This is a genomic window from Streptomyces sp. NPDC050658 (assembly GCF_044457025.1).
Taxonomy (GTDB): Bacteria; Actinomycetota; Actinomycetes; order Streptomycetales; family Streptomycetaceae; genus Streptomyces.
In genome coordinates, this window is the sequence record NZ_JBITGM010000015.1 from 106832 (window position 1) to 164502 (window position 57671).

General features: G+C 66.0%; 36 protein-coding genes and 2 pseudogenes (2 of these 38 running past the window's edge). 17 read left to right on the forward strand and 21 right to left on the reverse strand.

Features of this window, described 5'->3' with window-relative positions; translation table 11 throughout:
• On the reverse strand, positions 1-1830 hold the 5' portion of the coding sequence (asnB, locus tag ACIBKX_RS37230; protein WP_363275698.1) for an asparagine synthase (glutamine-hydrolyzing). The gene continues 90 nt to the left of window position 1, outside the view; 1830 of the gene's 1920 nt are visible here — the first part of the coding sequence; it begins with the start codon at positions 1828-1830; its stop codon lies off the left edge, out of view.
• On the reverse strand, positions 1818-2999 hold the full coding sequence (locus ACIBKX_RS37235) for a glycosyltransferase (RefSeq protein WP_399377079.1): 1182 nt from the start codon (positions 2997-2999) through the stop codon (positions 1818-1820). The genes asnB and ACIBKX_RS37235 overlap by 13 nt, the downstream gene beginning before the upstream one ends.
• 130 nt (positions 3000-3129) lie before the next feature.
• On the opposite strand from ACIBKX_RS37235, the gene ACIBKX_RS37240 reads away from it, so the two are divergent.
• Both ACIBKX_RS37240 and ACIBKX_RS37245 read left to right on the forward strand, forming a co-directional pair.
• Entirely contained in the window at positions 3130-4266 is a 1137-nt protein-coding gene (locus tag ACIBKX_RS37240; protein WP_363275700.1) for a glycosyltransferase, read from the forward strand.
• Positions 4263-5237, forward strand: coding sequence for an NAD-dependent epimerase/dehydratase family protein (locus ACIBKX_RS37245; protein ID WP_363275701.1), 975 nt, complete (start codon positions 4263-4265; stop codon positions 5235-5237). Before ACIBKX_RS37240 ends, ACIBKX_RS37245 begins: the two co-directional genes overlap by 4 nt.
• 104 nt (positions 5238-5341) lie before the next feature.
• Here ACIBKX_RS37245 and ACIBKX_RS37250 read toward each other — a convergent pair whose 3' ends face one another.
• Positions 5342-6385: an MraY family glycosyltransferase gene (locus ACIBKX_RS37250; RefSeq protein ID WP_363275702.1), complete on the reverse strand. Its 1044-nt coding sequence runs from the start codon at positions 6383-6385 to the stop codon at positions 5342-5344.
• A gap of 38 nt (positions 6386-6423) precedes the next feature.
• The gene (locus tag ACIBKX_RS37255; RefSeq protein ID WP_363275733.1) at positions 6424-7497 is read right to left on the reverse strand and encodes an NAD-dependent epimerase/dehydratase family protein; all 1074 of its coding nucleotides are present in this window, start codon (positions 7495-7497) and stop codon (positions 6424-6426) included.
• 251 nt (positions 7498-7748) lie between these two features.
• On the opposite strand from ACIBKX_RS37255, the gene ACIBKX_RS37260 reads away from it, so the two are divergent.
• Entirely contained in the window at positions 7749-9029 is a 1281-nt protein-coding gene (locus tag ACIBKX_RS37260; protein ID WP_363275703.1) for a nucleotide sugar dehydrogenase, read from the forward strand.
• A 166-nt stretch (positions 9030-9195) separates the two neighbouring features.
• Here the strand turns inward: ACIBKX_RS37260 and ACIBKX_RS37265 are convergent, their stop codons facing one another.
• Together ACIBKX_RS37265 and ACIBKX_RS37270 are read right to left on the reverse strand one after the other, a co-directional pair.
• A complete protein-coding gene (locus tag ACIBKX_RS37265; RefSeq protein WP_363275704.1) occupies positions 9196-9519 on the reverse strand; it encodes an STAS domain-containing protein in 324 nt (107 codons plus the stop codon).
• 215 nt (positions 9520-9734) lie between these two features.
• Positions 9735-12587 carry a BTAD domain-containing putative transcriptional regulator gene (locus ACIBKX_RS37270; RefSeq protein WP_363275705.1) on the reverse strand — a complete coding sequence of 951 codons (2853 nt, stop codon included), beginning with the start codon at positions 12585-12587 and terminating at the stop codon, positions 9735-9737.
• A gap of 249 nt (positions 12588-12836) precedes the next feature.
• On the opposite strand from ACIBKX_RS37270, the gene ACIBKX_RS37275 reads away from it, so the two are divergent.
• From ACIBKX_RS37275 to ACIBKX_RS37290, 4 genes are all read left to right on the forward strand, one after another.
• Positions 12837-14126: an MFS transporter gene (locus ACIBKX_RS37275; RefSeq protein WP_363275706.1), complete on the forward strand. Its 1290-nt coding sequence runs from the start codon at positions 12837-12839 to the stop codon at positions 14124-14126.
• A 7-nt stretch (positions 14127-14133) separates the two neighbouring features.
• Positions 14134-16020: a prolyl oligopeptidase family serine peptidase gene (locus ACIBKX_RS37280; RefSeq protein ID WP_363275734.1), complete on the forward strand. Its 1887-nt coding sequence runs from the start codon at positions 14134-14136 to the stop codon at positions 16018-16020.
• A gap of 321 nt (positions 16021-16341) precedes the next feature.
• The gene (locus tag ACIBKX_RS37285; protein WP_363275707.1) at positions 16342-18336 is read left to right on the forward strand and encodes a RiPP maturation radical SAM C-methyltransferase; all 1995 of its coding nucleotides are present in this window, start codon (positions 16342-16344) and stop codon (positions 18334-18336) included.
• A gap of 35 nt (positions 18337-18371) precedes the next feature.
• On the forward strand, positions 18372-19052 hold the full coding sequence (locus tag ACIBKX_RS37290) for a DUF5825 family protein (RefSeq protein WP_363275708.1): 681 nt from the start codon (positions 18372-18374) through the stop codon (positions 19050-19052).
• Positions 19053-19146: 94 nt separating this feature from the next.
• Here the strand turns inward: ACIBKX_RS37290 and ACIBKX_RS37295 are convergent, their stop codons facing one another.
• Positions 19147-19476: a hypothetical protein gene (locus tag ACIBKX_RS37295; RefSeq protein WP_363275709.1), complete on the reverse strand. Its 330-nt coding sequence runs from the start codon at positions 19474-19476 to the stop codon at positions 19147-19149.
• A gap of 260 nt (positions 19477-19736) precedes the next feature.
• Positions 19737-20105, reverse strand: coding sequence for an IS3 family transposase (locus tag ACIBKX_RS37300; protein WP_363275735.1), 369 nt, complete (start codon positions 20103-20105; stop codon positions 19737-19739).
• Between the two features lie 800 nt (positions 20106-20905).
• Between ACIBKX_RS37300 and ACIBKX_RS37305 the strand changes: the two genes are divergently transcribed.
• The 3 genes from ACIBKX_RS37305 to ACIBKX_RS37315 all read left to right on the forward strand — a co-directional run bounded on the left by ACIBKX_RS37305 (position 20906) and on the right by ACIBKX_RS37315 (position 30684).
• The gene (locus ACIBKX_RS37305) at positions 20906-28216 is read left to right on the forward strand and encodes an amino acid adenylation domain-containing protein (RefSeq protein WP_363275710.1); all 7311 of its coding nucleotides are present in this window, start codon (positions 20906-20908) and stop codon (positions 28214-28216) included.
• 151 nt (positions 28217-28367) lie between these two features.
• Complete coding sequence (locus ACIBKX_RS37310; RefSeq protein WP_363275711.1) at positions 28368-29846, forward strand: FAD-binding oxidoreductase; 1479 nt, start codon at positions 28368-28370, stop codon at positions 29844-29846.
• Positions 29847-30357: 511 nt separating this feature from the next.
• Positions 30358-30684, forward strand: coding sequence for a hypothetical protein (locus tag ACIBKX_RS37315; RefSeq protein WP_363275712.1), 327 nt, complete (start codon positions 30358-30360; stop codon positions 30682-30684).
• An 842-nt stretch (positions 30685-31526) separates the two neighbouring features.
• On the opposite strand, the gene ACIBKX_RS37320 is transcribed toward ACIBKX_RS37315, so the two are convergent.
• Together ACIBKX_RS37320 and ACIBKX_RS37325 are read right to left on the reverse strand one after the other, a co-directional pair.
• Positions 31527-33137: a carboxylesterase family protein gene (locus ACIBKX_RS37320; protein ID WP_363275736.1), complete on the reverse strand. Its 1611-nt coding sequence runs from the start codon at positions 33135-33137 to the stop codon at positions 31527-31529.
• Positions 33138-33655: 518 nt separating this feature from the next.
• A pseudogene (locus ACIBKX_RS37325) lies at positions 33656-33770 on the reverse strand (transposase); the annotation flags it as partial.
• Positions 33771-33940: 170 nt separating this feature from the next.
• On the opposite strand from ACIBKX_RS37325, the gene ACIBKX_RS37330 reads away from it, so the two are divergent.
• From ACIBKX_RS37330 to ACIBKX_RS37355, 6 genes are all read left to right on the forward strand, one after another.
• The gene (locus ACIBKX_RS37330; protein WP_363275713.1) at positions 33941-35125 is read left to right on the forward strand and encodes an IS701 family transposase; all 1185 of its coding nucleotides are present in this window, start codon (positions 33941-33943) and stop codon (positions 35123-35125) included.
• A 923-nt stretch (positions 35126-36048) separates the two neighbouring features.
• Positions 36049-37269, forward strand: a complete 1221-nt coding sequence (locus ACIBKX_RS37335; protein WP_363275714.1) for a hypothetical protein — start codon at positions 36049-36051, stop codon at positions 37267-37269.
• A 68-nt stretch (positions 37270-37337) separates the two neighbouring features.
• Complete coding sequence (locus ACIBKX_RS37340) at positions 37338-38492, forward strand: polysaccharide pyruvyl transferase family protein (RefSeq protein ID WP_363275715.1); 1155 nt, start codon at positions 37338-37340, stop codon at positions 38490-38492.
• 40 nt (positions 38493-38532) lie between these two features.
• Positions 38533-39420 carry a glycosyltransferase family 2 protein gene (locus ACIBKX_RS37345; RefSeq protein WP_363275716.1) on the forward strand — a complete coding sequence of 296 codons (888 nt, stop codon included), beginning with the start codon at positions 38533-38535 and terminating at the stop codon, positions 39418-39420.
• Between the two features lie 485 nt (positions 39421-39905).
• Positions 39906-41666, forward strand: coding sequence for an ABC transporter ATP-binding protein (locus ACIBKX_RS37350; RefSeq protein ID WP_363275717.1), 1761 nt, complete (start codon positions 39906-39908; stop codon positions 41664-41666).
• Positions 41663-43438: an ABC transporter ATP-binding protein gene (locus ACIBKX_RS37355; RefSeq protein ID WP_363275718.1), complete on the forward strand. Its 1776-nt coding sequence runs from the start codon at positions 41663-41665 to the stop codon at positions 43436-43438. The genes ACIBKX_RS37350 and ACIBKX_RS37355 overlap by 4 nt, the downstream gene beginning before the upstream one ends.
• Before the next feature lie 344 nt (positions 43439-43782).
• On the opposite strand, the gene ACIBKX_RS37360 is transcribed toward ACIBKX_RS37355, so the two are convergent.
• The 9 genes from ACIBKX_RS37360 to truD all read right to left on the reverse strand — a co-directional run bounded on the left by ACIBKX_RS37360 (position 43783) and on the right by truD (position 53313).
• On the reverse strand, positions 43783-44040 hold the full coding sequence (locus tag ACIBKX_RS37360) for a hypothetical protein (RefSeq protein ID WP_363275719.1): 258 nt from the start codon (positions 44038-44040) through the stop codon (positions 43783-43785).
• Positions 44041-44473: 433 nt separating this feature from the next.
• Positions 44474-45958: a B12-binding domain-containing radical SAM protein gene (locus ACIBKX_RS37365; protein ID WP_399377087.1), complete on the reverse strand. Its 1485-nt coding sequence runs from the start codon at positions 45956-45958 to the stop codon at positions 44474-44476.
• A 253-nt stretch (positions 45959-46211) separates the two neighbouring features.
• Positions 46212-47207, reverse strand: coding sequence for a radical SAM protein (locus tag ACIBKX_RS37370; RefSeq protein ID WP_363275721.1), 996 nt, complete (start codon positions 47205-47207; stop codon positions 46212-46214).
• A gap of 4 nt (positions 47208-47211) precedes the next feature.
• The gene (locus tag ACIBKX_RS37375; RefSeq protein WP_363275722.1) at positions 47212-48264 is read right to left on the reverse strand and encodes a hypothetical protein; all 1053 of its coding nucleotides are present in this window, start codon (positions 48262-48264) and stop codon (positions 47212-47214) included.
• Positions 48264-49019, reverse strand: a complete 756-nt coding sequence (locus tag ACIBKX_RS37380; RefSeq protein ID WP_363275723.1) for an SDR family oxidoreductase — start codon at positions 49017-49019, stop codon at positions 48264-48266. Before ACIBKX_RS37380 ends, ACIBKX_RS37375 begins: the two co-directional genes overlap by 1 nt.
• Positions 49012-50160: an aminotransferase class I/II-fold pyridoxal phosphate-dependent enzyme gene (locus ACIBKX_RS37385; protein WP_363275724.1), complete on the reverse strand. Its 1149-nt coding sequence runs from the start codon at positions 50158-50160 to the stop codon at positions 49012-49014. The genes ACIBKX_RS37380 and ACIBKX_RS37385 overlap by 8 nt, the downstream gene beginning before the upstream one ends.
• Positions 50130-50879, reverse strand: coding sequence for a class I SAM-dependent methyltransferase (locus ACIBKX_RS37390; protein WP_363275725.1), 750 nt, complete (start codon positions 50877-50879; stop codon positions 50130-50132). The genes ACIBKX_RS37385 and ACIBKX_RS37390 overlap by 31 nt, the downstream gene beginning before the upstream one ends.
• Positions 50880-50893: 14 nt before the next feature.
• Positions 50894-52231, reverse strand: a complete 1338-nt coding sequence (locus ACIBKX_RS37395) for a glycosyltransferase (RefSeq protein WP_363275726.1) — start codon at positions 52229-52231, stop codon at positions 50894-50896.
• Between the two features lie 2 nt (positions 52232-52233).
• On the reverse strand, positions 52234-53313 hold the full coding sequence (truD, locus tag ACIBKX_RS37400; protein WP_363275727.1) for a tRNA pseudouridine(13) synthase TruD: 1080 nt from the start codon (positions 53311-53313) through the stop codon (positions 52234-52236).
• Between the two features lie 1208 nt (positions 53314-54521).
• On the opposite strand from truD, the gene ACIBKX_RS37405 reads away from it, so the two are divergent.
• Complete coding sequence (locus tag ACIBKX_RS37405; RefSeq protein WP_363275728.1) at positions 54522-56138, forward strand: hypothetical protein; 1617 nt, start codon at positions 54522-54524, stop codon at positions 56136-56138.
• 91 nt (positions 56139-56229) lie between these two features.
• Here ACIBKX_RS37405 and ACIBKX_RS37410 read toward each other — a convergent pair whose 3' ends face one another.
• Both ACIBKX_RS37410 and ACIBKX_RS37415 read right to left on the reverse strand, forming a co-directional pair.
• A complete protein-coding gene (locus ACIBKX_RS37410) occupies positions 56230-56826 on the reverse strand; it encodes a cupin domain-containing protein (protein WP_363275729.1) in 597 nt (198 codons plus the stop codon).
• Positions 56823-57671: pseudogene (locus ACIBKX_RS37415) on the reverse strand (acetolactate synthase large subunit); its annotated part runs 912 nt beyond the window's last position; the annotation flags it as partial. The gene ACIBKX_RS37410 and the pseudogene ACIBKX_RS37415, both read right to left, overlap by 4 nt.

The window sequence follows — 57671 nt, forward strand, 5'->3', positions numbered from 1 at the left end:
CATCAGTGCCCACAGGCGGCTGGCGTGGTTCTGCCCTTGCTCGTGCTCGGTCAGGAGCGTCCTGACGGCTTCGGGCCGGAACAGTCCCCGGGAGCTCGCCGTCCGGTCGGTGAGGACGTCCCAGGCCAGTTCCTTGAGCTCGGTGCGCAACCAGTCTCCGAGCGGGACTCCGAACCCCTGTTTCGGCCGGTGCAACAGGTCGTAGGGCAGCCAGTCCTCCAGCGCCTTCTTCAGGAGGTACTTCGTGGTGCCGCCCCGGACCTTGAGGCCGGCCGGCAATCCGGCCGCCCAATCCATCAGCCGGTGGTCGAGGAAGGGCGAGCGTCCTTCCAGGGAGTTGGCCATGGTGGTGATGTCGACCTTCACCAGAAGGTCGCCCGGCAGATAGGTGTTGACGTCGACGTCCATGAGCCGGTTGAGCGGATCGGCGGCGTGCGACGCGCTAAACGCCTGGTCGAGCAGTTCGTAGCTGTCGGTTCCCGCCAGTTCCTCACGCATCCAGTCGGTGTAAAGGGCGTGCTTCTGCTCGGGGGTGAAGTACGACATGAGCCGGGCGTATTGGCGGTGCGGCGGCTGGCCCAGCAGCTGCAGCGCGTGTCCGGCGCGCCGCCGCCGCGAGCCGACCGGACCGCCCTGGACGAGCGAGCCTCCCAAGCGGCCGAGGACCGGACGTGCGCCGACAGGAATCCTGAGCCGCCCGGCCCGGGCCATGAGGGCGTAGCGCGTGTACCCGCCGAAGGCCTCGTCGCCCCCGTCGCCATTGAGTGCGACGGTGACGTGACGGCGGCTCAGTTGGGCCACGAAGAACGAGGGGATGGCGGAGGAATCGGCGAACGGTTCGTCGAAGTGCCAGGTCAGCGTCGGCAGCGCGGCCAGGGCGGAGGCCTCGACCACCAGCTCGTGGTGGTCGGTGCCGTACCGCTCTGCCACCGCGCGGGCGTGCTCCCGCTCGTCGTACCGAGCGTCCTCGAAGCCCACGCAGAACGTCTTCACGGGCTCTGCGCTCGACCGCGCCATCGCGGCGACGACCGCGGAGGAGTCGATTCCGCCGGACAGGAAGGCTCCCAGGGGACGCTCGGCGATCATCCGGACCCTGGTGGCGTCAAGCAGCAGTTCGCGGGTCCGTTCGACGGCCTCCTGCTCGCTGATCTCGGGACCGGGAGTGAAGTCCAGGGACCAGTACCGCCGTACGCTCATCCGTCCGTCCTGCCAGCTGAGCAGATGGCCGGGCGGCAGCTTGCGGACCCCGCGTTGGATCGACCAGGGCGCGGGGACGTACTGGTAGGTGAGGTAGTGGTGCAGGGCGACCAGATCGAGATCGCGGCTGAGACCGGGCAGGGCGCTCAGCGCCTTCAGTTCGGAGGCGAACGCCAGGGAGCCCTCGGCATGCCGGTAGTACAGCGGCTTCTTGCCCACGCGGTCGCGTGCGAGCAGCAGCCGCCGCTCCTTGGCGTCCCACAGGGCGAAGGCGAACATGCCGCGTAACCGGTGGACCAGCTCGTCGCCGTGCTCCTCGTACAGGTGGACCAGGCACTCGCTGTCGCTGTTCGTGCGGAACCTGTGTCCCAGGTTCCGCAGCTCCGTGCGGAGTTCCGCGAAGTTGTAGATCTCGCCGTTGAACACGGCGACGACGCTGCGGTCCTCGTTGTAGACGGGCTGGTCGCCCCCGGCGACGTCGATGATGGCCAGCCGTCGCATGCCCAGTGCCGCCTGCCCGTCGCTGTGCAGTCCCTCCCCGTCCGGGCCGCGATGGACGATCAGATCGCACATCGCCCGCACGACCGCGGGGTCCGGAGACGTGGTGGAGACGATTCCCGCTACGCCGCACATCGCCGCTCCAGGAGTTCGCGGTACAGGGAGACATAGCGGTCCGTCATCGCCTCCACGCTGAGGTTGGCGCGGGCCCACGCACGCCCTTGGCGCCCCAACTCTTCGGCGAATTCCCGGTTCTCGAGCAGGTGCTGCACGCCGTTGGCGAGCGCTTCCGCGTCCGCTGGGCGCACCAGCACGCCATGCCCGCGCAGCAGTTCCGGCGTGCCGCCCACGGAGGTGGCGACCACGGGCCTGCCCGCCGCGAGCGCCTCCATGACGGCGTTGCTGCATCCCTCGTGGAGGGAGGGCAGGACGACCACGTCCGCTCGCGCCAGGAATCGCGCCACATCGGTGCGGGCGCCCAGGAACCGTGCGTCGATTCCCAGTCGTTGGGCCTGCTCCTTCAAGGCTGTGCGTGTCGGGCCGTTCCCGATGAGTACGAGGGTGCAGTCGCGCCCTCTCGAGCGGAGCAGGGCACAGGCCTCGAGGAGGTATCGGTGCCCCTTGTGCGCGGCGAGGTTCGCCACGCAGACGACGAGCGGCAGAGTGGTCGCGACCTCGGCCGCCGGCGCCTGTTCGAAGTCCCGTGGGGGCATGCCGTTGGGGATCACCGTGATCTTGGAGGCGGGTACGCCCTCGTTCCGGCGGACGTCGTCCGCCACGGCCTGCGCGTTGGCGACCACGGAGTCCGTCCACCGTGTCGCCAGCCGCTCCGCGGCGAGCGCGAGGTGGTGATCCTTCTTGTAGTCGCCGAGGCTTCGCCGTCCGGCCACGAGGACCGGCACACGGGCGAGTCGGGCCGCGGGCGCGGCGGTCAGGTAGGAGTGGAACAGAAACGCCTGGAGAATCTGGGGCCGGGTCCGCCTCAGGTAGCGGACGAGCCGGCAAAAGGCCCGTACGTTGGCCGTCAGCCCCCTCAACAGAGGCCGACGGCCCTGAAATCCGAGGTCCACGATCTTGACCCCGGAGCCCCGGACTTCCGCTTCGCGCGGTCCTCTGCGGAACATGACCAGCAGGTCGGTGCGGATGCCTCGCTCGTTCAACTCCCGGGCGAGCAGGGCGATCTGCTTCTCCGCCCCACCCAGTCCGAGCTGACCGATCATCAGACAGACGCGGTCGGGGGTCGGTCCGGGTCGGCGCCAGTGAGTGCCGGACCGCGTCGCCAGCTCGTCTTCTTTTAACGGCATATAGGGCACACTCGCCATTCTGCTCAAATTTGGAATGTCGTGGTTTAGTGTATTTTCCATGTCGATCACAGGTGGTCACCCCGGGGACTTACGCCCCCCGCGTGTCAGGGTGATAAGAGTCATCGCGCGGATGAACGTCGGCGGACCCGCCCTCCAGGTCTCCACATTGATGCGGAAGCTCGACCCCGAACGCTTCGACCATCGCCTGTTCGCCGGAACGGTGGGACCGGACGAGGCCGACTACATCGACCACTGCGCCCCCGACGTCCCGGTCACCCGCATCCCGGCACTCGGCCGGGCGGTCCGCCCCGCGGACGACCTGCGGGCGCTCGCCGAACTCACCGCGGCCATGCGGCGGTTCAGACCCCATATCGTGCACACCCACACGGCCAAGGCCGGCACGCTGGGACGCGTCGCAGCCGCGATGGCCGGTGTGCCCGCGCGGGTGCACACCTTCCACGGGCACCTGCTGCACGGGTACTTCTCCCCGTTCAAGACCCGCCTAGTGGTGCACACCGAGCGCAGGCTGGCACGCCGCTGCGACCGTCTGCTGTCGGTGGGCGCACGTGTCCGCGACGAGCTCCTGGCCGCCGGCATCGGGCAACCACAGCAGTACGCGGTCGTTCCGCCCGGAACGACTCTCCCGCCACCGCCGGAGCGCGCCGAGGCACGCAGGCGCCTCGGTCTGCCCGCACAGGGCCCTGTGGTCGCGTACGTCGGGCGAGTGACCCAGATCAAGCGGCCAGACCGGTTCCTGGAAGTCGCCCGGGAGGTGCGCCGCGCCGTGCCGGACGCCGTGTTCGCGGTGTGCGGGGAGGGCGGCGAGCAGGCCGCTCTCACCGAGACGAGCGGCCTGGGGTCCGCGCTGTGTCTGCTCGGCTGGCGGTCCGACGTGGAGACCGTGTACGCCGCGGCCGATGTAGTGCTGCTCACCTCGGACAACGAGGGAATGCCGCTCAGCCTGATCGAAGCCGGCCTTGCGGGAGTGCCCGCGGTCGCCACAAACGTGGGCAGCGTCGCGGAGGTCGTGCGGGACCGGGAGACCGGATTCCTGTCTTCCACCAGTGCCGCCGAACTCGCCCGCCACACCGTCCGGCTACTGCACGACGAGCCGCTGCGCCGGCAGATGGGCGAGCGTGCGACCACCTGGACGGCAGAGCGGTTCGGGGCGCAGCGCCTCGTGACCGACATCCACGACCTGTACACCTCGATCGCCGCTGCCCATGGATGGTGGCCGGCGCCCTTACCGAAAGGTGGTCATCGTTGAACATCGTCGTTACCGGAGGCGCCGGTTTCATCGGAGCTAACCTGTGCCGCGAACTCCTCTCGCGGCCAGGCATCGACGACGTCGTCGCCCTCGACGACCTCAGCACGGGCTCGGCGGCCAATCTCGCCGGTACGGACGTGGAGTTGATCGAGGGAAGCATCCTGGACCGCCAGCTGCTCGACGCCACGGTCAGCCGGGCGGACGCCGTCGTCCACCTCGCCGCCCGCCCCTCCGTGCCCCGCTCCCTGACCGATCCCTTGGCCAGCCACGACGTCAACGCGACCGGCACCGTTCGGGTATTGGAAGCCTGCCGGTCCCGCGGTACCCACGTGGTCGCCGCATCGTCGTCCTCCGTATACGGGTCCGTACCCGACCTGCCCAAGCACGAAGGGCTCGCGACCCGCCCGCTCAGCCCGTACGCGGCGAGCAAACTGGCGACCGAAGCGTACGTACTCGCGTATGGGTCGGCCTTCGACCTGCCGACGCTCGCATTGCGCTTCTTCAACGTGTACGGACCGCTGCAGCCCGCGGGCCACGCGTACGCCGCGGTGGTGCCGGCCTTCACCGACGCCATGCTGCGCCGTGAGCCGCTCAGGATCTTCGGCGACGGCCACCAGACCCGCGACTTCACCTACGTGGGAACGGTCGCACGGATGCTGGCCGACGCCGTCCTTCGGCGCGTCACCTCCACCGACCCGGTGAACCTGGCCTTCGGCACCCGGGTGTCCGTCCTCGATCTCGCCCACCGCCTGGCAGCCGTCCTGGACGCACCCCTGGAGGTCGTGCACGAACCCGCGCGGCGGGGAGACGTGCGGGACTCACAGGCAGCCGACCACCTGCTGCGCGAACTGTTCCCCAACGTCGCGCCGGTGCCGCTCGACGAAGGCCTGGCCCAAACGGTGCACTGGTTCCAGAACCTTCCGCAGTACGCGATGACACCGGCCACACCGTCACCGGCCCCGGTCGGGTGAGCTCAGGCCCACCCGGCAGTCGAAGGCGCGCCGCCCGGCATTGATGCCGGGCGGCGCGCCTTCGACCGTCCCTCACCTCATCCGGCTGTGCCGGACTGTCCGCCCTAGGTGATCCTGGCAGCCGTACGCTCGCCGCTGTCCGCCGTCCTTCCCACCGGCAGGGCAACGGAAGTGGCCGGGAACGACCGGGACGGAATCCGGAGCAACAACGCCACCGCGGCGACGACGACCACGGCGGCCGCCAGGAACAGCGGACCCGGCTGCAGAACCCCCTGCGCCAGAAGGACACCGCACAGGCCGCCCAGTCCCGCGAACACTCCCAGCACCGTGACGGCCTGCCGCACCGTCAGGCCCATCCGCCGCAGCCGGTGGGACGCGTGGTCCTGTCCTCCGAGCAGCAGCGGCCTCGCCTCCCGGTATCGGGAGAGCATGACCAGCGCGGTGTCCACGGTCGCCACCAGCGTCATGGCCAGCAGCCCGGCAGGCGCGGAGAGGCCGACCGCGTCCTTGTGGAGCACCACGGCCGCGGAGGCCAGGGTGAACCCGATGAAAAGGGACCCGGAGTCACCGAGGAAGATCCTTGCCGGGTGCCAGTTGTGGACGAGGAACCCCAGACAGGCACCGCAGAGAGCCGAGAGGACCACTCCCAGCCCCGCCTGTCCGCTCAACCACGCGTGCCAGCACAGGAATCCACCGATGACGGCACACAGCGTCGCCGCCGCTCCGTCCATGTTGTCCAGCAGATTGAACGCGTTGGTGGTGAAGACGATCCACAGGACGGCGAGGACAGCGTCGAGACCACTGCCGAAGACCGTCGGATGCCCGCCGACGAGCACGACTGCCGAAGCCGCCGCCCCCTCCACGCCCATGCGAGGCAACGCACCCAGCGGGCGCAGGTCGTCGACGAGCCCCAGCACCGCCATGATCGCGGCACCCCCGAGCAGCACCGCGAGGCCTGGATTCCCGACACCGCCGGACAACGCCGCGACGGCTCCGGCAGCGAGAGTGACGACGGCGACCGCGATCCCGCCGAGGTACGGAGTCGGCCGGGCATGGCCCTTGCGGCTGTCAGGCACGTCGGTGATGCCATGGAGCAGAGCGAAACGCCGCAGCGGTTCCGTAAGCAGCACACCGAGCAACAAGGCCATGCAACCGACCGCAACCACCGTCGGCAGGGGACTCAGGCCTAACACGGGCCCGCGATCGTGGTTCCGACGACGCCCAGGGGGGTCGCGGGCTGAAGCTCTCCCCTGCCGCCCGGCAGGCCCGTCGCCACCCTGCGGCTCATCTCGCCGCGCGCGTCCGCGATGGCGTCGCCGAGCACGTCGGTGAGGTCGCGCCGGGGCTGCCACCCCGTCAGCGTACGAAGCCTCGTCGTGTCCGGGACCCTGCGTTGCATGTCCTCGAAACCCGATCCATACGCCTCGGTGTACGGCACGTACTGCACCGGGGAGGAGCTCGCTGCCTGGACGATGACACGCTCGGCGAGCTCGCGGATGGTGATCTCTTCGGCGGAACCGACGTTGAAGGTCCCGCCCTCCGCCCCTGGATGCTCCAGCAGGAGCATCAACGCCGCGACCGCGTCGGCCACATGGAGAAAGCAGCGCCGTTGCTGACCCGTCGCGTGCACAGTGAGCGGCTCACCGTACACCGCCTGCCGGACGAGGCGCGGAATGACCATCCCGTAGGCCGGACTCTGGCGGGGGCCAACGGTGTTGAAGAACCGGACGATCGTCGACCGCAGGCCCCGCTCCTGGTGGTAGAGATTTGCGAAGATCTCGTCGACCGCCTTGGCCGTGCTGTACGACCAGCGGACCACTGAGGGACTGCCCAGGATCCGGTCGGAGGTCTCGCTGAGCGGTCCCGAGGAGTTCTTGCCGTAGATCTCCGATGTGCTGGCCAACAGAACCCTCAGCGAGTGGCGTTGGGCCGCCTCGAGAACGGTCTCGGTACCCCTGATATTCGTGACGAACGATTTCAGCGGTTGCTCGACGATGAGTTTGACCCCAACGGCGGCGGCCAAATGGACCACGGTGCCGCACTCGCGCGCCAACTCGTCCACCAGGAGCTCGTCAAGGACGGAACCGTGGACGAATCGAAATCCCGGATGCTCCTGCGCCCGGGCGAGGTTGGACAGTTGCCCGGTGGCGAGGTTGTCGAGGACCACCACCTCCTTTCCTTCGGCTAACAGCGCGTCCACGAGGTGTGAGCCGATGAAGCCGGCTCCACCGGTGACCAGGTATTTCGGACAACGATCCATACGGGCCACTCCGGTTCAGTGGGAAATTGTCGAAAAAAATTCACAGAGCTCGATCTTCATACCGTGCCCAACATCCACCTATGAGAGAAATAGCGGAAATTGAAACATCGGCATGCGCTCCAGCCACCTCGACGGGCCGCCTGATACTCGATTGGAGTGACGTCGGGGAGACATGACGCGCCAATCGGAACTCTACGCAACGCATATGCCTCAATTGGCCCGGAGAACGCTACTGCCCGGAGGCCACGGTGATGACGGAACACAACCCGAACAAGCAAGAGAAGTTAGTTATCGTCGGTCAGGGATACGTGGGACTCCCGCTCGCCGTGCGGGCGGTGGAGGCCGGTTTCCACGTGATCGGCGTGGATACCGACGAACTGCGCGTGAAACGCTTACTCTCGGGCGATCCCTATATCGAGGACGTCGACGGCACGCTCCTCTTGGGCGCGCTGGACAGCGGCCGCTACGAGGCCACCACCGACTACGACCGGGCCGCCGACTTCGACGTCTGCGTGATCACCGTACCCACCCCGCTGCGTGACGGCGTGCCCGATCTGCGCTTCGTGGAGAACGCGGGCCGGAGTATCGCCCCGTACATCACGGATGGCGCCACCGTCGTCCTGGAGTCCACCACGTACCCGGGCACCACCGAGTACCTGCTGCGGCCACTGCTGGAGGAGGGCAGCGGGAAGAAGGCGGGCGTGGACTTCCACCTCGGATACAGCCCCGAGCGCATCGACCCCGGCAACCCCGAGTGGCGCCTCGAGAACACGCCGAAGGTGACCTCCGGGATCGACCCCGCGTCGCTGCGCACCATCGAGCGCTTCTACGCGCGCATCGTGGAACGCACGGTGCCGGTCACCTCATGCCGCACCGCCGAACTGACGAAGCTGCTTGAGAACACCTTCCGGCACGTCAACATCGCCATGGTCAACGAAATGGCGATGATCTCACGGCAGTTGGGGGCCGACATCTGGGAGGCCATCGAGGCCGCCGCCACCAAACCGTTCGGCTTCATGGCCTTCAGGCCCGGACCCGGCGTGGGCGGACACTGCCTTCCGGTCGATCCCTCGTATCTGTCCTGGCAGGTCAGGCGGCTGCTGCGGCAGGACGTCCGGTTCATCTCACTGGCCAACGAGATGAACGACCAGATGCCCGCGTACGTCACCTCGCGGATCACCCGGGGACTGAACGAACGCGCCAAGTCGGTCAAGGGATCCCGGGTCCTGCAACTCGGCCTGGCCTACAAGAAGAACACCGGCGACATCCGCGAGTCGCCGGCTGTCATGCTCGCCCAGTCGCTGCGCAAGCTCGGCGCGCATGTCGTGGCGGTGGAGCCGCACACGGAACCCCATCTGCTGCCCCTCGACATCACCTGCGTGGAGCTGACGGAGGAGGAGATCCGGGCGGCGGACGTGGTCGTCCTGGCCACCGACCACGACGCCTTCGACTACGCGCTCGTCGAGCGGACCGCGCAATACGTTCTCGACACCCGAAACCGCTGCCGGGGCGAACACGTCGAGGTCCTGTGAAGACGTCCCCCCTGGCAGAGACTTCAGTGGGGCAGGCAGCTGGATTGCCGTCGGCCGATGCCCCGTGGCGATGACCTCTGCGAGAAGGCGAGAATATCTGCGTTCCGGAAATGGACGGTCCAAGTGACCCGGGCCCCGGTCCTGGCCGAGGGCTACGGCACGACGATCAAGGGTGCGGGATCGTCAGCACCCTGTCCAGACCGGTGCGGTGAAGCGCATCGCGTACGGGCGTGCTGGCCGCGGTGATGGCCAGGCTTCCTCCGGCATGGTGCGTGGCCTGGCACATTCCGAGAACGGCATAGAGGCTTCCCTCGTCGCACCGGGTGATTCCTGAGAGGTCAAGCTCCAGGTGGCGGTCGGCACGCTCAAGGGCCTGAATGACGAACTCCCGGAACTTGCCGATGGATACGATCTCCAGCTCGCCGACGAGGACGAGTGTGGAGATGGCGGCGCCGTCGGGTGAACTCTTGTGGATCGTCAACCCGTCCATGGCCGGGTGTCCTGACAGTCCGCGGGCCAGCTACGCACCAGGTTCCCCCCTTCTCTCAGCACAGGCCGGGGCAAGCCCGGTGGCTCGACATCATCCCTTTCCTCTCCGAGCAACCACGTTAGGCACTATTCCGCGGCGTATCCATGGCCGGCGGGGCGGCGGTGGGTGCTGGCGACCTCGGTCCTCGGCTGGACCCGAACTCCGGTCCGCTCTCCCTACGTCGTCGACGGAACCTGGGAGTTGTTCGAGCCGAGCGGCGACTGCCCCTGATCCGGACTCCCCGGTCGGCCAAGGAGGTGGAGGATGCGGTTGCGCAGCGGGTCGGCGTCGGGCAGGCCCAGTTCGTGGGTGATCCGCAGCGCCCGTATCCAGGCCTCGCGGGCGGCGTCGGCGTGGGCGGCGGCGCGGTGGGTCTCGCCTAGGCAGGCCAGCGCGGTGGCTTCGCTGTGGCGGTCGCCGGACTGGTGGAACAGGGCGAGGGCCTTGCGGTAGTGGCCGACGGCCTGGTCGTACTGGTCGAGTCTTCGGTGGATGTAGCCGAGGCTGTCCCAGATGTGGGCCTGCCCGTTGAGGTCGCCGACCCGCTGGGCCAGGGCGAGGGCGCGGCGGCAGTGTTCCAGGGCCTGCTGGTGGTCGCCGAGCTGGGCGAGGATCCAGCCGATGTGGTTGAGGGCCGCGGACTGCCCGGCCGGGTCGTCGACGGCCCGGTAGTGCTCCAGGCTGTGGTGGGCGTGTTCGAGGGCCTGTTGGCGGTGACCGCAGGACTCGGACATCCGGGAGAGGTGCTGGTGGGTGCGGGCCTGTCCGGCGCGGTTGCCGAGGTCGCCGAACAAGTCCAGGGCGCGCAGGTAGTGGGCGCGGGCGTCCTCGGGGCGGTCCAGGCGGTCGTGGGCCAGGCCGAGGCCGCGGTGTGCGTAGGCCTGTCCTGCCACGTCGCCCTGGCGGCGGGCGGCTTCGAGGGCGGTGGCCTGGGTGGCGGCGAGCTCCTGCCAGTAGCCCTGTCGGTCCAGGAACGTGGTGAGCGTCGAGGCGAGCCGCCAGGCGTGCGGCCCGAATCCGTCGTCGAGGGCCTGCTCCACGGCGGCGACCAGCACCCGGTGTTCGGCGGTGAACCAGGTGAGGGACTCCTCGTGGTCGGCGTGCTCCTGGGGTGCGGCGCCCGGCCGCGCGGGCGGCAGCTCGATGGGGTGGGGCTGGGGCGTGAGCAGCGCGTCGGCGGTGCGGGCGGTGTGCAGGTAGTGGTCGAGCATGCGGTGGGTGGCCTCGCGGCGGTCCCGGTCGTGGGCGCGGGCCAGTTCGATGGCGTAGGCGCGCAGCAGGTCGTGGAAGGCGTGTCTGCCCGGGGTGTGTTCGGTGAGCAGGTGGGCGCGGGTCAGCTCGGTGAGCAGGGCGCGGGCGTGCGGCTTCGTGACGTGGGCGATAGCCGCGGCGGCGGGTGTCGCCACGTCCGGTCCGGGGTGCAGACCGAGCAGCCGGAACATCCGGGCGGTGTCGGGACTGAGCATGCGGTACGACCACGAGAACACCGCGCGCAGTTGTGAGGCGGGGTCGCCGCCGTCCAGGGCGTCGAGGCGGCTGCCGTCCCGGCGCAGTTCCTCGGCGAGCAGGGCGAGCGGGAAGCTGGGCTGGGCGGCGGCGCGGGCGGCCACCACGGCGAGGGCCAGCGGCAGGCCCGCGCACCGGGCGACGATCTCCTGCACGGCGTCGGGTTCGGCCGCGACCCGGCGTGCGCCGAGGCGTCCGGTGAGCAGGTCCTGGGCCTGACCGGGGGTCAGCAGGTCGACGGTGAGGAGGTGGGCGCCTTCGGCCGCGGCGAGGCTGGTGAGTCTGTTGCGGCTGGTGACGAGGGTGAGGCAGCCGGGGGCGCCGGGCAGCAGGGGGCGGACTTGGTCGGCGTCGCGGGCGTTGTCGAGGAGGATCAGGACCCGGTGGTCCGCCATCAGCGTACGGAAGAGGCCGGTCTGCGCCTCGAGTCCGGCCGGTATGTGGCCCGGCGGCATCCCCAGTGCGCCGAGGAACCCGCGCAGGGCCTCCTCCGGGCTGACCGGCGCGCCTCCTGGGTCGAAGCCGCGCAGGTTGACGTAGAGCTGCCCGTCGGGGAAGGCGTCGCGGACCCGGTGGGCCCAGTGCACGGCGAGTGCGGTCTTGCCGACTCCGGCGGTGCCCTCCACCGCCGAGATGACCACCGAAGTCGGTGCCGGGTCCCATGCACCGCCGTTCAGGAGGCTGTCGAGGCGGGCGATTTCGAGATCGCGTCCGGTGAACGCGGCTACCGACAGCGGGAGTTGGGCCGGTGGTGTGTGGGGTCTGACGGTGGCCGAGGGCCGGGGCGGGGCGTCCTGGCGCAGGACGGCGGCCTGGATCTCGCGGAGGGCGGGAGCCGGTTCGATGCCCAGCTCCCCGCGTAATCGGTGCCGCGTGCGCTGGTAGTGGTCCAGTGCGTCGGCCGCCCGGCCGCAGCGGTGCAGGGCGGTCATCATCTGCCCGGCCAGCCGCTCGTCCAGGGGGTGGGCGGCGGCCCTGGCCGCCAGCTGGGGCAGCAGCGCCGCATGCTGTCCGAGGCTCAACCTGATGTCGTCCAGGTCGAGTTGGGCGGCGAACCGCTCCTGATCCAGGGTGTCGCGCAGAGCGTTGATCCATGGGGTGTCGAGGGTGGCGAAGGCCTCCGCGCGCCACAGTCGCAGCGCCTGTTCGTACAGGTCGACGGAGCGCCCGCCGTCCTCGGCGGCACGGGCCTCGGCGAGCAGTGCGCGGAAGAGGTGCAGGTCCACGGTGGTCGTGTCGGACGCGGTGAGGACGTAGCCACCGCTGCCGCGGCTGATGCCCGCCTCGCCGGTGGCGGCCAGGGCCTGGCGGAGCCGTGAGACGTATCCGTGCAAGGTGGCGCGGGCCTGTCGGGGCAGCCGGTCCCCCCACACCCTTTCGGTCAACTGGCCCATGGTCACCGGCTGGTTGACGTCCACGAGAAGCGCGGCGAGGACCGCTCTCTGGCGGGCGTGGCCCAGCGGGGCGGGCCTTCCGTCGATGCGTGCCTCGATGCTGCCCAGCAGACCGAACTCCACCGTCATACTGACCGCTCTCCCCCGGAGCCACGGACACCGCTCTCCCTCGGAGCCGCGGACACCGCCCTCCCGTCGTACCGGCTGCTCACGGCCGATTCAAGGATTCTGCAAGGTTTCCCCTCGGCGTCCCGGACACAGTGATGCGCGGCACGAGCCGGAAGGCGTACGCCGGGTCATCGCGAGGGCGCAGACGCCGTCCAGCCGGGCCATCGCCGCACGGGGTGTGCGGCGAGCGTGCTGAGGACGGGGGCTCCGTTGAGCAAGCCGAACATGGACGCGGCCACCACGCGGCGGCGCGACTTCCGGCTGTACTGGCTGGCGGGTGCCACGGACCGGCTCGGCTCGCACGCGGCCGAACTCGTCCTGGTTCTCCTGGTGTTGACGGTCGGCGGGAGTCCTGCGGCGGCGGGGCTGCTCGGCACGGTCGCGGTCGCCATGGAGACCATGGTCGGCCCGGTCGCCGGGGTGGTCGCCGATCGCCGGTCGCGGCGGCGGATCATGCTGGTATCGGCCGCCGTCTCGTTCGTCGCGTTCGGCGTGCTCACCGCGGCCGTGGTCGCCGATGCCGTGACACTGCCGCTGCTGTTCGCCGTGACCGTCCTGGAGAGCGGGGCGGCGGCGACCTACGCCGCCGCCGCGCGCGGGGCGATCCGCGCGATCCTGCCGCCGAAGGACCCGAGCGGGGCCATCGCGGCGCTCCAGGCCAGGGACCAAGGTGCGGCACTGCTCGGCCCGCTCGTCGGCGGGGTGCTCTACCAGCTCGCCCGGTGGGCGCCGTTCGCCGCCAACGCGCTGTCCTATGTCGGGGCGGCACTGTGCGTACGGTCGATCAGGACCGAGCTGTCGGCGCCCGAACGGCCCGGCCCCACAGAGTCGTTCCGCACGTCGGCCGAGGAGGGGCTGCGCTTCCTGTGGCGGCATCCCTTCCTGCGGTTCGCACTGGTCTGGGGGGCAGGGGTGAACGCGGTGTTCACCGCCGTCTACTACTTCGTGCTCATCGCGTCCCGCCTTGACGGGGCCTCGGCCTCGTCCGTCGGTCTGATGCTGAGCCTGGCCGGCGGTTGCGGTCTCGTCGGCGCGCTGGTGACGCCGTGGATACTGCGCCGGGTGTCCCCGGGCACGCTGATCGCGGGCTGTTCCTGGGCGATGGTGGCGCTGGTCGCCCCGCTGGGGATGGTGGGGTCGCTGTGGATGTACGGGGCCCTGTTCGGGACGGCCCTGTTCATCGGTCCGGTGCTCAGCGTGCTGTTCCAGACCCGTGCGATCGCGGTCATCCCGCCCGAACTCCAGGGCCGCACCGGGTCCGTCATGGCCGGCACCGCCAATGCGCTGCAGCTCGCCGCGCCGGCGACCGCGGGCCTGCTGATGGGCCTGCTCGAACCGGCGGCGGTCGGCTGGGTGCTCGCCGGCTGCCTCTCCGTTCTGGCCCTGTACACGCATGTCGGACGCCGCCATCTGGACCGGGCGGGGCCGCATGACGCGGTGCCCGCGGAACCCGTATCGACCGCGCCGACCCCACCGAGCGCACCGAGCCGAGGAGACTGAGGTGGAGATGCAGTTGCGCGTCGCCCCTGCGCCGTTGCCCGCGATCGCCGAACTGGCCCCGGACCGGGGCTGCTTCGCGGGCGAGGCGGACGACCGCTGCGAGGTCTTCGCCTGGGATCTGGCACAGGGCACGGTCCGGCAGGTCACCGACCGTCCCGGGCTCGGCACCGACGTAGCCGACGTGGACCCTCGGGGCCAGAACATCTGGTGGTTCGAGGACGGTCCGACGGGCGACGGCCGCTGGATGCTGCAGCCCTGGGAGGGCGGCGCGGATACGCCCGCGCTACCCGGCGTCCCGCCCGGCGCGCACGGCGGGCTCGCGATGGCCGCCGACGGCACCGCCGCCGTGGGTCTGCTCGGCCCGGACGGCCTGTCGCTCCACCTGCGCTCGCCCGAGGGAGAGGTACGCACGCTCCTGGACGGTGACGGGCAGGTTGAGCTGGTCGACCTGGCCGGTGCCGGGTACGGCGAGCTGGTCGACCTGTCCGTCGACGGCACGCTGCTCGCGCTCTGCAGCGAGCCGACGGACCCGGCCGCGGTACGGGTACTCGACCGCACCGGCCGCCCCGTCGCCACGCTGTCGGGGACCCGGCACCCGCTGTGGGCGCTGGGGTTCGGCCCAGACCAGGGGCCGCCCCGACTGCTTTTGATGGTGGAGCGGGACGGGGGCTATCAGTTGGGGACCTGGTCGCTCGCGGGCGGTCTGCGGATCGCCGGGTGGTGCCGGTTCGACACCGAGATCTCGGCGAGCTGGTGCCCCGACGGGCGGATCCTGGTACGCCAGGACCGGCACGGCCGCTCCACGCTGGCCGCCGTGGACCTGCTGCGGCGATCCCGGACCCCGCTGGCGACGCCACCGGGCTCGGTGCTCGACGCACGGATGCAGCCGGTCGCCGGTGGTGCCGGTGGTGCCGGTGGAGGGACCGGGCCGGGCGCTGACGGTACCGGCGGAGGAACCGGATCGGGCACCGACGACACCGGTGGACGGACCGGACCGGGCGGCGACCTCCACTACATCTGGACGGACACCGCGACACCACCGGTACTCCGTACGTCATCGGGGCACAGGCCTCCCAGGGAGCAGGCGGTCGCGGCGGGCCCCCCGGTGACGGTCACCGACCGGTGGACGCCCGGCCCCGGCGGCCCGGTCCACACGCTGTTCTCCACCCCGGTCCGCCCCGCGCGGCCGTGGCCGACCGTCTTCCTGGTGCACGGCGGTCCCTTCGAGTCGGACCGTGACGCGTACGACCCGACGGTCAGCCTGCTGACCGCCGCCGGGTTCGCCGTCGCGCGCGTCAACTACCGCGGCTCCACGGGCTACGGGCCCGCCTGGCGCAACGCCTTCGACGACGGGGTGGGCCTGACGCAGGTCGCCGACCTGGCGGCGGTCCGCGCCGACCTGGTGCGGGCGGGCCTCGCGGACCCGGAGCGCACCGCGCTGGCCGGCTGGTCGTGGGGCGGCTATCTGACCCTGCTGGCCCTAGGTACCCAGCCCGAGCTGTGGCGTGCCAGCGCGGCCGTGCACCCGATCGCCGACACTTTCGCCGCCTTCCGCGCGGGCACCTCGGCGCTGCGGTCCCTGGACACCCGGCTGTTCGGCGGGACGCCCGACGAAGTGCCGCACCGCTACGCCGAGTCGTCACCCATGACGTACGCCGCCCAGGTACGCGCGCCGGTCCTGCTCGTCGCCGGGGCGAACGACGCGAAGTGCCCGCCGGAGCAGATCGTGGCCTACGCGGACGCACTGCGCGTGCACGGCACCGAGCCGGAGCTGCTCGAACTGGACACCGGGCACGACAGCCGGGCGATCCAGTCGCAGGCGACCACTCTGATCAGGGTCGTGACCTTCCTCGGCGCCGCCCTTGGCGGCCGGGTGGCGGCGGAGGCGCAGTGAGCGCCCGTCGACCCCGCCGACCCGCGCGCGACGCGGGTCCGGCGGCCGACCGTACCCACGCGGGAAGGGGGTGAACTACATGCGGAAGACCATCGTCCACAACGATCCGCTCGACCTGAAGAACCAGGCACGGGCCAACCGACCGGTCATCGTCATCATCGTCAGCGCCTGAGTCCTGACGTCTCACGTCTGACGCCTGATGCCTCCATGGGGACGCCGGGACGGCTGCCACATGCCGGCCGCCCCGGCCGTCCCACCCGCCGTAGAGCGCAGAACCCTCACACCGCAAGTCCCGCATGCCTCGAAAGGCCGGGAATCCACGTGAACATCGTCATCGTCAACATGCCCTGGGCCCTCATCGACGTCCCGTCCCTCGCGACCGGCATCCTGCGCCGTACGGCCGCGAACACCCTTCCCGACGCGCAGGTCACCGTCGTACACGGCAATCTCGACTACGTCGACTGGCTCACCGAACGCCGCAAGTTCACCCTCGCCGACTTCAACCTGCTCGCCCTGGACAGCTACTTCAGCGGTCTCGGCGACTGGGTGTTCTCCTCTGCCCTCTACGACGATCCCGAATGGCGGATCGCCGAGATGACCGAGGAGATCCCGCTGGAGGACGCGGACCGCGAGCTCAGCATCGAACTGCACCGGGAGGCCCCGGAGTTCATTGCCGCGCTGACCTCGCGCATCCTCGCCCTCGAACCCGACCTGGTCGGCTTCACCTCCACCTTCCAGCAGAACACCGCCGCGCTGGCCACCGCCCGAGCCATCAAGAACGCGGCCCCCGCGACACACATCGTCTTCGGAGGAGCCAACTGCGACGGACCCCAAGGCGAGGCGCTGCACCGCAACTTCCCCTTCGTGGACTCCGTGGTACGCGGCGAGGGCGAGCACTCCTTCCCCGCGCTGCTGCACGCACTCGACAAGGAACGCCCCGATCCGGCGGCCCTCGCCGAGATACCCGGCCTCTGCTGGCGCGGCACGCACGGCATCGTCGTCAACGCCATGAGCACCCGCCCGCTGCGGCCCGCCGAGATCGTCTCGCCGGACTACGACGGCTACTTCGCCCGCCTCGAAGCATCGTCGGCGCGTGACTGGGTCGAGCCGAAACTCGTGGTCGAGGGCTCGCGCGGCTGCTGGTGGGGCGAGAAGCACCACTGCACGTTCTGTGGTCTCAACGGCTCGTCCATGGAATTCCGCAGCAAGAGCCCCGACGACTTCTACGCAGAGATCGTGCGGCAGGTCGAGCGGCACCAGGTGCTCGACATGTACGTCGTCGACAACATCCTCGACATGCGGTACCTGTCCTCGGTGCTGCCGAGGCTGCACGAGTCCGGGTACGACATGCGACTCCAGTACGAGATCAAGTCGAACCTCCGCCGCGAGCAGCTCGAAACCCTCTACCGGGCGGGCCTCGTCAATGTGCAGCCCGGCATCGAGAGCCTCAACAGCCGGGTCCTGAAGCTGATGGACAAGGGCGTCACCGGCTGTCTGAACATCCGGATGCTGCGCGACGCCGAGACGGTCGGCCAGTCGGTGTCGTGGAACTACCTCTACGGCTTCACCGGCGAACGGCCGGAAGACTACCTGCCGATCATCGAGCAGTTCCCGGCCCTGCACCACCTGGCACCGATGGAGGGCGTGGCCAGGATCGTCACCGAACGGTTCAGCCCCAACTTCAACAACCCCGCCATGGGCTTCCATCCGCTCAAGCCCGATGCCCAGTACCGGCGCAACTACGACCTGCCCGAATCGGAGTTCCTCGACTTCGGCTATCTGTTCACCGCGCCGCACCAGGGCATCGACGAGGAGACCAGCGACGCGCTCAAGGCGGCCGGTGCACGCTGGCAGGAGGAGCACGTGCAGTGCCGGCTCAGCATGATCGACCTCGACGACCGCATCGTGCTGATCAGCCGCCGCAAGGACTTCGACTGGACCACGCTGACCCTGCACGACCCGTTGGAGGTCGCCGTGTTCCGGCTGCTCGACCAGCCGCACCACGTGCCGGGCCTGGTCCGCAAACTCGGCGGCGACGCCACCGAGGCCAGGGTGGACGCGCTTCTGGAGGAGTGGTTGCGGCTCGGCATCGTCTTCACCGACGCCGGGCAGTGGGTGCACATCGCGCCGTTCGCCAACAACCAGGAACTGCTGCGCTTCGAGCGCATCTTCGACACCCGGCGCAAGGGCACCTCGGACGGGGACTCCCCCGATGACACGTCCGCGACGACCGAGGCGTACGAGGAGGCCCCGGCCGGGACCACAGGCACGGCACCGAATCGGACACCGGCACCAGCCCCGACGCCGGCCGCCTGACCCGGACGCCCACAGCGGACCCAAGGAGCACGCTCATGCCCACAACTACGACCACAACGACGACCACTCCCCTCTCCCTGACCACCTGGCGCGACCACGACGAGGAGGTACTGCAACTGCCCTGGATGGACCCCGCAACCCGGATCGCGGCGGATCCCACGGGCCCGTGGCCGGCCACACTCGCGGCCGACCTCTACCGGAGCGGCACCCGGCGGGTCGCGCTCGACCGGCCCGCCGACCTGTCCGGCGCCACCGGCGCCCGCTCCATCGTCACCACCATGCTCCTCGTCGCCGAACTCACAAGCTGGGGCCTGGTGGTCGACTGGGAGATCTCGCTCGGCGCGGACCCCGAGATCTGGCGCTCGCTCAACCACCTGTATCCGCCGCGCACCGTCCTCGACACCCCGGACGCGGACGACATCCGACAGCAGTGGAAGGAGACCTTCTACCTCTGCAAGTGCATCTACCGCAAGGGCCCCGGCTTCATCCAGGTCCGCGACCGGCGCACCGGCGGCTCGCTGCTCCGCTTCACCCTCCACGACCCCGCCTACCTCCAGGCCGTGGAGAAGCTGTCGGCAGGCTGCCCGGCCGAGGACGTACCGTCCCAGGTGCTCGACGACCTGGTCGGCGAGAGCCTCGCCGGACGGGCCGGCAACCTCGCCTGGTGGCTGCCGTACCGGGTGCACCGGTGGCCGTGGCCGTCGTTCGCCGTGTAGCGGTCGGGGCGGGTCGTACAGCAGCCGCCCCCCTCCCCCCGGCAGCGGGCACGACGGTGAGGGGGCGGGCCTCGCACTCCGGCCGGGCGGTGGATCATGAGATCCCAATCCCGAGGTCGACACGCATGACACGGCGCATTTCCCAGAGGGGATCCCACAGCTTGTTCAAGCTCTCCCAGGCGGCCTCCACGTCCTCTCCCTGCTGGGCAGTGCCTCCGTCGAGGCGCATCAACAGGCCGTACAGATCGCCAAGATGGCGGTTCACAATGCTGGCTTCCTCCGCCACCACGTCGGGCAGAACCATCTGAGCCTCGGCATGGCGCGAGCGGTGGTCGCGGCGCGTCCGGTCCAGATCTGACCGCAGCTCCCCTGTCATCGCGCCCTTCTCCAGGGCGTGGAGGACCTTCGTCATCACATTGGCCAAGTCGCGAGTACCGGCACTGAGAGCGGCGTAGCACGTACGCCGCGCCTCAAGCCGAGCCTGGTGAGTGCGTACTCGCGTTCATCTCGCTGAAGTTGCCTTGTGTGCTCCAGTTCGCGAGCCCTGGCGCGGTCGGCACCACGCTGTGTGATCACCGCGGCCTCCCCAGACTGCTCGGCTCGCCGGGACTGTACCCGCTGCGGGATGTTCTCCTCAGTGGATGGCGTCCGGGACTACCTGAAGGACAACCACCCTGTGCACCGTCATGAGGTTCCCCTGTTCCTGGACGCAGTTCCCTTATGCAGCGAGGGCCTTGTCTTGCTGATGGCGCCGGCGAGTTTCGTGGGGTTGAAGTAGCCCCAGTGGACGTGTTTGCGCAGGCGGCACCTGTTGTAGACCTGGTGGTCGGCCTTGGTCGGGCTGCGGCGGCCGACGAGCCAGCTGTTCCCAGCGATGCCGTACTCGCACATGATCCGCTCGACCCGTTTGCGGTTTACCACCCGTCGCTGGCGGCGCAGTTCGGCGGTGACGCGCGGAACACGTCGCTCTCGTACTCCTCCGAGTACGGCGTCGTCTACATATTTCCCACCTGGCACTGCGTCCTCTGGAAACGTCAGGTTCCAGGTGTCCACGATCAAGGGGAATCTTCAAATGCCCTCGCCGAGTCGTTTTCCACGGCCTCAGGCGCAAAATGATCCACGGACGCCGCTGGATCTCAAAGGCGCAGACCGGCACGAGCTTTTCGGCCGACTTTCGTTCTACAACCAGCGCCGTCGCCACTCCGCGCTCTGCTACCACACACCAAGCGACTTCGAAAAGCAACCGATCACGACACATACTCTGTCACTCGTCGTATGAAACCCGGTGTTCGCCCCCAGGGATCAATCTAATGATCTCACCGCGGCCCGCCGACACCGCATCATCGCCACCTTCTGACGACCGGGCATCCCGGTCCCGGCGTCGCATGCAGGACGCCGTTGGTGAATTCAGTGGTGGGCGCCAAGTGACCTCGTAGGCGTAGGCCCTTCAGCACCAGTCTGGTGACGATGGCGCCGCCAGCGACGCCGGCAGACAGCAGGGGCATCCATGGGCTCTGCTATGCGCACTACCACGGCAGATGCCGCTCATCGGGCCCGGCCACAGTAGCTCCGCGCACCGGATTCTGACTGCGTCCGGACTGCTCTCGCAAATGCACAACTTTGCATCGCTTGCAACACATCAGCTCACTGGACCCATATACGAACCCAACCCGTCTAGCCTCTACTGCTCAGTGGGTTTCTTTAGCCCGGCCTCAGCCCATGATTGGGTCATGCCATTCCGCTGGTCTGTTGGTTTCCTAGTCAGCGCGCGTGCGGTGAAGCCTGGCAGTTGAGCGAAGCGTTGGGGCCGCAACATCAGGCGCGCTCGTTTCGAAGAGGGGCGGATCATCATCATGGCCAATTCGACAAAAGGGAAGATTGCGTCTTATCAACGCGACATATGGGTTCCTGAAGTAGCCACGCCTGATGATCCACAGTTCAATGTCGTGCTGAATGAATCGATATCGGGCGTGATCGATGTCGGTACTTTACGGGAGAGTGTGGAGCGAGTTCTGGCGAGGCATGATGCTTTCTCTCTGCGTTTCGACGAGAAGAACGGAACCCCGGTCCAGTGGGTTACCGAAGACGAGCCGGGCGCACTGACGGTCACGTTGATCGACTTCACCGAAGAGGCGGACACGCGCGCCGCATGCGCCGCCTGGCGGGACCAGTCGCTGTCGCAGCCCTTCGAGCTGTGTCGCGCACCGCTGGTTGCCGCGACGCTGCTCCTCGAGCGTGAAGACCTCGTGCACCTACATCTGAAAGTCCATCACCTCATCGCCGATGCCTGGGCCTTGAACCAGATAAGTCATGAGATCTGGACCGAATACAGGCGACGCATCGGCGTTGGCAGCATCGCCGATGCCGCCGACACGACCGTACTCCCGTCATATCTGGGGGCAGTGGCGGCCGAGGCGACCTACCGCGCGTCACCTACCTACGAAGCAGACCGCGCCTACCACGCCGCTGTGCTGGACGGCGTCACACCTGCTCTCTTCGGTCGTCGCGTCAAGGCTCAGGCCGAAAGTGGCCCGCGCCGTGCCCGGCACTCGTTCACCGTGAACGCCGTACTGATCAAGCGCATACGCCAGGGTGGCAGCTCTCCGTTCGCGTTCCTTGCGGCAGCCGTTGCCGTGTATCTGTCACGGCTACACCGCGCTGACGAGATCGTCCTTGGCGTGCCGTTCCTCAACCGGCACAGTGAAGACGAGCGTCGGATCATCGGCCAGTTCGCTAACACCCTCCCGGTGCGGGTGTCACTCGATGACGGTGAGACCCTGCATGACCTTGCCAGCCAGATCCGCAAGACCACGCAGGGCCTCCGCGAGCACGAGCGGTTGCCGCTCGGCGATCTTCTCAGCCACCTGCCCGTCCGAGCCGGGCAAGCACGCCAACTGTTCGACGTTACGCTGTCGTACCTGCACTATCCCCGGCCCGCTGCCTTGCCCGAGGCAGAACGAGACACCGTCATCCAAGCCCCAGTGCACGCACAGGACGTCCTGTCGATCATGGTGCGGGCCTTCGAGGACGACGCGGATCTGCTGGTCGATCTGGACTACGCGACTGACGTTTTCGACGCGGATCTTCCCATCGACTCCGTCGCTCGCCACCTTCGACACCTGATCAAGGAGGGTGCCGAGCAGCCGACTCTGCGCGCCGTCGACATCCCTCTGGCCAACGGTGAGGAACACGCAGCTGTGCTCGCGCTCGGCCGAGGTCCACATGTGCCCTACGCGAGCGACGCTACCGTACACGAGCTGATCGCCCAGCAGGCTGCTCGCGTCCCAGACCGCGTCGCCGTCCGGGACAGTGGGGGTGGCACCCTGACATACGCGCAGCTCCAGGCCCAGGCCAACCAAGTGGCCCACGCCTTGCGCGAGAGGGGGGTGGGCCGTGGTGCCCGCGTAGCGGTCATGATGGAGCGGTGCCCACAGTTGATCGTCGCGCTGCTCGGCGTGCTTGTCTCGGGTGCCGCCTATGTTCCGGTCGATCCTGGCTATCCGGCCGAGCGTATCGACTACCTCCTGCACGACAGCGGGGCAGCGCACGTGCTCACCGGTCCCGGATCTCCTCCCACACCCGAAGGCTGCACCGCGCTACCGGTGGACAGTCTGTTGCATGGCCCTGAGACGGCACCGCTAACGAACGTCTCCTCCCACGACCTCACTTACGTCATCTACACCTCTGGCTCGACGGGGCACCCCAAGGGCGTCATGGTGGAGCACCATTCGGTGGTCAACCGGCTCGCCTGGATGCAGCGGCGCTATGCGATCGACGCCGAGGACATAATCCTGCAGAAGACACCGATCTCGTTTGATGTATCGGTATGGGAGCTGTTCTGGTGGGCGATCGAGGGTGCTGGCCTGACTCTGCTGCCGCCTGGCGCGCACAAGGACCCCGGCGCCATCCTGCGGGCCATCGCCGAGCAGAGGGTGACCACAGTGCACTTCGTGCCCTCCATGCTCGGTCCCTTCCTCGACCTGATCGAGAGTGAGCCCACACTGCTGAAGGACGCTGCTTCGCTGCGCCAAGTGTTCTGCAGTGGCGAGGCCCTTCCCCCGGTCCGCGTCAACCAGTTCAACCGGGTCTTCGGTGGTCGGCCCGACGCGCCGAAGCTGGTCAACCTGTACGGCCCGACCGAGGCTACCGTCGACGTCTCCTACCACGATTTGCCCAGTGACCCGGCCCGACCCGTGCACCAGGTGCCGATCGGTCGCCCCATCGACAACACGGCGCTGTACGTCATGGACAAACAGGGGGCGCTGCAGCCCGTTGGCATTGTGGGCGAACTGTGCATCGGCGGCGTTGGTGTTGCCCGGGGCTACCTCAACAAGCCCGAGCTGACACGAGAAAAGTTCGCCCCCACGCCCTTTGCCGGCGGTGACCGGCTCTACCGCACAGGGGACCTCGCGCGCTGGCTGGCCGACGGCACTCTCGAGTACCTGGGCCGCATTGATCAGCAGGTCAAGATTCGGGGCAACCGCGTCGAGCCGGGTGAGGTCCACAACCGACTGGCTGCCGTGCCAGGCATACAGGACGCGCTGGTCGTGGACCGGCACACCGACACCCGGGGAACACATCTGGTGGCGTACTACGTCGCGGAGACGGACGGCATAACCGCAGCGCACCTGCGTGCCGAACTCGCCCAGTCGCTCCCCGAGTTCATGATCCCATCTGCGTTCGTGCCGATCGACAGGATTCCGCTGACCCCGAACGGCAAGGCAGACCGGCGCACGCTCCCCGCTCCCGAGGACGTGCTGAGCTCAGCAGCAGAGTCCGAGCCCTCATCCCCACTCAACGAGGCGGAGGAGGTCCTCCTCTCCGTCTGGCAGGACGTCCTGGGAGTGCACGGCATCGGTGTGCACGACGACTACTTCTTGATTGGTGGCGACTCCATCCAGATGCTCCGGGTGCGGGCACAGGCTGAGAAGCGGGGTCTGGTTTTCACGCTAGCCGACATGATGCAGCACACCACCATCGCCGGGCTCGTCCCGCATGCCCGCTGGGAGGAGGCCGGACAGCCCCCCGACGTCGCACCGTTCGCGCTCGTGTCCAGCGTAGACCGTGCCCGTATGGAGGGAAGCGACGACGCCTACCCGTTAACCCGCCTCCAGCTAGGCCTGGTTTACCACAGTCGCGCCGAGGAGCACGGTGCCGTCTACCACGACGTATTCCGGTATAGCCTCACACTGCCCTGGGACGAGGAGCTGTTCGGCGCCGCGTTCGAGCGGCTTCATGCCCGCCACCCCGTGCTGCGCTCGGTGTTCGACCTGGGCGAGGCGTCCGAGCCACTGCAGATCGTTCGCAAGCCAGACAGTGCCACGCCGGGCCTGGACGTCGCCGACCTGCGAGGGTGGGACAGGGAAGCGGCCGAAGCCGAGATTCTCCGACATATAGAAGAACAGCGCTTCCACCGGTACGACTTCGAGCGCGGACCACTCCATCTCTTCCGGCCGCACATCCTTAAGGACAACGCCGTCGAGCTGGTGCTCAGCTTCCACCACGCCATCCTCGACGGCGGCAGCGTCGCCAACCTACTCAGTGAACTGCTGCGGGATTACCTGCACCACCTCGGCCTCACCGTAGCCCCCGTCCTAGACGGGCCGATGCCCTCACCCGCTCACCACGTGCTGGCCGAACGCGACGCACTGCACTCGAAGGAGAGCCGTGCCTTTTGGCGCGCCTACCTGGCCGGGGCCTCCCTGCCGCAGCTGACCTCCTTCCGAAGCCACACAACTCCCGAACCTGACGACCACATCACCCGTGTCGTTGATCTAACCGACGATCTGGTCACCGCGCTGCGCAGCTTTGCGAGCCGGCACGGGCTGCCGGTGAAGTCTGTGCTGTTCGCCGCCCATTGCCTGATGGTGAGCCTGTATGCGGGCACCGACGACGTCGTAACCGGCCTGGTAACGCACGGCCGTCCCGAGCGCGAGGGCGCGGATCGGATCGCCGGGCTGTTCCTCAACACAGTGCCGGTGCGCATCAGCACCCAGGCCTCCGACTGGACCGAGGTGGCCAGGGAGGCACAGCACCAGGAGAAGGTTACCTACGAACACCGCCGCTTCCCTCTCAGCGAGATCCAGACGGAGCTGCGCACCCCCGAGTTGAACACTGCGTTCAACTACATCCACTTCCGTCAGCTGACCGAAGTCCTCCAGGTTCCGGGCGTGTGTCTGCACTCGTTCCAGACCTGGGAGGAGACCAACTTCCAGCTGCTGGTCAACGCGATAACCGACCCGGTCGACGGGAGCATCAGGCTGCGTCTGGATTGCGCCGGCGACATCTTCACCGGGGAGCAAGCCGACCTGTACGCCCAAACCTTCACAACCGTGCTCGACCGCATGGTGCACTGCCCAAACGAGGCCGTGGCCTGGGCGTTCCTCGCCCCTGGTGCCTCACCCACCGTACCGAATATGCATATCGACGAGCCGAACGTTGTCCCCCCGACCGTCGTCAAGGCATTCGTAACACAAGCGGCACGTACCCCGGATGCCACAGCGCTGGCCGACGGTAGCCGCAGCTGGACATACGCCGAACTCGACGACCTGTCCAACCGTGTGGGGAACGCCCTCCTGCGAGCAGGGACCCAGCCCGGGGACCGCGTCGGCATCGCTATGGACCGCTCCCTGGAGACTGTCGCCGTCATCGTGGGCGTCCTCAAGGCGGGTGCTGCCGCCCTACCGCTCGACACCACCTACCCGGCCGCGCGGCTGACGGACATGCTGGAACAGGCCCGCCCTCACCGCGTCATCTCCGGGCACGCCTACCGCGGTCTGTCCTGTCTGCCCGACCAGAGCACCCTTCTGGCGGAGGAGATCCTCGGCCCACACCCGCATCCGGCCGGCCACAACGCCCGACCGCTGCCGGATCCCTCCCTCACCGACATCGCGTACGTGCTGTTCACCTCTGGCTCCACCGGGCGCCCCAAGGGTGTCGCCCAGACCCACCGCACCCTGGCCCACCTAGTCGCTTGGCAGAATGCCATCCCCAGCGGCCTGGTAGGAGGGGTGACCGCACAGTACGCGCCGCTCAGCTTCGACGTCTCTTTCCAAGAGATCTTCTCAACTCTCTGCGGCGGAGGCATCCTCTGGGTGCTGTCGGAGGAGCAGCGCCGCGACATTCCAGCACTGCTGCGGCTGCTGGATGAGAAGCGCGTCGAGCGGCTCTGCTTGCCTTACGTGGCACTGCAGCAGCTTGCCGAGGCCGCAGACGCGCTGGGCCGGGTGCCGCGCCACCTGAAGGTGCTGCTCTCCTCTGGCGAGCAGCTCCGCGTCAGCGACGAGGTCCGCAGGCTGTGTGCGGCCATACCCGGTGTGGTGCTGGAGAACCAGTACGGACCAACCGAGTCGCACGTAGTGACCGCGTACACCATGCACGGCGACCCGACGGACTTCCCCACGCTGCCGCCGATCGGAACGGCCATCACCGGATCGGGAGTGCACGTCCTCGACGCAGATCTGCGGCCGGTGCCCGTCGGCGTCACCGGGGAGTTGTACCTGGAAGGTAACTGCCTTGCTGATGGCTATCTCGGCCGACCAGACCTGACCGCCGAGCGCTTCGTGAGCTCCCCAAGCGCCGAAGGTGCAGCCAGCGGGCCGCGGCCGGGCGAGCGCCTATACCGTACCGGCGACCTCGGATTCCTGCTGCCGAGCGGCGCGCTGGTCTGCCTGGGCCGTGCCGACTCCCAAGTCAAGATCCGCGGATTCCGGGTGGAGCCACTGGAAACGGAACTGGCCCTGGCCGGTCTCTGCGCGGACAACGACAAGGTGGGGGAAGTCGCCGTGGTCGCCCGCACCAGGGACGTCGAGGGATCCTTCCTGACGGCATTCCTGACCGGCGACCCTGCCGCCGTAGACGCTGTGGCCCTTGACCGACGGCTTCGGGCTGTCGTGCCCGAGTACCTGGTCCCCTCGCACTACGAGTGGCTCAGTTCACTGCCGCTGACGCCCAGCGGCAAGCGAGACGACAAGGCGCTGCGGGACATGCCACTTACCCACCGGGACCGCGCCGACGCGACTGCGCCCCGGGACGAGTACGAGCAGGCCCTCGCCACACTGGTCGGCGAACAGCTGAGCCTGCCGCAGGTGGGCGTCTTGGATAACGTCTTCGACCTGGGTGCGACTTCACTGACCGCGATGCGCCTGGTCGTCGTGATCGAGCAGCGCTATGGGATAAATCTGCCTTTGGCCGAGTTCATCGCCGCGCCGACCGTCGCCGCCCTTGCCGAGAGGCTACGCTCCGGCAGCTCCACCGCAGCGTTCGACCCACTGGTCCCCATCCGCCCAGACGGCGACAAGCGCCCGCTGTTCTTCGTTCACCCCATGGGCGGCAACGTGCTGTGCTACGTCCGCCTCGCTCACCACCTCCCTCCCGAACAGCCCCTCTATGCCCTTCAGGCGGCCGGTGTGACGCCCGGCGCTGAGCCGCTACACAGTGTCGAGGAGATCGCCGCGAGTTACATCGCTGCCATCCGTACCGTGCAGCCCGAGGGACCGTACTTGATCGGAGGTTGGTCATTCGGCGGATTCGTCGCTTTCGAAATGGCCCGACAGCTGCGGGCGACCGGTGAAGAAATCCAGCGTCTGATCCTCCTCGACACTACGGCGCTCAATCCGGACCGCCGCAAGGAGACCGACGATGAAGCCATGCTGGGCTGGTTCTTCTGGGAACTGATGTGGCTCCAGCGGGGCGGCCGTTCCCCTCAGGAGTTGCTTCCGTCGCACCTGACCACGCTGGAGGCGAAGTTCGACCACATCGCAGCCCTCGCCGCCGAGGAAGGCGTGCTGCCGGCCGACAGCAACGGCGCGGTGGTGCGCAGGCTCTTCCACCTCTACGAGGCCAACTGGCGGGCAGCGTTTGCCTACCGGCCACCAATGGTGGAGCAGGACACTCTCCTTATTCACGCCATCGAACCGCTACCCGAAGTCCTACACAAGATGCATACCGCGATCGAGAGCATGCACGCGGACTCGGCGAACGGCTGGCGCGAGATGACCAGCGGCACCCTGAAGGTCGTGGAAGTACCCGGCGACCATCTAACGATCATGGAGGAGCCATACGTGGCACGCATGGCCCGCGAAGTCGTTCAGTGGATAGCACATGGCCCCGTCGTGGGAGGGGACACGACGACGGGGCACATGCGCCTGGTCAACGGAGCCTAGGTAGAGGAGATTGGGCGTGGTAGCGCCCACACTCAAGTGTCTGCCTTGGGTCAGATGGCGTGTTCGTCTCTGACACCAGGTCGAGGGTGGTGCAACCCTTCGACTGCGACTATCAAGGGCGCAAGTCGCGCGTCCGGGAAGGTGATGGCTTGTGAGTTCGATACCCGCCGACCAGCCTGGCAGTTCGCTGCCCCCAGCCCTCGACACGGTGATGCGACAGCGCATTGCGAGCCAGATCGGTGCACGGTTCACCGGCACATTCATCGGTCCAGATCACCCCGACTTCAATCGAAGGCGCCGCGTATGGAACGGTATGGTCGATAACCATCCCGGGCTGATACTTCGGTGCAATGACACTAAAGACGTCGCGGCCGCCGTGCAGGCGGCGAGGACCAACGGGCTGTGGCCGGCGGTACGAGGCGGCGGACACTCGGTATCGGGCAAAGGTATGTCCCACGGCGGGCTGACGATCGATCTTGGTGAACTGCGCGGAGTCACGGTCGATGCGGATCGTAGACTCGTTCATGCTGGCGGCGGCTGCCTCCTCAGCGATATCGATGAGGCCACCGCAGCTCACCGGCTGGTCGTACCCGTCGGGACCGTGTCGGAGACCGGCATCGGTGGCCTGGCTCTTGGCGGGGGAAGTGGCTGGTTCTCCCGTAAGCACGGCCTGACCTGCGACCAGATCGTCCGCCTGGAGGTTGTGCTGGCCAGCGGTGAAGTTGTCACTGCATCCAGCACTTCGCATCCCGAATTGTTCTGGGGTCTTCGCGGCGGCGGCGGCAACTTCGGGGTGGTCACTCGGTTCACCTTCCGGGCTCATGAGTTCGGCCCGATGATGCGTGTCGGGGTATCCCTATATGAGCCCGAGCATGCCGTGGAAGCGCTGCACAGATATGCCGCCATTTCCCCAACCCTCTGCCGCGACGTCGGCTGGCATGTGATGTTCAAGGACGCCATGCCGGCCGCGCAATTCGTGCCGCCCGAACTAGTTGGAAAACGGTTGCTCGTACTTACCGCGATGTGGCTGGGCGACCCACAGGACGTGGAAGGTGCACAGATGATCCAACGCCTTGGGGCCGTAGGACACCCCAGTGCCGCAACGTCGATGGTGCTGCCGTTTGCCACGGGCGTACAGCGGATGTTCGATGACCAGTACCCCGACGGTCGCCGCTACTACACCAAGGAAGTGCACCTCAACGAACTGGCTGACGGGACAATTGATCTGCTCATCGACGCTTGGAAGGCCGTGCCGATCGGAGGCGAACTGTCGATCTTGGGACTTGGCGGCGCCGTGAGAGACATCCCGGAGGACGCCGCCGCATTTTCCCATCGTGAATCCCCGATGTGGCTCAGCTTCGAGATGAAATGGGACAACCCGGCCAATGACCAAGACTACATCGCGTTCACGCGTAAGACCGTAAACGCTCTCCAGCCTTGGCTCGGAGAAGGGGCGTACGTCAACGTCCTCAACTTCGACGAGACGGACCGCGTTGTTGAAGCACTCGGCGGACCACAGAAGTATGCCAAGCTCAGCCGAATCAAAACGCAGTACGACCCAGACAACCTTTTCCGCATGAACTACAACATCACCCCGTCTGCCGACCCTCCTGACCAGAACGATTCCTGACGGACATCTCCCGGTTCGAGCGCCCGCCAGCATCCTGGACGAATTGCGGTGTCCGGGTGTCATGACGGGTCGTGATCCCTGCGGTACGACGTCCTCATGCGGGACGCGCAGGGTGGCGGGTTGACGCCCGCGGTGAAGGAGAGGCAGGAAGCCGTGCGGCGGGAGGCTGCCTGATGCTTCGAGGCTGGGGTGGTAGCTACCCGATCGAGGGGATGTGGCGGCTGCAGCAGCGGCATGGTTGGAACGGCCAGGTGCCCGTCCGCCGGCGTTGGAGCGCTACGAGCAGGCGAGAGAGGTGCGGAAGACGGAGGTATGGCCGTGGGTAAAAGTGCCACGCACGACCTGGGCGCCCATAGCTGCTTCGCGGACGAGAGCGGGTTGGTCGCTGATCCCGCCGGAGGGGTGTACGTGGGCTCCTAGCGGGGCCGTCCCACGATGCGGGTGGCCGGGTCGCCGCGGTGAGCGGGTGAACGTCGCCGGGGCGGTGTGCTTCCAACCCGGGCGCTGGCCCATGCTGTTCTTCAAGCTGCACGTGTACCACGACAGCCAGGTCGAGCCCAAGTCGTGCGCCTGGAGCGACTACCGGGACTTCATCCGCGGGGGCTTCTACAGCTCGACACCTCCGTGGTGTGGGCGGGGCAACTTATACGTGCACCTACAGGAGGAGCTCTTCGACTTCGAGTCGAAGCACAAGGAATGGCTCACGATCTTCCAACTGCCTTCATACGCGCCTGTGATCAACCCGCAGGAAGGCATCTCGAGCCCGCTCGAACGGGCCCTGGACTACCTCGCCGTCACCGACCTGGCACACCGACCCGCGTCATCAAACGGAAGCTGAAGAGGATCCAGTACCGGGCCCACCCAATCACCGGCTGCCTGCCGACCACCAGCTTGGACCTCGACGGACTCGTCAACGGACCGGACGTCACTCATTCAACCTGGCTGGGCGGTTGGAGCCGGGGCTATCGGGTGCGGGGGCTGGCCGGGTGTCCCAGCGGTGGGTGCACCAGGCCCTGCTGACGAGGCTACGCATGGCGATGATGGCGGTGGCCACGGCCAGTTGGAACTCGATGCAGGCCCGGCGGTGTGTTCGGTGTCGAGGCTGATTTTACCGAAGTTGTTCGTCCACAAGTACGTGCGCTCAGGCATCCGGCGGACGTCGGCGAGACTCGCCACATCAGTTCGGCCGCCATAGCCTGCACGTCACGCCACAGCGTGAAGCACGGGAAGCCGCGGTCGCGGCCGCACCAGCATGCCGGAGGGCGAAGTACGGCAGCAGGCGACGAGCCAGGGTGCGCTGGCCCACGACGAAGGAGCCGCAGACCGCACCGGCCGACGACCGGGTCCTGCACCTGCACTCACCCAGCGCGACCATGCAGACCTGCCCATGATGTACCAGCTCCGGCGGTCTCACCCGTTGGCGCCCACTCGACCGCAGAGAGCAGGACTCTACCCGGCCAAGATCAGACTACGGAGCGACGTTGGGCGCGACAAGTATGCCCAGCCGTACGTGCCCGATTGACGTTCAAAGCGCTGACCGCACATCCACGTCTCGATGATCTGATGCCTGCCAACGTGGATATCGCCCCCGGCATGACCTCAATGCGCCATCAGGAGACACACCCAACACTGCGACGACGCCACCCCCGGCGCACTGGCGAGGCGGACGGACGCACGAGCTTACGATCGGGGCGGGTGTCCGATCCGGTCCCAGTAGCGCAGCTGCCGCTCCTTGACTGGCTTCGCGAGCACCGCGATCTGCTCACCACCGATGATCAACGTACTGCGCTGGTCGGGCGTGTATGCCTTCCAGGCAGGCGTATGGGGGCCGTTCGGTTCCTCGCCCCGGGCGAAGGAAGCGACAAGATCGATGAGGACATCAGAAATCATCCTGTCTAGCTCGCCACTGCCGTACGCGGTAGCGTTCGCAGGCAGCATGTGCGAACCGAACAGGAATTTCGACGCGGCCTCATGGGGGGTTCCCCGGTGCGGGGGCTGCAGCGGGTGGGCGAACTCCGCGGCGTAGACCGGGGACCAGCCGAACCTGGCATGCCGCTCTACCTGGCGCAGGATTTGATGGCGGAAAAGGCTATCGCCCCATATCTCGGTCCATAGAGCAACCGGATCACTAGGGAGCCCGTCTGCCACGGCCGCCTCCCGATAGTGGCCGAGGCAGCCCTCGACAAGTTCGTCCGTGACGACGGTACGGCACTTGCGCAGCACAAGCGCCACCGCGTCGCGCAGCCCCGCCTCGTCCTCGGGCAGGGGGCCGTCGAAGGGGTAGCCAGGGCCAGTGGTGAAGAAGGTGCCCTCGGTGCGGCAGTACAGCACCAGCAGTGGCACACGCGGGGTCGGCCGATCGTGGTCATAGCCGCGCATCCACTGCCCGTCAGGGACCGGTCCGCGGTACTCTCGCCAGCCGGCGAACGGTCGATCTACAGGGTCCCTGGAGAACAGTTCCTCCCAGGCCTCCTTGAGCTCGGTGCCGGGAATGGCACGCAGTTCCTCCACCGTGCAGCCGAACTGCCGGGCCAGCATGGCGTAAACGGCCCTTGACTCGGCCGGGGTGGTGGAACTCGCCGGATTCCAGACGTGCTTGGCACTGATAGGCACGGCGCGACGGACGACGGAGCGCAGTTCGGGCAGCAGGCTAAGCTGCCAGACGCTTGAGCCACCAGCCGATGCGCCCACCAGGGTGATGTTGCCCGGATCGCCGCCAAAGGCGGGAGCGTTAGCCTGAATCCAGCGCAGCAGGGCCATCTGGTCCTGAAGGCCCCAGTTGCTGCATGATCCGGTTCGGATGTCGGTGAAGGCCTCGTGAAGACCCCAGCCAATCAACCCTAACCGGTAGTTGAAGGTGACGACCACCAAGTCGCCGCGTTCGGCCAGGCGGGCGCCATCGTAATCCGGTTCGCTGCCCGCCCCGACGGCCCAGCCACCGCCATGGATGTACACCAACAGCGGTCGACAACCGTGCACATCGGGGGTCCAGACATTCGCGTAGAGGCAATCCTCAGAACCGTCGGGCACATAGTCGGTCTGCAAGGCCGGAGCACCGAACCGGATCGCATCCCTGACACCCTTCCACGGCTCCGGCGGCATGGGCGAGGCGAATCGGAGCGGACCCACGGGAGGTGCTGCGTAGGGGATACCTCGGAAGACAGTCACCCGGTGCAGCCGCTCCCCGGCGATCCGGCCTTCCGTGATCCGCACAACCACGGTGCCGCCATGGCCTGTTGCGCTGCGCGTGGACGACCCAGCGTTGTTGGGGGGCATGTCGAGGGAATTCATCACGGCAGACTCCATGAAGTATCGGGCCACAGCGGCCTGAAGCCACGAAGCCGAACCCATTGTGCGCGGAGCGCACACCCACTGTCAGATTTTATCTGGACTTGCTCAAGCTGACGATGATGCGAGATTGAGATGTGGGAGGGCTGGGCTGGCCTGGGGATATGGCAGGGGGTCGGCGACAGCTCAGAGGTGGCGCTGGAACACTCTCGGTCCTGGAGCCACGGACGTCACCAAAACCGCAAGCATGAGCGGACGTGGGTGATGTGGACCAGAGCCTGTGGTTCCACGAGGCCGAAGGTGTCGTGATCGAAATGCGCAGGTGTGTCGGTGCTTCCAGGTGCACGGCGTCGAAGCTTGCGTCGGTAAGTTGCGCAGAGAGTAGCCACCGTGTGCCATAAGAACGGCTAACGCAATGAGTGGAGTTGGCGGTGAGCGATGTGGCAGCCGGACGGTTTGAGGAGTCGACCACACAGCGGACCAGTCCAGCCGGGCTGCGACGTTCAGCTCGGTCGGCATCACCTCGTGCAGCCGCTCCCAGACACCGGCCTCGTTCCAGTCCCGCAAGCGGCGCCAGCGGGTCATCCCCGAGCCGAAACCGAGCTCCTTGGGGACGTGCTCCCACGGGATGTCGGTGTGCCCAGTGCGCTGATCCGGTCCTTCTGAGTGTGGCAGACAGGCCGTGAACGGCAGCCTTTGGGAGTAGCCGCCAGCGCCGAGAGTGCCACGGCGTCGGTGGAACTGACGCCTTAGTACTGCAACGGTGCTTACCGTGACTGCTGGCCAGCTCAGTCGTTGATGTGGTCATGGGTGGGGACCTTGCTGATGTCAGGCTGTGGGCGGGTGAACTGGACGTGTTGCATGGTCGGTTCGTGCACAGGTTCAGCCGGGAGGAGCCGCGTCAGTCGGCGCTGGCTTACATGCGAGGGCTGGTTGCGCCGCTGGAGCGCAAGAACGGCTGGACGCTGGCGGAGGAGGCCGGGCATGAGGGCCCCGATCGTATTCACCGGTTACTGAACCGGATCGAGTGGGATGCCGACGAGGTCCTGGACGATGTACGTGGCTACGTGGTGGAACACCTCGGAGACCGGGACGCCGTCCTGATCGTCGATGACACCGGCTTCCTCAAGAAGGGCATCCGCTCGGCCGGCGTCCAGCGGCAGTACTCCGGCACCGCCGGACGCACCGAGAACAGCCAGATCGGTGTGTTCCTCGCCTACGCCACCGGCCGTGGACGCACCCTGATCGACCGCCGTCTGTATCTGCCCACGTCCTGGACGGATGACCGGGACCGCTGCCGCCGGGCCGGGATCGACGACAGCGTGGGCTTCGAGACGAAGGTGGCCATGGCCAAGGCGATGGTCCGCCGGGCCATTGCCGACAAGGTCCCTTTCGGCTGGGTGACAGCGGATGCCGCCTACGGCTACAGCAAAGGCTGGCGGTTCGAGCTGGAGCAGGCCGACGTCTTCCACGTCATGGCCACCACCCGGCACGACACAGTCGTCACCCGCTGGTCCATCGACCATCCGGTTCACGACCTGTTCCCTGGCCTGCAGCGGCAGAAGTGGAAACGCCGTTCCTGCGGACAGGGAGCCCACGGCCGGCGGATGTTCGACTGGGCCCGTGTCGAGGTGCGGCCCTGGCACCGTGAGGACCGTCGGCACTGGGCTATCGCCCGCCGCAGCGTGAGCAGGCCCGAGGAGATTTCCTACTACATCGCCTACTGTCCGGCCGACACGACGCTGGACGAGCTGATCCGTATCGCGGGCAGCCGATGGGCAGTGGAGGAATGCTTCCAGAATGCGAAGCAGGAATGCGGCCTGGACGACTACCAAGTCCGCCGCTCCCCCGGCTGGCACCGCCACATGACCCTCGCCATGGCCGCCCACGCCTGCCTGACCGTCCTGCGGGCCCGACAGTTGGACACGGATAAAGCAGAAACGGATCCTCCCAGCTCATCCACCTCAGCCTCGCCGAAATCAGACGCCTGATCACCCGTCTTACCGACCGCCGCCGCACCCCGATCGACCACATCGTGCACTGGTCAATATGGCGCCGGAGACGCCAACATCAGGCCCGACTGAGTCACTACAAACGACGCGGACACAGCCCCTGAAACCTGCCCAGCATTCAGAACAAGCACCGTTGCAATACTAATGCTGTCGTCGCTGCTGTCTGGCCCCGCCCTTCTCCCACGCCACAGTGGCAGTTGTCCTGGCACAGCGCGGGGCGTGCGGACGTAGGCAGCGCACCGTAGCTGCATGGTTCAGGGCGACTTGTCGAGGCCCCCGTCAATCGCAGCTTGGTTGGTTACCGACGGCCGCATCAGAACCTCGTCACAACGCCGTGACGAGAGCGGACGCTTGATCGAAAAGTGTGAAGCCATCCTGTTCCAGGCACCTTTATCGTTTCGGATCAGCACCATGGCATTCACAATCGCACAAGATTGCATGATGTACCCCGTTCCTCCGCTCCATTCTCCCTTGACGATGCGTCCATTGAGCGGTGCACTAGTCATTCCCAGATACACCCTGGTATGTGAATACAAGGGGTGCGGGGCGAGCACTTCAGCGCCTAGAAAGCATGGCGGTAGCAGAGACTCTGGCTGAGGTCTCGTGATTTATTTTCGGTCTTTGGAGCGTGAAATAACGGCCGAAATTCATCATCTTCTGCCGCCAGGGAGTAGTGCCACCAGGGAACTGCCTAACGCTTTGACTGCAGCTGTGTCCAGATGCATCTCCATCCGCCACATGATGCTCTGGCAGATCATTTCCTGACGGTCAATATTGAAGGTGAATAGTAAACAGGCTTCAGGGCTCGCGTCATGGCCTAACAAGGTTGCCATCTAAGCTGACCTCGAACGGGAAATGCTAAGTTCCTGCGCCAGCATAGACCGAGAAAGCGGAAAGCCTTGATGAAGGAACGGACGGAACTCACGATGGAGTTGAATTTTCACGCAAAGCGGTCGATCGGCTCTATTGAACTGCGAGACTCTCCACTTCAATCGCATTTTAATGCCCGCTACGTGAACATGGCACCACATCACCGTAACGACACTCATGAGCTGATCAAGGGTTTGAAAAGTTCCCTTTGGGCCCTCGTGCCAATGGCCGAGTGGCAGCCCGAAATGGCACCCACCGTAGAGCAAGCAGCATCATATATATCTCAATATGTAACTACTCGGCGTGCGCTCTTTGTGGATGGCGGATCATGCCTCGAGGCGGTCAAGGCTGCTCGTCGAGGCGGTGCGACAGTCATTTCGCAAGACGACGTGCTCGACGCCGTGGATTGGAAACGGCTTCTTCCAATTCTAAACCTCGATGAACGGCCCCGCGGCCGGGCCGGCCAAGGGTTGAACGTGCTCGCCGGTCACATTTCTCTAATAGCTCTTGGTCTTGCTGCGAATGACATTGTTTTCCAATGTGACGCAGATGTAAGGAATTACCGGGAGCTGGCCCCCTTGGAAAGGCTAATAGGGGCTTGGTGGGACCAGAAGGGAATCCACCATGTGAAGCTCTCTCAACCCGGACGAAATAATGAATCCTTGATGATAGTGAGAACACTTCAGCGACTCTGGAACGCATTAGACCTGGATTGGATTCCCGAATCGGTGAAGGATTTGGGCGAGGATATATTCATGGCACTCGGACCCGACAAGTGGCTAACCTGTGGGATCTACCTTAGCCGCGGGCAAGTAGTCCAAGCTCGCCCTGGTGCTACTGGCTACCTGGATGCCACGCTGCAGGCGCTTTGGACCATCAATGCACCAGAATGCGGATGGCGCAAGGTTCGACACGTTGAAGCGGAGCCCCCTTGCCAAGACGTCCAGAATTCACCGACAAAGGAATTTACAGTACTAACCAATATATCCACGTTCATTCACACCGTCGCACTCTTGGGGAAGCCTCCACATTCTTGGAATCTGGCAGAAATTGAGGCACTGAATACGCGAATCATGCCTCAATTGGATCATGTTCCAATTGTGAGCGGTGAGGGAAGGCCTGTTTCTGTCCATCACATAAATACGGAACGGATAATACCCTCGCCAGGTTACCTGATCACCCGGGATCTATTGGATCTTGACCGGGTCAGAAAGGTTGCGATGCGCGCAATTGAAGATGGCTGCCTCAAATAGACTGAGAGGTATTCATGTCACGTGTAGCAGTAATCGCCGCGTCAAATGTAGGATATCGCAACACGGGGATGGTGACGGTTGACTTGGCATTCGAGACGCTGCGGCGGCGCCTGGACGAGCGGCTAAAAGGCGTAGATGCTACCTGGTACACCCTCCTTCACCCGGACATGGTACCGCTGCGTAGGTACGTTGAGGGAACTAAACTTCCGTTCAGCTTCCGATTGCTGAGTGAGTGCCGCGAAGAACTTCAAGAATACGATGCGATTGTTTTCTGGGGTGATTTCCCACATGCGGCCCACTATTTGGAAGAGTTGACGCCTGAGCTACTTCGTTTCGGAGTGGTCAAAGATCGCATGAAAGCTAGAAGTATGCTAATCCGTACCCTTCTGTTCGCGGGGGAACCGGATGATCTCCTTGCGCGAACGTTGGCCTATGGCGGGGCGATTCTGCATAACACGCAGTCTGACTATGATGACGATGAGTACAATCAGTCGTTCTCGCGGTTCATGGCGAAGAGCCATCGGATATGGATGCGTGACCCATTGTCAGCGGCCAAGGTCGCAAATTTTCGTCGAGATCGCACGATGGAATATTTTGGTGCTGACGCAGCCCTTCTATTGCATCCGGGGGAGTTAGATTTGCCAGTCACAGACTGGCCTCAGAAGACACCAGAAGGAAAAGCGATTGGTGTTTTTCTTGGCACTCGCACTCATATCCCAGATTGGCTACCGGGTACCTGTGACGAGATCTCCAGTCGACTTGGCTGCCCGCTCGAGTGGATTCCGTGGTTCGATGAAAGGATTCCGTCGCGGGTTGCTCACGTTGAGGCGCATCCTGGTCACTTCACGCTCGGTGACTTGCTGGCATCGCTCTCCCGGTACCGTCTGGTTATTACTGATACGTATCATCTGTGCGTCAATGCGTGGCGTGTCGGCACTCCAGTGATATGCGTTGGCGCGCCGCAGCCGGCGCCTACGCCTCAAGGTGACCTGACGTTGAACGACGTGAAGAAGCATGTGTTTCACATGGCGTACGATGCGTCGGACTTCTACCTCTCCACTTTCCCTGACACGGACGAAGTGCGCGAGCGTCGCATAGATAGGATCGCCGGTCTAATAGAAGGTCGAGGAGCCGAAGTCGTCGCCGCACGGATACATAATCACGCCGAATGGTCAGCGGAGAAGTTTACGGAGACCCTCGTGTCGATGCTCTCACGAGGTTAGAGACGGTGTCATATGAGGGAAATTCAGAGAGGAGTGCATCATGCCCCGTTTCAGTGTCGTTGTTCCGGTTCACGATGTGGAGGAGTTCTTACCGGAATGCCTGGATTCCATTCTCTCCCAAGATTTCCGGGACTTCGAGATCGTCGCTGTCGAAGACCACTCACCAGATGCCTGCGGTCAGATCATCGACGAATATGCTGCACGTGACCCGAGAGTGCACTCATTTCATCTGAAAGAGAACATGGGTCCTGGTCCAGCCCGGAATGTCGGGATGTCCCGTTCTGTAGGTGATTATCTGCTCTTCCTGGATGGCGACGACACGCTTACCGCCAATTCTCTTCAAGCCATGGTCGACCGGCTGAACGAAGCCGATGGCCCAGACGTCCTGCTCTACGATTTCGCTCGAACATACTGGACGGGAGAGGTGGTGCGAAACCCTCTGTCTGGTCACTTGAGGCAGTCCGGCCCGCAGGAATTTTCGATTGACGATCGCCCTGAGCTCTTGCGATTGTCGACTATTCCATGCAATAAGGCCTATCGGCGCGATTTCATTGAAAATGAAAGGATAGAGTTTCCTTCTGGGCTTTATGAAGAAATCCCGTGGACCTATCTGGTGATGCTCGCTGCAAGGTCTATCGCTGTACTCGACCGAGTTTGTCTGCATTATCGGCAGCGGCGACATGGTAGTGTCACGTCTACCCCGAGTCATCGTCATCTCGAAATGTTTGATCAGTTCGATCGAGTCTTTTCCTTCTTGAGTCGGAATCCGCAGCTGGACCGTTGGCGTCCGCTCGTATTCGAGCAGATGCTGCCTTTCCTGGTCAGTGCTTTCAATGATCCAAAACGACTTCCCTCTTCAGCCCGATCGGAGTTTATCCAACGATGTGGTGCTGCGTGTCTCCGCTACGCACCGATACGGCAGGTGTAGTTGCGTGTGCTCGTTAGCATCTGACGCACTTGAATGGTCAGTTACCGTGGGACTGCCCCCGAGGTTACGCAGTCCATGAGGCGGGGAGATTTCCCCCTGGGCGGCGGGCGGCCCAGGGGCGAATTGTCCCACTCACGGCCGGGGGCGCGTACCTTCGCCAGCGCTGCTTCAATGTCCACCGAGGCGCACCTGAAGGGCCCCTTTCCAGCAGTCTATCGACGTGAATGAATGGCATAACCGTGTTATCTCCACACATGGCCGGGCGCATACCGCCCTCGGCCCATCGTGAACACGCGGAGGACGGTTATCGGGGCCCGGTGGGCCGCTCACAGGGATGTGAGGCAACGGAGCTCCATGACAGCGGTCGGTCTCGATGCGTCTGCTCCGACGGCGCTCCGTGGCCCGTGCCGTGCTCCAGCGTGGCGCTCTCACTAACTCACGCGTACCCAGCACGGATGTGCTAACGGCCTGGCCTTGGGGGATGGATGATTGACGCGTTCGAGGATCCTGGCCAGCCCGATATCCGAGGCGGCTGGCGCTATCTGTGGTGGCTGGTGCTGCGCCAGCCGGTCCGGTCGGCGGTCGGGGCCCTGCTGGGCAGTGTGTGGATGGTTCTGCTGGCTGTCCAGCCGTACTTGATGGCGCGGGCCGTTGACGAGGGACTGGTGCCAGGACGGCTGGGGGTGCTGGCCGCGTGGGTCGGGGTGATGGTCGCGGTCGGGGCGGTGAACGCCTGGCTGAGCATCTTGCGGCACCGCACCATGACCCGAGTGCTGATGGACGCGAACTTCCGCACGGTGAAGGTGGTCGTGGAGCATGTGGTGAGGCTTGGGGCCGTGCTGCCGCGCCGGGCGGGGGCCGGTGAGGTGGTGGCCATCGGGACCAGCGACGTGCACACGATCGCGCAGGCGCTGATCGTGGTCGGTCCGGGCATTGGGTCGGCCGTGGTCTATGTGCTGGTGGCCGGGCTGCTGTTGACGGTCTCCGTGCCGCTGGCCGCCGTCGTACTACTCGGGTTGCCGGTGATCGCACTGGCCACCGTGCCGCTGACGCGCTGGCTGCAGGGTGCGGAGAGCGTGTACCGGGAGCAGCAGAGTGTGATCGCCACGCGGATCAGCGACCTCGTCGGCGGGCTGCGCGTCCTCAATGGTCTGGGTGGGAAGGGGCTGGTGGGGGAGGCTTTCCGGGAGGACTCGAGGAGGCTGTGCTCACAGGGCTACCGGGTCGGCGCGGTAGCCAGCTGGGTGCAGGCGCTCGCTATGGGCCTACCCACACTCTTCTTGGCTGTGGTGACCTGGCTGGCCGCCCGACTGGCAGCCCAGGGGGCCCTCACCGTCGGCCAGTTGGTCGCGGTATATGGATATGTGGCGGTGCTGATCGGGCCGGTGGCCTTCTTCGTGCAGATGGCCTATGACCTGAGCCGGGGCGTGGTCGCCGCGCGCCGGGTCGTACGGCTGCTGCAGCTGGAGCCAGCACCTGACAAAGGTACGCGAGCGGCGCCCGAGGGGCCGGCCGAGTTGTATGACCCGGTCTCCGGGGTGCGAGTGGTGCCAGGCCGACTGACCGCGCTGGTCGCTGCCAGCCCCGCCGAGGCCAGCGCCGTGATCGACCGGCTCGGCCGCTTCGGGCCGACCGACGCCATCTGGGGTGCGGTAGAGCTGGAGGCGGTCCCGCTGGCGGACGTGCGCCGGCGGATCCTGGTCGCGGACAACGAGGCCGACCTGTTCGCCGGACCACTTCGGGAGGTTGTGGCCGCCGGCCACACCACCGACGAGACGGTGCTCAGCCGGGCGCTGTACACGGCGGCCGCCGAGGATGTGGTGCACGGCCTGCCTGGCGGTCTGGACTCGCCGGTGGCCGGACAGGGCCGGAGTCTGTCGGGTGGCCAGCGACAACGGGTACGTCTGGTACGCGCGTTGCTCGCCGATCCCGAGGTGCTGATCGCGGTTGAGCCGACCTCGGCGCTGGACGCGTACACCGAGGCGACGGTCGCGCGGCGGCTACGCGAAGCGCGGGAGGGCCGTACGACGGTGGTGACCTCCGCCTCGCCGTTGATGCTTGACTGCGCCGACACGGTGGTGTTCTTGGTCGACGGCAAGGCTATGGCGAGCGGGTCGCACCGACAGCTGATAGCGAAGGAGCCTGGATACCGGGAGCTCGTGGACCGGGGCGCGGAAGAGGTGGCGGCCACAGAAGGGATTGTGGCCGGGGAAGTGGTCCTGGAAACGGAAGGGTCCACGCGGTGACGGCGGGCGAGGGACTGTTGCCGGTCGCGGATCGAAACCAGGTACGGCGGGCCGCACTGCGGCTGTTGAGGTACGACGGGTGGGCGTTTGCCGCCATGCTGCTTCTGAACGCGTTGGCGGCGGGGGCGGGTCTGGTCGGGCCGTGGCTGGTTGGGCGGATCGTGGATGGCGTGCGGGCCGGACAGGGGATCGGCGCAGTCGACCGGCTTGCCCCATGGATCCTGCTGTGCGCGCTGGCTCAGCTGCTGCTGGCCCGATGGGCGCGGTACTTAGGCTACCGATTCGGTGAACGGACGCTGGCCCGGGTACGCGAGGAATACGTCAGGCGTGTGCTGGCGCTGCCTGCGTCCGCGGTGGAGCGGGCCGGCACCGGCGATCTGACCGCTCGCGGCACGGCGGACGTGGCGGTCGTCGGCACCACCCTGCGGGACGTCGGCCCGCAGCTGCTGGTGTGCACGGTACAGGCACTACTCGTGCTGGCGGCGGTGTTCACGCTTGAGCCGCTGCTCGGGGCGTTCGGGCTGCTCGGGCTGCTCCCGATCTGGCTGGGGCTGCGCTGGTATCTGCGGCGGGCCCGGGACGGCTATCTCACCGAGGGAGCGACCACGTCCGCGGTAGCGGAGATTGTCGCCGCGACCGCGGCCGGGGCGCGGACCGTAGAGGCGTTCGGGTTGCGAGAGCGGCGGATCGCGGCGAGCCACGACGTGCTGGAGCAGGCCCGCCTCGCACGGTTTCACACCCTCTTCCTGCGCACGGTGTTTTTCCTGGCAGTGCAGGTGACCTACACCGTTCCTGTGGCGGGCGTGTTGCTGCTCGGTGGCTGGCTGCACCAGCATGGCTCGGTCGAGGTCGGCACGGTGGTTGCCGCCGCACTGTATTTGCACCAACTCACCAAGCCGCTGGACCAGATCCTGATGCGTGTGGAGCAACTGCAGAACAGCAGCGCCTCGTTCGCACGCGTGGAGGGGCTGGCCGAGGCGCCGCGCGCGGAGACCGCATCTGGCCTCCCGGCGGCGGCGGACGATCGGATAGACGTGCGCGGGGTCTGGTACGCCTATAACCGTGGAGACGATGTGCTGCGCGGGGTGGACATGACGGTACGACCTGGGGAACGGCTCGTGGTGGTGGGGCCGTCCGGTGCCGGCAAGACGACCCTCAGCAGACTCCTAGCCGGCATCGACCGGCCTGGGGCCGGCGAGGTGACGGTGGGCGGGGTGCCGATCGCCGAACTGGAGCCAGAGCTGCTGCGCCGTCAGGTGGTCCTGGTGACGCAGGAACACCATGTCTTCTTCGGCACGGTCCGCGACAACCTGCTGATCGCCGAGCCGGAGGCCGCGGACGCCGACTTGTGGGCGGCACTCGCCGTGGTCGGGGCCGACTGGGTCCGTGAGCTGCCGAAGGGCCTCGACACCAGGCTGGGTGTAGGCGGCCATTCCACCAACGGTTCCCAGAGCCAGCAGCTCGCGCTGGCCCGGGTAGTGCTGGCCGACCCGCACACTCTGATCCTGGACGAGGCGACCGCCCTGATGGACCCCACGTCGGCCCGGTATACCGAGCGCGCGCTCGCCGCCGTACTCCAGGGCCGCACGGTCATCGCCATCGCCCATAACCTGCACACGGCGCAGGACGCCGACCGGGTGGTGGTCATGGAGCACGGCCGCCTGAAGGAAATGGGCACCCATGAGGAGCTGGTGACAGCTGGCGGGGCCTACGCGGCAATGTGGCGGACATGGCACGCGAATCCTGACACAGATCATCTCGGGTCCAAATAGGGTACTCCGTGATCCACGACGATCCACTCTCTCGATCGGCCCCTCGACCATGACCGAACTGCAGACACAATTCCCATCTGCGGCTGAAGGAACCGCGTAGAGCTCGCAAGAGGATCGTGAGCGGGCCTTCCTGCAGGGGCGCCACTCGATGAATCCCCATTCATCGCCTGCCAGTTGCGCACGCGTCATACGTACCGGACTACCGGATCCACCCCCGCAGCGAGGGCAGATCCGGCAAACCGATCACGACTCAATACAGGCCCTAGTCGGCATGACGGCCCCGATGCCCAGCGCCCTCAGATGATCGTGCCCCCAAGCATTGGCCCGCGGGCGGTCAAGTCAGGTTAGGTCAGGTCGAGGAAGCTCCACCGGGCCTCCGGCTGGGCGCCGCTCAGCCACTTACCGCAGTTCTGGAGCACGACCGGGTTCGACGTGACGTGCTGCGTGCCCGTGCCGAGGTCGCGCAAGAAGCGGTCGACCGGGCCGCGGCGGATCGCCGCCGAGCCGGCCCAGCGATGCACGGTGCGGCCCACCTCGTACACGGTCGATGTCGTGTGGTTCAGGACGAGACGGATCAGGGCGTCCTGCTCAGTGCTCCGCAACTCGCCCTGGTCCAACGTCTGTTCGACGTCCTGCCAGGCCCTCGTCCGCCCAGGCCCCGGCCGCCCGCAGCGAACTGCCACCCGGCGCCCCCCAACCAGCCGTAAGAGCGGCTGTTGAGGTCGACGTCGTTGCCCAGACTCATATCGTCGAGCAGTAGCGACACCTGCCACTAGGCACCAGCGAAGGCGGTGGCGAAGGGCAGTTTGGCCGCCTTGCGTGCCGAGTCGTTCGGGCCGAATGATGGCACCTCGGGCGGCCTCACGGACCCGGCGGCGGACGGGATACGTGATCCGGACGGCATCGATGTTGCCGCACACCGCTCGTCCCATACCGGGAGTCCGGGACCCCGGCGACAAGGGCCCGAGGGAGGGACCCGGTAGCTCCCATGCCCGGAGGGAGGAATCGCTCATCTCCGCGGTGCGCGCAAGGACATCACGTGCTGTGGCTCTGCTGAACCGATTGCACGTGTGCCACTCGTGTGGCCAATGCGACGAAATCTTCCGCCCTGCATTCGGAACTCGAAGCCTCGGTACTCCGCTCCTTGAGGACGTCCATGACATGCCGGGCGTCATCTGACAGATCCGAGCGCCTGGCACTCCAGAGCCGCTTCAGGTCGTTGATGTCCCCACCGATGGACAGCCAGCACAAGACGGCAAAGTCTGAAAGATTCCAGCAACCCAACTGAGAATCTTCGACCTCCTTCTGGAACCTGGTCGCGAGTTCCCGCATTTCAAGCTGAGTGAGCGTGGCCGTACGGAAGTACGGGATCGGCTCATAGAAGTTCTGGTGCGCCCGCAACTGCCACTCGGGATCGAATACGTCGATACCGAACTTGCTGGGGCGCCGTGCGAACGTCGAGCCCGGCGCGAGATAGAAGGGACCGCCCCCGACCGAGTCGAACTGTACGGTGCGTAGGCCGTCGAGGGTCTCCGAAACCGTGTCCGGTGTCTCACCAGGCAAGCCGATGATGAAGTTTCCGTGAACAAAGATCCCATTGGCATGCAAGACTTCGACGGATCGGGCGATTTCCTCGGGATGCTTCGTGTGATGCTTTCCCGTCCGGACGCCCTGTGCCATTGTCTCGATGCCCATGAACACCGCCCGGCATCCAGCTGCGGCCATGCGGGAGGCCAGGTCGAGCGTCATGTCGTGGGGATATGCGAAGGCGCTCCATGTCACTGGCAAGTTTGCGGTGATCAGAGCGTCCAGTAACACATCCAGGTCTGAACCCAGACTGCTGAGACTGGAATCCACGAAGCGGACACAAATGGGGCCATGTCGCCGTACCAGTCCCTCAACTGTGCGCATCGTTCGCTCCACCGGGTCGACAGCCAGGCCGCGGCGCAGCACGGGATCGGTACAAAATGGGCAGCGCTGTCGGCACCCACGGGAGAACTCGACCGGGAAGAGAGGGAAGTAGCGGTCCGCTCCCCAGATCGCATAGTCCGGCGACAGACTGTCCATTCGCGCGTCGAAGGTTGATCCCGTGATCACGCGATTCTCGGGCAGACTTCGGCCTCGGCAAGCCTCGGCGATGATCGGCATGGCTTCGGGGAGGCAGTCCCCGACCCCCACGTAGTCGAAGGCATCAGTGACCCTCAGCACGTCTTGGCCACCGACCATGGTCGCGTGAGGGCCCCCGACGAAGGTCGTGATGCCGGGATGGGAAGCCTTGAGATCACGAGCGATGGCGATTCCACGGTCGAAGTCATCGATGTACAGGCTGAACACCGCGGCTCTGGTATCCGGTCCTATCTTGTCTGACAACTGGTCGAAGGAGAGGTCGGCCATATCGACCTCAAGCCCGTGAGCTTGCCCGTAGGTCGTGACCATGGTGTGGCCCAGGTTGCGCCAAAAGGCACCCAACGCGCGGGACGTCTCTGGCCGAACGACAAGCATCGGCGCGCAACTCTTCATGGTGATCTCGCCTTCTGTTCGACTGCTGGGAGGCGCGACCTAGTGGCTTCGGCATCACTCGCCAGAGACCACCGGCATCGCTCATGGATGTCCACGCTCCGTCTCGGTGGCCACTCGCCTTCGTGTGTCTCGTCATATGTCGCCACTCCTCGCAGATCCCTCTGCGAGGTGCCGGAATCACCCAGGCAGGCCGCTCGCCCAGGCGGCCGGCACCTCGCGCGCCTCGTCGACGCGGCGCCAGGGCGACGGCAGTTCACGCCTCCGGGCGTACATCGGCCACCAGGCTTGAGTTCACGGAAAAGTTCAACGGGTCACAGGCATGGCAACCTGTGCGTTCACGATTATGGTCCGCCGCCAGGGCGCACCGACGGCGATTGAGAATCGACTCCGCTGATTCTTCGTGGAGATTTCCGAAGCCGATGGTACGGCGGTAATCCCAGTCGATTGAATTACAGGGCAGCACATGACCTGAAGCATCGATGTACAGCTGCCTGCGTTCTACTGTGCAAGAACGTCCGCGGACAGCACTCTCCGTGGGGCGTGAGCTGCGAATTTCGAGGAGAGGGAGGTCCGCGAATCCGGAGGGCAGGGGACTGACGATGGCGGGTCCTGGCATCCGTCCGTCGTTCAGCTCCGCGGCTACGGTCACAAATCGGGCCCTTTGTTCTTCTGACCAGCTCTTGGCCATTGGCCCCTTGACTGGTATCAGATGCCATAGATTCAGGCTCGGCCAGAAGGGCAGCCCGGCGAAGTTCGAGAGATCATCCACGTTGCGCGGCATAAGAACCGTATTGACTTGGCAGAAGACTTGACGTGCGGCCAGTCGTGCAAATATTTCGGCGATTTCACCGTCGGAGAAGACGGGTAGCCTACGCCAGCGTGCGTGATGCTCCGGATCGGAGAAGTCGCGGGACAGCACGACCTTGCGAAGGCCGGGAGAGTCGAGTATTTCTTTGTGATCGGCCGAAAGGGCAGTGCCATTGGTAATGAACCCGAAGTTCATGCCGAGGCCGGTTGTCAGTTCCACCAGTTCCGCGATGTTCGGGTAGTCGATAAACTCCCCGCCGGTGAAGATCACCATTCTCCAGCCTTGTGCACCCAGTGCATGTATGGCGTCGCGTACGGCCTCAAAGGGAAGCACACTGTCATCACGCCAGCTCAGGCACATCGGACAACTCGCGTTACAAGGGTTTTGTAACGAGATGTAGGCCGTACCGTCCAGACATGCCGGATCAGTGATATTGGACATGAGCTTAGCCTTTCCCAGACGGGTTGAAAGTCGGATGGGCGAGCCGCGTGTCCAGGTCAAGGAGAAGCGAGCTGAGCGTAAAGCGCAGCGATGTACCGCACAGACGGCGTGTGGTCAGCTCCAGGTAATCGTGGTAGCCGATGACACCCGCGTCGAACAGCCAACCGGTCAGGCAGAGCTCGTCATAGGCATAAGGACCCAACGTGTCCCGGGCTCCCGCCGCAGTGTCGTGGAACAAGGCGCACAGCGTTGCGTCCTCGATGTGGACCCGTCGAAGGTAGGGCTCCTCGACGTTGAGAGCTACGTGCGTCTCCTCGTCGCGTTCCCAATACCACAGGTCGTTCTCGTCGAGAAAACGGCACCACAGCATGGCGAGTATGTACTCGCATACCAAAGGATCGCCCTTTTGTGCCCGGTGGGTGTCCTCGTGCGCCTTGAGGAGAAACGTATACAGGCTCATAATGCCGGACCGGCCGTGGCGCTCCAGGATGTCGCGGCGCTGTGGCCCGCTGATGCGTTCCATGAATGAAGGGCCGTTGATGGCAGGTGGATAGAAGGGGTACAGAACGGACTCCTGGTACAGCTCCAGCCAGGTCATAGCGGTAGTCTGCTGGAATAGTTCCGGGGAATAGGCGAGGCCGAGGCTGGACAGATACTCGCGCCAGCGGCGCAGCAGGTCTCGCAGCAGCGGGGTATCGGGGACCGGGTCTTCCAGCCGCACTGGAGTCAGACCGACGCTCGGTGCGCCGCGCAGCAGCTTCCGTGTCGACTCCACCCACTTCGCCGCCTGTGGAGCGAACGGCCGGGAGAACCGGTCCGTGGTACGAACGCCGAACTGGGCCTGCATATGAGCGCGGAAGGCGTACCGGTCAAGGAGATAGGGCGGGATTTCTGCGGGAACCAGCGTGTCAGCTATGGGTCCCCTCAGGTCACGCCAGTCGGTGCGGGCCTGCTTGCGCCACTCGTCGAGTGACTCGGAGAAGGCGCTGGTCGCTGCCCGGACAAGGGGGAGGTGGTGGGCTTCTTGGCGGATGCGGTGGGAACGTAGCTTGGTCATCACAGCCCCCCGTTCGCCGGCAGTGTCTGCCCCGTGATGAAGCCGGCCGCCGGAGACAGCAGGAACATGATTGCCGAGGTGATGTCCTCGGGGCGCCCCAGCCGTCCCAGCGGGATGCGCTTGGCCAGCTGTGCCTCGTCCAGGGACTGACCGGAGTGCACCGCGCGACGCAGTCCCGGGGTGTCTGTCGGTCCTGGCGCGACTGTATTGACACGCACACCGTGCCCGGCCAGTTCCCGGGCCAGCACCGTGGCAGCCGCTTCGAGTGCGGCCTGCGACGCCGCGTAGGCGGCGGTTCCCGCGGTGAGATGGCGGGCCGCACTTGAGGTGACGTTGACTATCGCCCCTCCCTCGGGCAGCCGCCCGCCCAGTCGGCGACAGATCTCCATCGGGGCGAACACGTTCACCTCGAACGTCGTCTTCCAGTGGGCTCGGTCCGCGCTGCTCCATTGGCAAATGTCCCGGAATGACACATTGTTCACCAGGTATCGCACGGAGAGGTCATCGTGTTCCAGCTCGTCCAATGCCGAGTCGAGCATGTGGGGGTCACCCAGGTCCACGATCACATTGCGGACGCCCGGTGTCCGCGCCGGTGAGCGGCCAAGGTTGACGACGCCACCGCCGGCGTGGACGAAGGACCGGCACAGCGCTGCCCCGATGCCCGAGCCGCCGCCGGTCACGACCAATGTGCTGCCGGCGGCCCAATGGTTCGCGTCCTTCGTCAATGGGTCTTCGGCGGGCCCTGGTTCAGACACGGGTCCTCCTCAAGGGCGCGGCCTTGGCCAGGAGCTCTGTGAAGTCCTCGAACGGCAGCAGGGTCATGCCGACCAGCCGACCCCACAGGTCCCGGCAGCGGTGGGCGACGCCGTCGGTGCAGAGAGCGTGTCGGGCGATCACGGGTTCGTCGACGAGCGGTGCGGCATAGAACCGTTCCAGCCAGGGGTTCATGACGAGGCACTCTTCAGCACGTGCAGGGGTGTCGAGGGTGACGGCGACCCGCTGCCATGCGCTGACAGCATCGTCGTCGATCTGCTGAAGCCTGGAATGCCCTGAAATGCCGGTCACCCGGTCTCGGAGGGCCAAGGCGGCAGCCGTGCGTGCCTGGAGCAGTTCCGTGAGCGCGTTCAGCTGTGGGACCACCACGGCTGCCTGCAGCTCGGTCATCAGCAGTTTGCCGCCGATCTCACTTGCCAGGAAGCGGCCGTCGGGCTCAGCGCGCAGCCCCGCGTGCCGGATAGCCTTCGCCTTGTCGTACACCGCGGGATCGGTGGTGGCCAACATACCGCCGTCGCCGCAGCTGACGGGCTTGGACGAATTGAAACTGAACGCTGCGCTCGTGCCGAGAGCACCCACCGGCCGGGTTCCCAGTCGGCCCCCGAGCGCCTGCGCGGCGTCTTCCAGCATGGTCAGGCCCCGCTCCGCGCAGAACGTTCCCACTCGGCCGGCGCCTGACGGATTGCCGAAGGCGTGAACGAAGATGACCGCCCGGGTATTGGGCGTCAGCGCTGCCCGCACGTGCTCCGGCTCCAGGTTGAAGGTGTCCTGGTCGACGTCGCAGAGCACCGGCCGGGCACCGGTCAGCAGGATCGCCTGGGCGGTCGCCACAAACGTCGAACTGGGGATCACCACGTCGTCGCCCGGTCCGATGCCATGCGCCCGCAGCGCCAGTTCGATGGCGGAGGTGCCCGCGTTTGTGGTCAGGCAAGGGGCGCCGACGATGCTCTCGCCACACGCCTCCGCCGCGTTGACGAAGCGTCCGCGATAGATGTTCCACTGCTTGCTCTTCACCAGGTGATCGAGGTTCGCGCTGATCTCCGAGTCGATCCGTGCCTGTAACCGCTGATGAGTAGATTTCACAGCGGACCTCAGAATTCTGTCGAATCTACGTGAGGCCACAGCTCGCCCAACCTGTCGAAGTAGGAGGGCATGGACTCCGGTGCACGCTCACGCATCAACGTCAGGCCCGCGCCGAACGGAAAGTCGAGCATCTGCCACTGCGGGAAGTCCTCTTCGATTTCAAGTAGGAGTTGACGCGGGCCCGACCACTTGGGGTTGGCGCTGCGGCTGACGGTGTCGTGGAAGAGCACCATGGCGCCGGGGGCCAGTTTGGGGGAGATCTGCTGGAAATCGGTCTTGACCGTCTCGTAGAAGTGACCGCCGTCGACGAAGAGGAGGTCGACCTCCGGCAGCGCGATGCCCGCCGGGCTGGCCGCGAACTCCTCGGTGGTCATTAGGTGGTGGCATATGTAATCCTCCACGCCGAAGGTGGAGAACCACTTGCTGACCAGTTCGGGATCTTTCCAGAAGTCATCGTCAAATGAAGGATCAACGAATGTGATGGCGGGTGCGTTCTGGTCGCGTTGCGCCTTGGCCAGAAGAATAGGAACGAACCCGCGCCCTGATCCGATGCAGAGTACGTTCTGAGGCGCCAACGCGCGCATCAGTCCGTAGTAGATCCATCCGAGCCCAAGGTCTTGTCGGTATTTCTCTGAAACCTGAGCCGACGCGTCACGCCCACCCCACTCGGGCGGGCCGGCCGCTATCAGCGCATGGCCGGTCCGATTCGGCTCCATCTCATCGAACGAGAGAAAGTGAGATAGCCATTTTTCGTCCATTTTGTCTTCCTCTCCTAGCGTTCCACCTTGTTGAACGTCGACTTGCCCCAGAACATCCTGATCACCGCATTGGCCGCGCCGAGCGACTTGAAGGCCACTGCCGCCGGAATCCATCCCGCGCCGAGCGATGCCGCAGCTCCGGTCGCCGGATTGCTGGTACGACGCAGGGCTGTCACGCCCAGCCAGTAGTAGCCGAAAACCGCGCCCGGGACCGCAACTGCCCCACGCCAGCCACGACGATGCTGAGCCGCAGCGGTCGCCGCAGCGAATACCAACGGACGGCACAGCCACCTGAGGGATTGAACGGTGTGGCAGATCACCGGCAATACGGTATCGACCCGCAGCGGCTGTGGCTTATACCACCGAAAATACTGCACGGTCCCCGAATACCAGTAGGTGTGCTGGCGAAAGATGTCCCGGAGAGAAGTAGGCGACTCGCAGGAGTCGTCAAAAGGAACAGGATGTATGGCTATCCCTTCGCGGGACAGAGCAAATCCGATCTGAATTCCGTCGCACGGGCCGACGCGCGGGAAACCGCCCACCGCGTCCAGGGCCCGGATGTCGAAGAACTCACCGTGCCCCATGCAGTAGGGAGGGAACAGCGCAGGGCGCCCGGACATCAGTCGGATTCGTGAGGCCAGTAATCGAGGTATCTCGAACGCGTAGTTCCACACGCTCTGGTAGACCGCATTGGCGTGTACGATCTTTCGGCCGACGAGAGCGCGGTGATTTTCCAGGTAGGTGATGGTCTGCTGAAAGGCCAGTGCCTGAGGGTTTCGGCTGGCTTGGTCATCGATGAACGCCAGCGTCTCGGCCTCGGGTCGTGAGTCGGCGTCGTACACCCCTACCAGCAGCCGACCGCGCGGCCCGTGTTCCTCGATCTGCCGCCTGATGTACTCCAGGGCGGCGTTGAGCTGCAGGCTGCGGCGCTGCCCGGGACCGCGGTGCGTGACGACGGTGACAGGCGCGCCGTCCGGGTGCCGTTTCGCATAGTCCTCGACGACACTAGCAGTCACGTGCTCACCGGTTTCCTTGCCGTCGACCGCAACGATGATTTCGAACCGGCTGTCCGGGTAATCCAGCGAACGCAGATAGGCCAACGTTTCTTCTATGACGTTCTGCTCACGCAGGGCCGGTACCACGAGGAAGAAGTACGACGCTCCCGATCGGGGCTGACGCTCGGCAAAGTACGTGCGCGCTCGTTTCTTCCAGCGGGCCGAACGCACGATATTGCGTACCCCGACCGCCGTGTAACCCAGGACTGTCGCGATGGCGGCCCACTCCACCCATGCCGGATCGGACCGACCTCCGCGAACGCTCCTTGCCGGATCGATGCGGTGTCTGTTCTGCATCCCTATCCGTCCTCCGTCCGGTCAGCCTGGCTGCAGTAACTGGTCAGGAACTGGTCCACGGCAGTGGTGGCATAGGAACCTGAGGGAAGGAAGAAGCGGAGTCCGATCTGATAGGCGCCGGGGATCCGTTCATCTGGCTTGTGGGTGCCCATCGAAATGACGGTCTGCACGGCACTTGGCCTCATTGAGACCTGGGATACGGGACTCCCGTCTTCGTACGTGTAGCGCGTGTACGGCAACTCGCTGCCGGCGCCCAGCATTTTGATGACGGCGTCGGTCGAGGAGACGTACCGATAGCTCACGCCTTCCACCTCGACGGGGATCGTGCCCATCGGACACGCACGCGATACAGACTCTTTCAGTTGCTCATTCCACTGGCTGGAGGCGAGGGACGCGAGATAGAAGGAGGTTGTCCGCGGGTCAATTTCAGCAAAGAAGCCCTGAGCCGATCCGCACCATTCTTGCGCCATCCGACTTTCTGGGGCACCTAATTCGGCCAGTTCTTGGAGCGCCTTACCCCATTCCTTGTCGAGGATTGCGGCCCCTACCCGATGTGTCCTTTTGGGCCCGCCCGGTACGCCGAAACGCTGCACGCCATAGTAGTTGAGAAAGAAGAAATTCACCTTCCTCATGCTCTCCAGGAACTTCGCACTCTCCGCATCGAGGTTACGAACGATGATGCGGAATCCGTTGCCTTCGAGGCGTCCAATACGCAACGGTTCGGACCCATGCCCGTACTGCTGAAGATGAATCCAGCGCGAACCTTCACCGCTCGGCCAGAGATTCGCTTCCTGCGCCCCGGGAGCGAAGGCACCAGACGGGGCGGAGAAGGTGCCCGCCGGGACGGAAACGAGCTGCTCGGTGACTCCGTCCTCGTCCTTCAACCCGCCGTAGGAAACCTCCCGAGGAGAGATGGAAAGCCAATCGGCAATGATACGTACAGCCTCCGTCGTCGTGTACCCACGCTTGCGTAGCACCAGGTACTGGTGACTGGCCGTGGATTCGTCGGACAACTGGACGACCATGCTTTCCCGGACCAGGAAATCCTCCGGGACATGCTTGAGAACAGGCCCTTCAAACATTCGTCACCTCCAATCCGCATTGCGTAGGGAAGTCGAATCCAAAATCTCAAAATTCGTCCGGTGCCCGCCGTGTGGGAGGGGGCTTCTCTGCCCCCTCCCACCACCCCCAGCACTCACACTGCTGATGCGTTGGAGGCGGTTCCGTCCCGGCCCGATTCGGGCCACCGCGCGGGGCTGACGTGAAATCCCTCGCTGCTCGGAAGAGGCCGTTGGAGTTCATCACATTTCTCGATCCCGATGATGTGGTGGATGATGACTCAACGGCGCTCGACCGATGAACGGAAGTTCGGGCACTGAGGTTGCACCGTGTTGTCGGTAGTCCTATGTCACCAACAGCACGCTTGCACTCGGCCGGTCGTCTGGACTCGGTCGCTTCAAGGGAGGTACCAAGGCAGGTACCGCTCGCTCCGGCGCATCGAAGCCGCTGCCAGGCCACGCGGACCGAGCGGGGCCACGCCCAGCTGTCGGCGTACCGGCCTCGTTGCGGACCACCCGCCACACGACCGTGTCGTCGATCGTTTACGGCGCGTCACGACGTCCTTTCGATTGTGACGTCCGTGCACATATTGAAACCACCGTCTCCGTGCAGGATTTTGCTGGTCAATCTGATGCTTCCGGTGGTCGTCCAACAGAAGGGGTCATCCCCGTTCTTGACGCCCTCCTTGGGGATCTCCCATGCGCATGTGATGGCGCCGACCCCGTCAGCGCGATAGGTAAACCACCCACCCATGTACCAGTCGTAGTCAGCGAGCGACGGCATTTCCTCTGACTGCTGCCCGTAGCCGTACTGCCACCGAGTGGGAGACGGGATCGTTCGAGGAAGGTGATACTCATTCGTCCCGTACCACACCCAGAAGCTTTTCGGACGCCCGTACCGCTTTGACGTGATCCATTTATTGCAGCCGAATAATTTTAGATCCAGGCCTAATTCGTTACGCATAAGGATTTCCACTTTGCAACGATCGGCTGACATCTCATCCCCTCAAGGGTTTACTATATTTGGCCACTGTATCTATTTCGCGGCTCTCGCCCTCGCTTCTCGACCTCAATTTCAATACCACGGAGGAGCCCGGGAGCACCTTCCGCCCCTGCGGTACTACGGCAAATTCCCTCACGCGGCTCCGAGGGAAGAAGTACGTGGCGGCGACATACGACTAGGCGGGTCCTGACGATCAGGACATCCACGTGTCATGAAGGGACATCCTGCGATGCGAGCGTATGACGCACTGTTCTCCGCACCCGCGCATCTTCCGTGGGGTCAGGGAGTCGAGACGGTGGAGGCCAGCCTGTTCGGCCTCTACAAGGCGGCGAACGGCCAGCACACCTACGACCGGTACGCCTGGAATCCATCCGAAGGAAAACCGTGGTGGGACGACACCCCCGCACAGTCGGGCACGCTCACCGAGCTCTTCAACGTCAATCCGTTCACCGCCAAGGGCGGCGCGAGCCTGGACGGCAGCCAGCCCCTGGACGCCGCACTCTGCCTGGACAACCCGGCGGAGATCTACCTGTTCCAGGGCGGCCTCGTCCGCAAGATGTCCGTCAAGAGCGCGATGTTCAAGGTCCGCGACACGGACACCTACGCGCAGCCCATCGCCCAGGTCTTCGGCAGCTCCGAGAACAGCCCGGCCTTCGCCTTCGACCGGATCAGGGCCGCGCTCTACTCACCCAAAGGCGGTGCCTCCGGCAGGATCTGGTTCTTCGACCACGACAGCACCAACTGCGTCTCCGTAGACGCCGACACCTACGACCTGGGAAACAACAACAACCCGGCCGCCATCAACACCGTATGGAAACTCGACGGACTGCCCAGCCAACTCGCCACCGCCCTCACCACCGCCGGAACCCCCTTCTGGGCCACCACCCAGATCCTCGTGACAGACGAGACGCATCATGTGAACGGTCAGTCTCAGGACAAGGGCTATTTCGGCGCAGGCACTGACTGGTGCCCCTTCACCCTCAGCACCGCAACCCCGACCATGGCCGTTTTCACCGGCTCCGGCGGTCCACAGATCTTCAACGTCCCCGCCGGCGTCACAGCGGTCACCGTCGAACTCTGGGGCGCAGGGGGAGGTGGAGGCGACGCCGCCGCCGACCTTGGTTACGGCTATGGCGGGGCAGGTGGCAACGGCGGCGCCGGCGCCTATCTCCGCGACACCTTCGACGTGACCGCCGGCGGAGAACTCTCGTTCTTCGTCGGCCCCCCGGGCGTCCATACCCGCAACGACCGTGATTTCGACAAGGCCACGCTCATCGCAGGCGGAGGGGGCAAAGGTGGCTATGGCGGCTACCGCGGTTCCGGGGCACCCGGTGGCCGGGGCGGAGACGGCAATGGTGGTGGCGGTGGCGACGGGGGGCAAACCAACGGCAGCTACGGACAGGGAGGCAGCGGTGCCACAGGTACCGCGGGCGGCCAAGGAGGGAACGGCCCCGGGGGCAGCGGCGTGAATGGGGCAGACGGCCCGGCCGGCGGGTCTGGAGGACAGGGCGGCGGCGGCGGCGGACGAGACCACGGTCACGGCGGATACGGCGGTTCTGGCGGCACGGGCGACGGCGCCAGTGCCGGTGGCAACGGCTGGGGCACTTCTGCCGGAGGCGGAGGAGGAGGCGGATCAGCCGGAGCGAGCAGCGGAGGGGGCGGAGGAGGCGGCGGGGGCGGAGCACAGGGAGCCAGTCGACGGCGACAGTCGACGGTCTTCCTGCCCGGCAACGGAACCCAGCCTGGCTGCTCGGGCCCGGGAGGCGCGGGCACCGGCGGCACCGGAGCCGCCGACAACCGCTTCGGTAGCGGTGGAACCAGCGGTGCGGTGCGCATCAGTTGGTGACACGCACGGCGTTGCCGCGGCAGCACTCTTCACTTGTCCGGTCCCGGCATCAAGGAGTCAGCCAACGGGCAGGCCCAGCCGTCGAGTTGACTCACCCGGCAGGCGGATCGGTGGCTATCGTGTGCTGCTCCCCACGCGGGCTGAAGTAGGCCATGTACAGGACCACGGGAGTGCTGCCGTAGTTGGCTCCCGCGTGAACATGGTCAGGGCCGGCCGGTTCGATGACGATGTCGCCGGCCGCCGATACTTCGTCTGGCCTGTCGCGGAACATGCGGGTCAGTACGCCGGATTCGACGACCGCGACGGCGGGACCGGGATGGTAGTGCCATCCGGTGAAGCCGCCCGGCTGGATGGAGATACGCCGGTAGGCGATCTCAGCGGGGCCGTCGACCGTGACCGACAGTGTTTCTCGGGTCGTTCCCATGGCCAGCAGTTCCACCTGCGGGCCTGGTGCCGGGCCCGGTGCGGCTTCAACCGACGCGGACATGGCGACGTTCGTCTCGTACACGGCCGACACCCGCTGGCCGCGCTCGTCGGCCCGCTGCGTGATCCAGCCGGCGGAGGCGTCCAGTTGCGCCGCGGCCTCCTCGTTCGGCCGGACCGCCGCCGGCGTACAGACGCAGCTACCAGTGGTCCCCAGCCGGCCTGCTGCCGCAGCGGGACGCGGGTCGCCCACGACGGCGCTCACTCTTCATCACCGAAGTCGGGCCGTATCCCGCGGGCCGCCATGACCTCGTCGTTGGAGACGCCTGCGGGGACCATCGGCCATACCTGGGCGTCCTCCTGGACGATGAAGTCCACGACGACAGGGACGTCATCGACGGCGTTGGCCTTGGCTATGGCCACGTCGAGGTCGGCCGGGTCCTCGCAGCGCAGCGCGACACAGCCCATGGCCTCGGCCCAGCGCACGAAATCCGGGCAGCGAGTGCCGGGCGCCGTGTGACCGGCCGCCGTGCGGGCGGTGCGCAGTGTGGAGTGGGCACGGCGCGCGTCGTAGAAGAGGTCCTGCCACTGGCGGACCATGCCGAGGGCGCCGTTGTTGATGACGGCGACCTTGATGGGGATGCCGTGCAGCACACAGGTGACCAGCTCCGTTCCGGTCATCTGGAAGCAGCCGTCGCCGTCGATGGCCCAGACGGTGCGGTCCGGACACGCTGCCTTGGCGCCCATGGCGGCAGGCACCGCGTATCCCATGGTGCCCGCGCCGCCGGAGTTGAGCCCGGTGCGTGGGGTGTCGTGGTCGATGAAGTGGGCGGCCCACATCTGGTGCTGGCCCACGCCTGAGGTGAAGATCGTGTTCCTGGGGGCGAGTTGGCCGATGCGCTGGATGACCTGCTGTGGGGCGAGGCTGCCGTCCGCGGGCGAGCGGAAGTCGAGCGGATAGGTCTCGCGCCACCGGTCGAGGTCCTTCCACCAGGCCGCGTAGTCGCCGGTGCGGCCCGCTGCGTGCTCGGCCCGGAGGGCGACGGTCAGATCGGCGATGACCTCGCGGGCGTCGCCCACGAGCGGTATGTCGACCGCCCGGTTCTTGCC

What these genes read in the sequence shown, in the direction of transcription:
- ACIBKX_RS37250 (WP_363275702.1), bottom strand. Translation starts at nt 6,385, where the DNA reads ATGGCCTTGTTGCTCGGTGTGCTGCTTACGGAACCGCTGCGGCGTTTC.
- ACIBKX_RS37340 (WP_363275715.1), top strand. Translation starts at nt 37,338, where the DNA reads ATGGTGACGGTTGACTTGGCATTCGAGACGCTGCGGCGGCGCCTGGAC.
- ACIBKX_RS37270 (WP_363275705.1), bottom strand. Translation starts at nt 12,587, where the DNA reads ATGACGGTGGAGTTCGGTCTGCTGGGCAGCATCGAGGCACGCATCGAC.
- ACIBKX_RS37315 (WP_363275712.1), top strand. Translation starts at nt 30,358, where the DNA reads ATGCTGTTCTTCAAGCTGCACGTGTACCACGACAGCCAGGTCGAGCCC.
- ACIBKX_RS37395 (WP_363275726.1), bottom strand. Translation starts at nt 52,231, where the DNA reads ATGCAGAACAGACACCGCATCGATCCGGCAAGGAGCGTTCGCGGAGGT.
- truD (WP_363275727.1), bottom strand. Translation starts at nt 53,313, where the DNA reads ATGTTTGAAGGGCCTGTTCTCAAGCATGTCCCGGAGGATTTCCTGGTC.
- ACIBKX_RS37305 (WP_363275710.1), top strand. Translation starts at nt 20,906, where the DNA reads ATGGCCAATTCGACAAAAGGGAAGATTGCGTCTTATCAACGCGACATA.
- ACIBKX_RS37235 (WP_399377079.1), bottom strand. Translation starts at nt 2,999, where the DNA reads ATGCCGTTAAAAGAAGACGAGCTGGCGACGCGGTCCGGCACTCACTGG.
- ACIBKX_RS37320 (WP_363275736.1), bottom strand. Translation starts at nt 33,137, where the DNA reads ATGAATTCCCTCGACATGCCCCCCAACAACGCTGGGTCGTCCACGCGC.
- ACIBKX_RS37280 (WP_363275734.1), top strand. Translation starts at nt 14,134, where the DNA reads ATGCAGTTGCGCGTCGCCCCTGCGCCGTTGCCCGCGATCGCCGAACTG.
- ACIBKX_RS37265 (WP_363275704.1), bottom strand. Translation starts at nt 9,519, where the DNA reads ATGGACGGGTTGACGATCCACAAGAGTTCACCCGACGGCGCCGCCATC.
- ACIBKX_RS37260 (WP_363275703.1), top strand. Translation starts at nt 7,749, where the DNA reads ATGACGGAACACAACCCGAACAAGCAAGAGAAGTTAGTTATCGTCGGT.
- ACIBKX_RS37335 (WP_363275714.1), top strand. Translation starts at nt 36,049, where the DNA reads ATGAAGGAACGGACGGAACTCACGATGGAGTTGAATTTTCACGCAAAG.
- ACIBKX_RS37345 (WP_363275716.1), top strand. Translation starts at nt 38,533, where the DNA reads ATGCCCCGTTTCAGTGTCGTTGTTCCGGTTCACGATGTGGAGGAGTTC.
- ACIBKX_RS37375 (WP_363275722.1), bottom strand. Translation starts at nt 48,264, where the DNA reads ATGACCAAGCTACGTTCCCACCGCATCCGCCAAGAAGCCCACCACCTC.
- ACIBKX_RS37240 (WP_363275700.1), top strand. Translation starts at nt 3,130, where the DNA reads ATGAACGTCGGCGGACCCGCCCTCCAGGTCTCCACATTGATGCGGAAG.
- ACIBKX_RS37350 (WP_363275717.1), top strand. Translation starts at nt 39,906, where the DNA reads ATGATTGACGCGTTCGAGGATCCTGGCCAGCCCGATATCCGAGGCGGC.
- ACIBKX_RS37405 (WP_363275728.1), top strand. Translation starts at nt 54,522, where the DNA reads ATGCGAGCGTATGACGCACTGTTCTCCGCACCCGCGCATCTTCCGTGG.
- ACIBKX_RS37390 (WP_363275725.1), bottom strand. Translation starts at nt 50,879, where the DNA reads ATGGACGAAAAATGGCTATCTCACTTTCTCTCGTTCGATGAGATGGAG.
- ACIBKX_RS37255 (WP_363275733.1), bottom strand. Translation starts at nt 7,497, where the DNA reads ATGGATCGTTGTCCGAAATACCTGGTCACCGGTGGAGCCGGCTTCATC.
- ACIBKX_RS37370 (WP_363275721.1), bottom strand. Translation starts at nt 47,207, where the DNA reads ATGTCCAATATCACTGATCCGGCATGTCTGGACGGTACGGCCTACATC.
- ACIBKX_RS37365 (WP_399377087.1), bottom strand. Translation starts at nt 45,958, where the DNA reads ATGAAGAGTTGCGCGCCGATGCTTGTCGTTCGGCCAGAGACGTCCCGC.
- ACIBKX_RS37330 (WP_363275713.1), top strand. Translation starts at nt 33,941, where the DNA reads ATGGGTGGGGACCTTGCTGATGTCAGGCTGTGGGCGGGTGAACTGGAC.
- ACIBKX_RS37290 (WP_363275708.1), top strand. Translation starts at nt 18,372, where the DNA reads ATGCCCACAACTACGACCACAACGACGACCACTCCCCTCTCCCTGACC.